43 protein-coding genes and 1 tRNA gene (1 of these 44 cut by a window edge) are annotated in these 44,481 nt (G+C 46.4%); 27 read left to right on the forward strand and 17 right to left on the reverse strand.

Annotated elements, in window-relative coordinates; translation table 11 throughout:
• The 6 genes from rapZ to RJ60_RS12365 all read right to left on the reverse strand — a co-directional run.
• A protein-coding gene (gene rapZ, locus RJ60_RS12340) for an RNase adapter RapZ (protein ID WP_103134887.1) crosses the window boundary here: on the reverse strand, positions 1–140 show its start. The gene continues 742 nt to the left of window position 1, outside the view; only the first 140 of its 882 coding nucleotides appear in the window; it begins with the start codon at positions 138–140; its stop codon lies off the left edge, out of view.
• Positions 141–582: 442 nt separating this feature from the next.
• Positions 583–1,164, reverse strand: a complete 582-nt coding sequence (locus RJ60_RS12345) for a hypothetical protein (protein ID WP_146028925.1) — start codon at positions 1,162–1,164, stop codon at positions 583–585.
• A gap of 488 nt (positions 1,165–1,652) precedes the next feature.
• Entirely contained in the window at positions 1,653–2,162 is a 510-nt protein-coding gene (locus tag RJ60_RS12350) for a zinc ribbon domain-containing protein (RefSeq protein ID WP_099828475.1), read from the reverse strand.
• A gap of 237 nt (positions 2,163–2,399) precedes the next feature.
• A complete protein-coding gene (locus RJ60_RS12355; RefSeq protein ID WP_099828476.1) occupies positions 2,400–2,894 on the reverse strand; it encodes an aminoacyl-tRNA deacylase in 495 nt (164 codons plus the stop codon).
• Positions 2,895–2,922: 28 nt separating this feature from the next.
• Positions 2,923–4,005, reverse strand: coding sequence for a peptide chain release factor 1 (prfA, locus tag RJ60_RS12360; protein ID WP_099828477.1), 1,083 nt, complete (start codon positions 4,003–4,005; stop codon positions 2,923–2,925).
• Positions 4,005–5,054 carry a type IV pilus twitching motility protein PilT gene (locus RJ60_RS12365; protein WP_099828478.1) on the reverse strand — a complete coding sequence of 350 codons (1,050 nt, stop codon included), beginning with the start codon at positions 5,052–5,054 and terminating at the stop codon, positions 4,005–4,007. The genes prfA and RJ60_RS12365 overlap by 1 nt, the downstream gene beginning before the upstream one ends.
• Positions 5,055–5,187: 133 nt before the next feature.
• Between RJ60_RS12365 and RJ60_RS12370 the strand changes: the two genes are divergently transcribed.
• The 3 genes from RJ60_RS12370 to rbr all read left to right on the forward strand — a co-directional run bounded on the left by RJ60_RS12370 (position 5,188) and on the right by rbr (position 8,332).
• Positions 5,188–6,630, forward strand: a complete 1,443-nt coding sequence (locus RJ60_RS12370; RefSeq protein WP_258006315.1) for an alpha-amylase family glycosyl hydrolase — start codon at positions 5,188–5,190, stop codon at positions 6,628–6,630.
• The gene (locus tag RJ60_RS12375) at positions 6,627–7,574 is read left to right on the forward strand and encodes a cation diffusion facilitator family transporter (protein ID WP_103134890.1); all 948 of its coding nucleotides are present in this window, start codon (positions 6,627–6,629) and stop codon (positions 7,572–7,574) included. The genes RJ60_RS12370 and RJ60_RS12375 overlap by 4 nt, the downstream gene beginning before the upstream one ends.
• Before the next feature lie 164 nt (positions 7,575–7,738).
• On the forward strand, positions 7,739–8,332 hold the full coding sequence (gene rbr, locus RJ60_RS12380) for a rubrerythrin (RefSeq protein ID WP_207759726.1): 594 nt from the start codon (positions 7,739–7,741) through the stop codon (positions 8,330–8,332).
• A gap of 53 nt (positions 8,333–8,385) precedes the next feature.
• On the opposite strand, the gene RJ60_RS12385 is transcribed toward rbr, so the two are convergent.
• Positions 8,386–9,651 (reverse strand): patatin-like phospholipase family protein, encoded by a 1,266-nt coding sequence (locus tag RJ60_RS12385; RefSeq protein ID WP_103134916.1) that lies wholly within the window; start codon positions 9,649–9,651, stop codon positions 8,386–8,388.
• 102 nt (positions 9,652–9,753) lie between these two features.
• Here RJ60_RS12385 and RJ60_RS12390 point away from each other — a divergent pair, with 102 nt between their 5' ends.
• The 11 genes from RJ60_RS12390 to RJ60_RS12440 all read left to right on the forward strand — a co-directional run bounded on the left by RJ60_RS12390 (position 9,754) and on the right by RJ60_RS12440 (position 17,866).
• Positions 9,754–11,124, forward strand: a complete 1,371-nt coding sequence (locus tag RJ60_RS12390; RefSeq protein WP_103134891.1) for a serine hydrolase — start codon at positions 9,754–9,756, stop codon at positions 11,122–11,124.
• Positions 11,125–11,233: 109 nt separating this feature from the next.
• Positions 11,234–12,502 (forward strand): UDP-N-acetylglucosamine 1-carboxyvinyltransferase, encoded by a 1,269-nt coding sequence (gene murA, locus RJ60_RS12395; protein WP_103134892.1) that lies wholly within the window; start codon positions 11,234–11,236, stop codon positions 12,500–12,502.
• Between the two features lie 433 nt (positions 12,503–12,935).
• The gene (locus RJ60_RS12400; protein ID WP_258006316.1) at positions 12,936–13,733 is read left to right on the forward strand and encodes a radical SAM protein; all 798 of its coding nucleotides are present in this window, start codon (positions 12,936–12,938) and stop codon (positions 13,731–13,733) included.
• Positions 13,734–14,087, forward strand: a complete 354-nt coding sequence (locus RJ60_RS12405) for a Na+/H+ antiporter subunit E (protein WP_103134894.1) — start codon at positions 13,734–13,736, stop codon at positions 14,085–14,087.
• A complete protein-coding gene (locus tag RJ60_RS12410; protein WP_103134895.1) occupies positions 14,084–14,332 on the forward strand; it encodes a hypothetical protein in 249 nt (82 codons plus the stop codon). The genes RJ60_RS12405 and RJ60_RS12410 overlap by 4 nt, the downstream gene beginning before the upstream one ends.
• On the forward strand, positions 14,329–14,610 hold the full coding sequence (locus RJ60_RS12415) for a monovalent cation/H(+) antiporter subunit G (protein ID WP_103134896.1): 282 nt from the start codon (positions 14,329–14,331) through the stop codon (positions 14,608–14,610). Before RJ60_RS12410 ends, RJ60_RS12415 begins: the two co-directional genes overlap by 4 nt.
• Entirely contained in the window at positions 14,607–15,296 is a 690-nt protein-coding gene (locus tag RJ60_RS12420; protein ID WP_103134897.1) for a hydrogenase subunit MbhD domain-containing protein, read from the forward strand. The genes RJ60_RS12415 and RJ60_RS12420 overlap by 4 nt, the downstream gene beginning before the upstream one ends.
• Positions 15,293–15,964 (forward strand): MnhB domain-containing protein, encoded by a 672-nt coding sequence (locus RJ60_RS12425; protein WP_103134898.1) that lies wholly within the window; start codon positions 15,293–15,295, stop codon positions 15,962–15,964. Before RJ60_RS12420 ends, RJ60_RS12425 begins: the two co-directional genes overlap by 4 nt.
• Complete coding sequence (locus RJ60_RS12430) at positions 15,961–16,320, forward strand: sodium:proton antiporter (protein WP_103134899.1); 360 nt, start codon at positions 15,961–15,963, stop codon at positions 16,318–16,320. The genes RJ60_RS12425 and RJ60_RS12430 overlap by 4 nt, the downstream gene beginning before the upstream one ends.
• The gene (locus tag RJ60_RS12435; RefSeq protein WP_103134900.1) at positions 16,317–17,756 is read left to right on the forward strand and encodes a proton-conducting transporter membrane subunit; all 1,440 of its coding nucleotides are present in this window, start codon (positions 16,317–16,319) and stop codon (positions 17,754–17,756) included. The genes RJ60_RS12430 and RJ60_RS12435 overlap by 4 nt, the downstream gene beginning before the upstream one ends.
• A gap of 34 nt (positions 17,757–17,790) precedes the next feature.
• A tRNA-Trp gene (locus tag RJ60_RS12440) sits at positions 17,791–17,866 on the forward strand.
• 32 nt (positions 17,867–17,898) lie between these two features.
• Here RJ60_RS12440 and RJ60_RS12445 read toward each other — a convergent pair.
• Together RJ60_RS12445 and RJ60_RS12450 are read right to left on the reverse strand one after the other, a co-directional pair.
• Positions 17,899–18,375, reverse strand: coding sequence for a GNAT family N-acetyltransferase (locus tag RJ60_RS12445; protein ID WP_103134901.1), 477 nt, complete (start codon positions 18,373–18,375; stop codon positions 17,899–17,901).
• A gap of 15 nt (positions 18,376–18,390) precedes the next feature.
• Positions 18,391–18,894, reverse strand: coding sequence for an HPP family protein (locus tag RJ60_RS12450; protein WP_165775308.1), 504 nt, complete (start codon positions 18,892–18,894; stop codon positions 18,391–18,393).
• A 126-nt stretch (positions 18,895–19,020) separates the two neighbouring features.
• Here RJ60_RS12450 and RJ60_RS12455 point away from each other — a divergent pair, with 126 nt between their 5' ends.
• The 3 genes from RJ60_RS12455 to RJ60_RS12465 all read left to right on the forward strand — a co-directional run bounded on the left by RJ60_RS12455 (position 19,021) and on the right by RJ60_RS12465 (position 21,293).
• Positions 19,021–19,302, forward strand: a complete 282-nt coding sequence (locus RJ60_RS12455) for an acylphosphatase (RefSeq protein ID WP_099828495.1) — start codon at positions 19,021–19,023, stop codon at positions 19,300–19,302.
• A 19-nt stretch (positions 19,303–19,321) separates the two neighbouring features.
• Positions 19,322–20,224: an alpha/beta hydrolase gene (locus RJ60_RS12460; RefSeq protein ID WP_103134902.1), complete on the forward strand. Its 903-nt coding sequence runs from the start codon at positions 19,322–19,324 to the stop codon at positions 20,222–20,224.
• Between the two features lie 643 nt (positions 20,225–20,867).
• The gene (locus RJ60_RS12465) at positions 20,868–21,293 is read left to right on the forward strand and encodes a hypothetical protein (RefSeq protein ID WP_258006317.1); all 426 of its coding nucleotides are present in this window, start codon (positions 20,868–20,870) and stop codon (positions 21,291–21,293) included.
• A gap of 444 nt (positions 21,294–21,737) precedes the next feature.
• Here RJ60_RS12465 and RJ60_RS12470 read toward each other — a convergent pair whose 3' ends face one another.
• The 5 genes from RJ60_RS12470 to RJ60_RS12490 are packed head-to-tail and all read right to left on the reverse strand — an operon-like array spanning position 21,738 to position 27,006.
• Positions 21,738–22,478: a DeoR/GlpR family DNA-binding transcription regulator gene (locus tag RJ60_RS12470; protein WP_099828497.1), complete on the reverse strand. Its 741-nt coding sequence runs from the start codon at positions 22,476–22,478 to the stop codon at positions 21,738–21,740.
• Between the two features lie 24 nt (positions 22,479–22,502).
• A complete protein-coding gene (locus RJ60_RS12475) occupies positions 22,503–23,495 on the reverse strand; it encodes an ABC transporter permease (RefSeq protein WP_103134903.1) in 993 nt (330 codons plus the stop codon).
• Positions 23,482–24,489 (reverse strand): ABC transporter permease, encoded by a 1,008-nt coding sequence (locus RJ60_RS12480; protein WP_099828499.1) that lies wholly within the window; start codon positions 24,487–24,489, stop codon positions 23,482–23,484. Before RJ60_RS12480 ends, RJ60_RS12475 begins: the two co-directional genes overlap by 14 nt.
• Complete coding sequence (locus RJ60_RS12485) at positions 24,467–25,957, reverse strand: sugar ABC transporter ATP-binding protein (RefSeq protein WP_099828500.1); 1,491 nt, start codon at positions 25,955–25,957, stop codon at positions 24,467–24,469. The genes RJ60_RS12480 and RJ60_RS12485 overlap by 23 nt, the downstream gene beginning before the upstream one ends.
• Positions 25,958–26,001: 44 nt before the next feature.
• Positions 26,002–27,006, reverse strand: a complete 1,005-nt coding sequence (locus RJ60_RS12490) for an autoinducer 2 ABC transporter substrate-binding protein (protein ID WP_099828501.1) — start codon at positions 27,004–27,006, stop codon at positions 26,002–26,004.
• 515 nt (positions 27,007–27,521) lie between these two features.
• Between RJ60_RS12490 and xylB the strand changes: the two genes are divergently transcribed.
• The 10 genes from xylB (at position 27,522) to RJ60_RS12540 (ending at position 39,127) form a co-directional block, all read left to right on the forward strand.
• A complete protein-coding gene (gene xylB / locus RJ60_RS12495) occupies positions 27,522–29,033 on the forward strand; it encodes a xylulokinase (protein ID WP_165775310.1) in 1,512 nt (503 codons plus the stop codon).
• Positions 29,026–29,670 (forward strand): class II aldolase/adducin family protein, encoded by a 645-nt coding sequence (locus tag RJ60_RS12500; protein WP_099828503.1) that lies wholly within the window; start codon positions 29,026–29,028, stop codon positions 29,668–29,670. Before xylB ends, RJ60_RS12500 begins: the two co-directional genes overlap by 8 nt.
• Before the next feature lie 181 nt (positions 29,671–29,851).
• Entirely contained in the window at positions 29,852–30,973 is a 1,122-nt protein-coding gene (locus RJ60_RS12505; RefSeq protein WP_103134904.1) for an exo-beta-N-acetylmuramidase NamZ domain-containing protein, read from the forward strand.
• 11 nt (positions 30,974–30,984) lie between these two features.
• The gene (locus RJ60_RS12510) at positions 30,985–31,713 is read left to right on the forward strand and encodes a GntR family transcriptional regulator (protein WP_099828505.1); all 729 of its coding nucleotides are present in this window, start codon (positions 30,985–30,987) and stop codon (positions 31,711–31,713) included.
• Positions 31,714–32,561: 848 nt separating this feature from the next.
• The gene (locus RJ60_RS12515) at positions 32,562–33,596 is read left to right on the forward strand and encodes an L-Ala-D/L-Glu epimerase (RefSeq protein WP_103134905.1); all 1,035 of its coding nucleotides are present in this window, start codon (positions 32,562–32,564) and stop codon (positions 33,594–33,596) included.
• 40 nt (positions 33,597–33,636) lie between these two features.
• The gene (locus tag RJ60_RS12520) at positions 33,637–35,208 is read left to right on the forward strand and encodes an ABC transporter substrate-binding protein (RefSeq protein WP_103134906.1); all 1,572 of its coding nucleotides are present in this window, start codon (positions 33,637–33,639) and stop codon (positions 35,206–35,208) included.
• 75 nt (positions 35,209–35,283) lie between these two features.
• Entirely contained in the window at positions 35,284–36,294 is a 1,011-nt protein-coding gene (locus tag RJ60_RS12525; RefSeq protein WP_103134907.1) for an ABC transporter permease, read from the forward strand.
• 5 nt (positions 36,295–36,299) lie between these two features.
• On the forward strand, positions 36,300–37,172 hold the full coding sequence (nikC, locus tag RJ60_RS12530) for a nickel transporter permease (protein ID WP_103134908.1): 873 nt from the start codon (positions 36,300–36,302) through the stop codon (positions 37,170–37,172).
• A 4-nt stretch (positions 37,173–37,176) separates the two neighbouring features.
• Positions 37,177–38,169: an ABC transporter ATP-binding protein gene (locus tag RJ60_RS12535; RefSeq protein ID WP_103134909.1), complete on the forward strand. Its 993-nt coding sequence runs from the start codon at positions 37,177–37,179 to the stop codon at positions 38,167–38,169.
• On the forward strand, positions 38,162–39,127 hold the full coding sequence (locus RJ60_RS12540; protein ID WP_103134910.1) for an ABC transporter ATP-binding protein: 966 nt from the start codon (positions 38,162–38,164) through the stop codon (positions 39,125–39,127). The genes RJ60_RS12535 and RJ60_RS12540 overlap by 8 nt, the downstream gene beginning before the upstream one ends.
• A gap of 61 nt (positions 39,128–39,188) precedes the next feature.
• Here the strand turns inward: RJ60_RS12540 and RJ60_RS12545 are convergent, their stop codons facing one another.
• The 3 genes from RJ60_RS12545 to RJ60_RS12555 form a co-directional block, all read right to left on the reverse strand.
• Positions 39,189–40,082 (reverse strand): EamA family transporter, encoded by an 894-nt coding sequence (locus RJ60_RS12545; RefSeq protein ID WP_099828512.1) that lies wholly within the window; start codon positions 40,080–40,082, stop codon positions 39,189–39,191.
• 448 nt (positions 40,083–40,530) lie between these two features.
• Positions 40,531–41,397, reverse strand: coding sequence for an alpha/beta fold hydrolase (locus RJ60_RS12550; RefSeq protein WP_103134911.1), 867 nt, complete (start codon positions 41,395–41,397; stop codon positions 40,531–40,533).
• A 431-nt stretch (positions 41,398–41,828) separates the two neighbouring features.
• Positions 41,829–43,043, reverse strand: coding sequence for a pyridoxal phosphate-dependent aminotransferase (locus RJ60_RS12555; protein WP_103134917.1), 1,215 nt, complete (start codon positions 43,041–43,043; stop codon positions 41,829–41,831).
• Positions 43,044–44,481: the final 1,438 nt, after the last annotated feature.

Raw genomic sequence — 44,481 nt, forward strand, 5'->3', positions numbered from 1 at the left:
CCGATTATTCTTACAAGCTCTCCAATAATCGAAGGAGGAACGTTGTCCATGCAGAAGAAGCCAAAATCCTCAAGAACATCGATTGCCGAAGACTTTCCGGCGCCGGACATTCCGGTTACAACGATAATAGATGAAGACATTCGTAGCATCACCGCCCAAATGGAAAACATAATTAGTAAACGAGAAATAGAAGATTCTATCTTTAATTATACAACAGTTTGTAATAACTCCAATTAGTAGCCCGACGCCAGACCGGATTCATGTCTTTCGACATTGTTTTTTCAACACTTGATTCATCCTAAGCCACATGAGACTACCCAAGATCAATTAATGGGGCTTTCCGGTCAACATATGTTGTTAGGGACCCTCAATTGCTGTAGAAGAGTTCTAAATCCTTCTTCAGCTCTTCCAGAGCCTCGGGATTAACATAGATCATGGCCGCCCTCGTAGACTCTGTGAATGATGTTGGCACGAAGAGAATCCGAGATCTTGAGATAATCAATGCTATAGGCAACCGATTCAAAGGGGCACTCAAGATCAACCTTCCTCCAGCGACAAAGACTCATAGATAGGGCGCTCTGGTCAAAGCAAAAGCATGTGAAAGAGCATCACTGCATCGGGAAATCCCAGGTCAAGTGAGTCAGGCATTTCCGGCTCAGCTTTGCCGCTCTCCCAATTCCTGTTCAGATACACTTCTGCGTTCCCGCTCTTGTAAGGCAGATTTGTTTCATATCCTATCTCTATCTTGATGTAATCATTTGCGCATGTTTTCAGCTGCCCAGAAAGATCGAACATTGTGCCATTATTTAAGGCCCCAATACATGGCCCGATTGCCGTTATTCTTGAGTCATACACGCTAAGGGAGCGGTAGCTCTCTTCTAGCAGCAATGTACAGAAGTCCACCTGGTTCATCCTTAGATTTCGTTGATAGAATACGGCCGAGCTGATCCCTGTAAGCATTTCCAGAGTCTCTGCGATACTCCGTTTTCTATCGTCTGCAAGCTTGTTTACCTCCCAGAGCGCGCTTACATACTCCTCCTTCACCCATCTACTTGCCTCTTCAACAAGAGTCTCCAGCTCACCGTAACCTTGCAGTGATACCGGGCAGAAGCGACATAGGCCGGAATTGAGAGAGCAAATGCCTTGTCCTCCGTTGAACTCCACTGGACTGTTCCGAGATCGAAGACCGGGGAGATGAAAATCAGTCCTGAAGGATAAACTCGAGCGAGGATCTGTTCTTCGTTCCCAGATCCGCTGTACGCTTAAGAACAAGGATCCGCTGATCGCTGTGAGATTAAGTTCCCCCATCAACTTTTAGTGGCAAACGGATTTTGGTCTTCCGAGCGTTCAGCGCTCAGCGAAAAGCGGCTCTTTCCCTGCGAAGCAGGCATTGCTATCACTGATGCTCTTCAGTGCCTTGCGTCTAATGTTTTGTTCTTCTTAATGCCTATAGCTTGCAACTCGGAACTGAGAACTTGCAACTGCTCCATTTCGTCGAGAACAGTGGACCGTTGACGGTCAACTATGAATTCTCGCACTCTCGCAGCGAAGCTCTCGACAATGCTCTTTCTCCGTTTTCTCAATTGCGTACAACGTCATTTTCCAATTGCACAGCGGGTCTTCTGCTGCCATGCATCTCGGAGTCTTTTTACTCAGTCAAGATTGAAATCGTGTCCACAGTTCTTGCAGAAACGATTCTCTTTTTTGTTCAACATATAGCAAAGGCTACATTTCTTGTAACCAGTGAGAGAAGTTCCGCAACTAGAACACTTGGTTGCCTTGTCGTCATTCTCTGTGCCGCACTCCGGACACCTAGAATAACTCTTACTCTTCTTCTTCTCGAGTCTTGCCTCTCTATCGGAAACAAAGGTGTAGTCGTAGGTCATTTCCTCCTGAACTTCGCTCCTACTAACGGGTTCCTGTTCACTAACAGGACCGGAGAAGCTCTTCGTCTTCGCCATGCCTAGAAGCATTCTCCCGAGGGTTGTTGCGATGAAGCCCAACACTATAAAAACGAATACACTTCCAAAAACAAGGCTTAGATACGGAGCCAGAAAGAAACTAGCAAAGCTAAGTATTATCAAGCCTATGCCGACACCGTAGACTATTCCACCGATAACTTTGATTACTGTTCTCACTGGATCACCAGAGCGGATGTACATTTCACCACCGTCCTTTCAATTCAATTGTACAATGTCTTTCAATATGATCAACTTAGATTACTCACAGTTCCTTTTGAGATGGGAAAGAAAAATGTAGAATTGATTGACAGGAGTTTGAAGGGAGAGAAGATTGATGGAGATTTCTACGGTTCTGCTGCTACTGGCCCTTTTCTTCGGAATAATTTCCGTTCTTGTGATAATTTTCAAAATCTAATTGCCAAGCGTAGCCCGGAACTCTTAGTGTTTCTCTTTGGAGAACGAAGCGACATTACCTTTCGTAGCGACAACCAGATCCGTCGGCCTTAACCATATCTGAAGGCCCCGCTTGCCAGCGCTCATAGAAATCCTCTCTTCACTCAAGACTTCTCCATCTATATAGATTTTGAAGCTCTTGTTCATACCCAGAGGAGAGACCCCTCCCCTGACGTAACCTGTAATAGCTAGAAGCCGGTCTGAGGAGACCGTTTCGATATTTCTATCACCAGTTATCTCCGGAAGCTTCTTCATATCGATTTCCCGATGCCCACCGAGACAGCACACGAAGACACCGCTTCGATCACCTTTGAGTACGATTGTCTTCATCGTTTTAGAAGCTGAAAGTCCAAGTTCGGAAGCGACCTTAACAGCGCCCAGATCACTTTCGTCAACTTCGTACTCAAGAACCTCATACTCTATGCCGAGACCGTCCAGAATCCTTGTTGCGTTTGTTCTTAGAGGCTTCTCATTCTTCATGCTCTGTCTCCTTAGAAGAGGCTCTAGACTAACCGATAAGTTTCCTGTGGAGCAGTTCCAAACGCTTGTTTATATCTGCAGCGGAAAGCTCTGTTATCAGTTCGTCGAGGTCGCCGTCCATTATATAAAGAAGTCTGTAGCTGGTGAAGTTAATCCTGTGGTCAGTGACCCTGTTTTGAGGGAAGTTGTATGTTCTTATCTTCTCACTTCGCTCTCCAGTTCCTATTTGCGTTCTTCTGGTCTCGACAATTTCATTTTCCGCCTTAGAGCTATACATCTCGTAGAGTTTTGCACGAAGTATCTCAAGGGCCCTGGCCTTGTTCTGGTGCTGAGATCTCTCCTTCTGTACCGCAACAACGATTCCCGTTGGTTCATGAACTATCCTGACCGCTGAATCTGTCTTGTTAACATGCTGACCGCCTGCTCCTGAAGCTCTGTACGTATCAATTCTTAGGTCGGCAGGATCGATTTTGACTTCCGTCTCGCTGACTTCAGGAAGAACCGCCACTGTGGCGGTCGAAGTATGGATCCTTCCGCCGGATTCTGTAGAGGGAACTCTCTGGACCCTGTGGACTCCGCTTTCATACTTCAGTTTGCTGAATACGCTCCGACCTTTTATCTGAAATACGATTTCTTTTAATCCGCCGATGTCTGTTTCATTGGAATCAATGATCTCTGATTTCCAGTTGTTTCGCTCGGCATATCTGCTGTACATGCGGAATAGATCCGCAGCGAAGAGAGCCGCTTCTTCGCCGCCAGTTCCCGCTCTTATCTCGATAATTATGTTTCTATTGTCTGATAGATCGGGAACCAGTAGTCCCTTTAGATTCAGTTCCTGTTTCCCAATGCTATTCTCAAGGTCTGATATTGTCTGGGCTATCTCTTCCTGTTCGCTCTCACCGGCAGAATTCTTCATCTCATACCATTCGTCAAGCTCGCTTTTCATCGATTCTATGTCATTGTAGAGATTTATGATCTCGGAAAGCTCGGAATGTTTCTTGCCGTACTCCATAAGTTTCTCAGGATCGGAGGCAACTTCTGGTCTGGAGAGCTCCCTTTCAACTTCCTTGAATCTCTCCCTGAATACTTCCATTATCTTTTCTAGATCCATTAGAAGGCCCTCCTGGCCATGGCGTTCGCATCTCTCGCATAGTTCTGAAGCTGATCCTTGTCGATAATGCCCTTCTTGAAAGCATCCATCAACGCATCATCAAAGGTAACCATTCCAAACTTAATGCCGGCTTGCATCATAGATTCTATCTGATGGAACTTCTGTTCCCTGATAAGGTTCCTTATCGCCTGGTTCACAACTAGAATCTCAAGAATTGCAATCCTCCCTTTGCCGTCTCTTCTTCTCAGCAGCCTTTGGTAAATGACAGCCAGCAAGGTATTTGCAAGCTGCATTGCTATTTGGTTCTGCTGATGAGGTGGGAAGACTCCGACTATCCTTTCGGGAGTGGTGGCGGCAGAATTCGTATGAATCGTTGAGAAAACAAGGTGACCGGTCTCCGCAGCGGTCATCGCAAGTTCCATAGTCTCGCTATCTCTCATCTCGCCAACGAGAATTACGTCCGGGTCCTGCCTCATGGCATACTTAAGGCCGTTGTAGAAGGACTTGGTATCGGGTCCAAGCTCCCTCTGGTGAATCAAAGCGGTCTTTTGCTCAAAAACATACTCTACAGGATCCTCTATAGTTATGAGGTGTGCATTCCTTGTTCTGTTTATGTTTTCCAGCATCGCTGCAAGAGTGGTTGATTTACCGCTGCCTGTAGGCCCCGCAACTAGCACGAGTCCCTTGTCCGGCTTGCAGAAGTCTTTGAAAATGGCGGGGTAACCTAGGTCATCTATAGTCTTAACTGTTTTCGGAATGAGCCTCAGAGCTATCACAGGAAGCTTATTTGAGTAGAAGAAATTTCCTCTTACTCTCGATGAGCTGAAGCCAAAAGAGAAATCGATTTCCTTACTGTCCGAGTCCTCAAACTCCATCCCCGTAACTTCCTTAAGCTCAGCAATGATCTTTTTCATCATTATCGCATCGGTAAGAAGCTTGTCCTGAATCAACTCGCCATCGACCCTGTACATCACATAACCCCCGGAAGTCACATGAACGTCGCTCGCATTCATCTGTTCACCCTTGCTCAGAGTCTCCATTATTAGCATCTTCCACACCTCCTAGAACAGACAAGATTTTAACACAATGCGCTGTAGGATAACTATGATAAGATGTAAGATTCTAGGGACAGTGATAGTTCTCATGAATCGATCCGATTTTGGACCGCCATAGTCGGGAGGGATGTGCGTGTTCTACGAGCTGTATATAAGATCATTTTGCGATGGCAACGGAGACGGAATAGGAGATCTAGTAGGAGCCGAACAGAAACTTGATTATCTTGCAGGTCTCGGTATCGAAGGAATATGGCTCCTACCGATACTTCAGTCGCCGGCATACCACGGTTACAGTGTCACTGACTTTTTCAGCATTAATCCCATATATGGAAATCTCAAAGAGCTGAGAAGCTTTCTTGCTTCAGCACATAGGAGAGATCTGAAAGTGATCCTGGACCTTCCGATCAACCACACTTCTCCTAGTCATGAATGGTTTCTCAGGGCTCTCGACGGCGAAAGACCGTACAGGGACTGGTACCTCTTTCTGCAGAACGAAGACTGGCTAAAGGCAAGGAGACACTGGGACGGGGAGAAGGTATGGACTAATTACTCCGGCCAATGGGCATATACACTTTTCGGCCCGGGAAGCCCCGATCTCAATTACGAATCAACTTCTCTATGGCAACAGATGAAAGAGGTTCTCACATTTTGGCTTTCGGTGGGATTTGACGGCTTCAGATTCGACGCCGCAAAACACATCTTCGATTTCTCTATAGAGAAGGGAATATGCGAGTATCAGCACAGCAGAAATATCGCGTTCTGGAAAGAGATGACCTCGCACTGCCGATCAATTTCGCCCGATTCGATCTTTGTGAGCGAAGTTTGGGATGATGCAAGAATTGTGGATCTTTATTCTGCGATCTTCGGAATCGGATTCAACTTCCCGCTGGCCGAAGACTTGAAGTCAGCAATTGCCAAGAAGGATCCTGAGCTTCTGGTAATATCATTGAAGACAGATTTGAACAGGTGCTTCAGGGCCAAACGCAGCTATGAATCTGGACTCTTCCTTACGAATCATGATATGAGTCGTTTGGTATCGTCAATGAACGGCGACCGCGAACTCTCGCTTCTTTCAATGTCTGTATTGCTCTCTCTTCCAGGAGTACCCTTCTTCTACTATGGCGAGGAACTGGGCATGGAAGGTGTCTACAATATGTACTTCAACGAAGAACAGCTGGAACCCTTTCTCTGGTATGAGAACGGCTACGGTCCGGGACAGACGGAATGGAAGGCTCTCGGCAAAAACCATCCTCACAGCGGTGTGTCCTATGAAGCGCAAGAAGCTGTCGATGACAGCTACTATATGAGATTCAGGGCTATACTTGAATTCAGAAAGAGTAATCCCTGGCTAAGATTTGCCACAATCAAGAGCGTGAAGCGCAAGGAGACTTTGATAATGTTAAAGGTGGCTGGAGAGAGCAAGAGCGCAAACATACTCCACAATCTCGGAACGAAGAAGATTGCTGTCGATTTGAACGCTGATGTCCAAGTGATCAACGGCACCGTATCGAGGTACAGGAACAAGAGATATCTTGGCGCCCTAGCTAGTGCGATGGAGGTTACTGAATGAACGAAGATAGAGCTTCAGTCGCCAGAATGGGTTCGATAATAGGCGTAGCTGGAAATGCTTTGCTTGCGGTGATCAAAGTATTTACCGGCTTCTTCACTGGAAGCATGGCTATTCTTGCCGATGGGGTGGATTCAACTACCGACATATTGACATCTATCATAACGTGGATCTCAACATCTGTTTCAAGCAAACCGCCGGATGCTCAACACCCTTACGGTCATGAAAGAGCCGACGCCGTTGCATCCAAAATTGTGTCCATGATTATCTTTTTTGCCGGCGCCCAGCTTGCTATGAGTTCTGTTCAGAAGCTGTTTACCGGAGAGTCTTCCGTCGAGAATCTTGAGCTGGTAATTGTGGTTGCGGCAATCTCATCCGTCACGAAATACTTCCTCTATCGCTACAAGATGAGCATTGGAAAAAAGATTGACTCTTCTGTTTTTGTCGCAGACGCGATGAATATGAAGCTTGACATAGTAATCTCGCTATCCGTTTTGGGAGGTTCGATTTTCGTTGGAGTTACCGGACTGCAGATAATCGACTCGATTATCGGACTGGTTGTATCAGTGCTGGTAATCAAGACCTCTATCGAGATTTTTTGGGAAACCAACTACGAGCTTATGGATGGACTGAAGCCGGGCGACAATGTTTACAACATAATCTTCGAAGCGGTTGAAAGAGTTCCGGGAGTTCACAACCCTCACAAAGTGAGAGTAAGAAAGATGGGTTACAAGTATCTTGTTGATCTAGACATCGAAGTAGACCCCAGGCTGTCTGTTAGGAACGCCCACTTCCTTGCCAAGCAGGTTGAGGCCGCGATAAAGAAGGATCAGGAAAACGTCTATGATGTACATGTTCACATTGAACCTTCGGGAAATGTTGAAGATGAGAACTTCGGAATAGACTCTTCGAGGGAGTTTGGAAAAAACACAGATAAAGACCACTAGAAACTGCGGTGCCTTTCTTGAGACCAAGTCTCCGTGTCGGTTTTCTTTAGAGAGATTCGTAATTGTAATCGACTTTGTACTATAATCATGTGGAGATGCTCTTTCTCAACCGTAATAAGTTCACACAAAAATATTTGAAAACAATATCTCGTATTGGGGGTGAAATCGTGAATCTAAAAGGCACAAAGACTCTTGAGAACCTAATGAAGGCATTTGCAGGCGAATCACAGGCAAGAAACAGATACACTTTCTACGCTTCCGTAGCCAAGAAGGAAGGATTCGAGCAGATTTCCGCTCTTTTCAGGGAAACTGCCGATAACGAGAAGGAACACGCAGAAGTTTTCTTCAAGCACATCATAGAAGGTATGACAGGCGAACTACCGGTTATGGTCCACGTAGATGCTGACTATCCTGTAGATCTTAGAGGAACGAGAGAGAATCTCAAAGCTGCCGCTGCCGGAGAAAACGAAGAGTGGACGGAACTGTATCCAACATTTGCCGATGTCGCGGAAAAGGAAGGCTTTAGAACTGTTGCAGAGAGCTTCAGACAGATAGCCAAGGTGGAAAAACGCCATGAGACCCGCTATTTGAAACTGCTCGAAAACGTCGAAACCGAAAAGGTATTTAAGAGAGAAGAGAAGGTCCTTTGGAAATGCGGAAATTGCGGGTATATACTTGAGGCAAAAGAAGCGCCCGAGCAGTGCCCTGCATGCAAACATTCGAAGGCTTACTTCGAACTCTTCGTTGAGAACTATTAGATCATCTCTAGAAGTCATCTGGGTCCGGTATTGCCGGGCCCTTTTTGGCTCTGCTATTCCAGGCGGGTCAGAGAACTGAATCCATCTACGAATACCCTGAATTCCTGATCTTCGAGATCTTTCATCTTCGAATTGTCTATTAGAAACTCAAGAAAACTCACAACTCTTTCACAGGCGATATCGTTATACTTTATGTTCTCAAAACTTGAGCGCGCAGCAGAAACGATCCGTCCGATCAGAGTCTGTAAAGTGAACAGCTCCAGCTTCCCAAATTCTAGATGTCCTGCAAGCTTCTCTAGGAGGACCACCCATGTTTCCAAAGGACCGGAGGTTCCGAAATGATCTTGCAATACTGGCATGAGTTGCCCGTAATAAAAGTGGTGAGTAGACTCGCTCTGCCAGGGTTCAATTCCAAAGATAGCTTTTGCCTCTTTCTTTTTCTTTTCAGGCATTGAGAAGAGCGCTTTTGCAATCGTGTCCTGCTTTGCAAAAACATAGTACTCCTCTCCGGCAAGATAACCCAGTTCGCTGAGACAGTCAAGATATCCCTCTTTCATGAAGTTTCGAGAGACTTCGGGATCGAAGTCAAGAACATCTCCATAGAATTCTCTCGGTTTGATTACAAGATGTTTCACTTCATCAAGTCTCTTTAGTGAAACAAGAGTCAGAAGATCTCTAATTCTCTTCGGACCGAGATCGACAATAATAATCTCCTTGAACCCTCTGCTCAAAGCCATATTAACGGGAATATTTCTGTAAATTCCACCATCTATGAACTTTTCCAAGCCAATTTGCTCTCTTCTGAAGACTGGATGATTAGCGCTTGCCAGAATGTAGTCTCTTAGCTCTCCTTCAGGAATATCTTCGATAAAGAGCTCCCTCGGCTCCATATTGCTGAGAGAATAAGTGACTATACCAACATCGATCGGGGCTTTTCGAACTTCCTCTTCCTTAAGGAGACGGCCAAAGTTTTTTCTAAGTGGAGCAGGATCGAACCCGCCGGTCTTGAGTGCACCAATCGCTTTTTCGATCAAGTTGCCGTCAGTTCCATCTACTACCACTTTATCGAAATCGATTTTCAGCCACAATTCGCGTGCGTCTTCGAACTTGTCCATAGCAACTGCCATTGAGTTTAAGGCGCCTACCGACGTCCCATAGACTCCCCCGATCTCAATTCCACAATCCTTCAGAGCCTTCCAGACTCCTATCTGATAAGCGCCTCGGGCTCCGCCTCCCGAGAGCACGAGTCCAATTTTACCGTCGAAATTGACCCTTTCCTTAGCCGGAATAAGAAGTTCGGACAGATTCAACTTACCCACTTTGGTCACCTCTATCCAATTGTATATTAGGCTCCCTCCGAAATCCACAGAAAATTTCCCTCATGGTGCATGTTCAGCTACAATGCTTAAAGGAGGTGTTATATGAACCTGGAAAGTTTTAGAAAGCGCTTCGCGGAAATAACGTCTGAATTGGAGAAGCTAGTTGCAGAAGGTGAGATTCCCGGAATCTCCTGCGGAGTACGTTTTAAGGACACAGTTGAAACTGCCTCTCTTGGGGTCACGAATATCAACCATCCCTTGAAGGTAAATGATGAGACTTTCTTCCAGATCGGCTCGATAACCAAGACTTTCGTAGCTCTTGCTGTTATGAGATTGGTCGATGCCGGCAGGATCGATCTGGAAAGACCAATTAAGGAACTCCTCGAAGATTTCGCTCTTTCAGATAAAGGAGCTGAAGAAAAGATCACGATGAAACATCTTCTGACCCATACTTCTGGCATGAAGGGGGATTACTTCAAGGATTTTGGTTATGGTAAGGATGCCCTGGAGAAACTGGTTAGGAACATGTCTTCTCTTCCTCAGATCAACCCTCCAGGAAGAATCCTTTCTTACTGCAATTCAGGTTTCTATGTGGCGGGAAGAGTAATTGAGGCGGTTACCGGGAAGACCTTCGAAGAAGCAATCATCGAACTGGTTTCCAAGCCTCTCGGTCTGGAGAACATTCATTTCTTCCCCGAAGATATAATAACAGAACGTTTTGCGGTCGGGCACCTGATCACAGAAGATCGTATATCTGTTGCTCTTCCTTGGGCCGTTGGAAGGGCAATACATCCAGCTGGAGGCATCGTCACTAACATTAAGGAACTACTAAACTATTCAGCCCTTTATTTTAGTGGCAGAGCTTCGGATAGAAATGGAATCATAAGTGATGATTCCTTCACAAAACTCATAACTGGAAAGATTGACGCTTCCCCTGCATCTAAGGTCGCACTTGGCTGGTTCGTGGAAGAGATTGATGGAGTGGCGACAATACAGCATGGTGGTGGCACCAACGGTCAAATATCCTTACTGATGGTCTTCCCGGAGATCGACTTTTCAGCAGCCATTCTAACCAACAGCAACGAAGGCAGTAAAGCGACCTCTCTCTTTTCGAGAATGATCGTGGAAGATCTTCTGGAACTGAATCCGGTAATTATTGAACCCGCAACCAATTATCTGGAAAGGGCGGAGAAGATTGCCGGGCTCTATAGAGGAGAGATGTCAGATCTGGAGATCTTCATTGAGCAGGGGAAGAGCTTCATTAAGGAAATCCCGCGAGTAGGTTTTCCAGATGAAGACTCTGAACCGGCTCCTCCATCCACTCCACAGGAGATTTCAATATCGGACGAAGGTTTCGTAATAAATCTTAGCGAACCTTATTTGGCAAGTGCGGGGGAGTTCATCGTAAATGAATTTGGCAGAATAGAAGGTCTAAGGATCGGACTTCGTATCTATAATGAGATTGGATCCTGAGCTAATAGAATTATTATGGTATGACTCGATCTTTCCTCTGCCCTTACCTCTGATAAAATAAGAGTGCGGTCGTATCTTCTTAACTCGATGAAAAGATTGGAGGGTTATTATGAGCCAGCTCGTTGTTATGGGAAATACACGTCTCAAAGGCGAGATAAGGGCAAGTGGCTCCAAAAATTCAGTGCTACCGATTCTTGCGGCTACAGTAATGATTGAAGAGCCAGTCGTCATAAAGAATGTGCCAGAATTGCGAGATGTCCAGACGATGATATCAATACTTCAGCAAATTGGAAAGACAGTCGCTTTCGAAAATGAAACCGTCACAATAATGCCTGGAGAGATTCTAGTAGGAAACGTTCCATATGAACTCGTAAGAAAAATGAGAGCCTCATTCAACATTATTGGTCCTCTTGCTATGATTTGTGGATGGGCCAAGGTTGGAAAACCTGGTGGCTGCAATATCGGCCAGCGTCCTGTTGATTTTCATCTCAAGGGGTTGGAGGCTTTTGGATTCAAGATAACCGAAGAGCACGGCGACGTTATGGCCGTGATCCCGCAGAATTTCGAGAAAGAGATAATCTATGCTCTTCCATTTCCCAGTGTGGGAGCTACCGAGCAGCTAATGACTACTGCAGCGCTTATGGAGGGGAGCGTGGTAACGATTGAAAACGCCGCGCGTGAACCCGAAATTTCTGATCTTCAGAACTTTCTTAACAAGTGTGGTGCACAAGTCAGTGGTGCCTCAACTCCAACCATCAAAGTGACAGGAGTTGGAAAGCTTACTGGAGCAGAGTATTCAGTTATTCCAGATAGAGTAGAAATCGGAACGTATTTACTCGGAGCGATCGCCACCAAAGGTGACATTAAAATCCATGGGGCAATTGCAGACCATTTGATTGCCCTTTTGAGAATTCTCGAAGAGATGGGTGCAGGCATTGAAAAGAGCCATGAATATTTGCGAGCTTTCTGGAAAGGCCCTTTGAACCCTGTTAGAGTATCATCTGAACCATACCCTGGATTTCCAACAGATCTTCAACCAATAATAACGGCCGTTTTAGCGACGGTTGAGGGCACTTCGGTGCTTGAGGAAAACGTCTTCGAAAATCGTTTTGGGTATGTAGATGAGCTAAACCGTATGGGAGCTCAGATAAAAGTCTCGAGCAGCCATGCGAATATTCGTGGTGTGAAAAAGCTAAGTGGAGCAGAAGTCGTTGCGCCAGATATCAGGGCCGGTGCTGCTCTGGTAATGGCCGGGCTAGCTGCGGACGGAGAGACAATCATCAACAATGCCACACACCTCTTCAGAGGGTATGAAAGATTCCAGGAGAAACTGAGGACACTGGGAGCGAAAATTACCTTCTATCCCGACGAAGAATGAGGGAGAAACGAGGTTAGGGGTAGGTCGGATCATGAGAACTGTGGGCCGTTGAGCGGTTTTCCGCTGGCGAAGAAAAAGGAACTGGATGCTGAAACAAGTTCAGCTTGACGAGATGTAAGACTCTCAGTACGATGTTGGATTGGTTGTACGTAAGGGATTGTTGGTTAGGCGAACTTGCCCGAAGTGTTCCTTTTCCCTCGCATAGCCCAAACTTAATCTTAGTCTCCCTAGACTCGAATTTGTGTGATAGTATCAGCTCACGGTCTTCCGACAACCTTTAGAGTGAAGAGAAGGAATGGATTGAATGGATTCAAATTTAGAAAAACTCGACAGAGTACATAAAGCAATAGAGAAAACGAGAGAAAGACTGCACTCTTGTGACCTGTGCCCTAAGAAATGTCATGTGAACAGGTATGAGACTTCTGGTTTCTGCATGCAGAGAATTGAACCAAGAGTCTCAGCAACAGTACTACACTTTGGGGAAGAACCACCTTTGGTGAAGGAAGGCGGTGCAGGTGCAGTCTTTTTCAGTGGCTGCACAATGAGCTGCCTCTACTGTCAAAACTTCGCTTTCAGTCAAAAGAACGCAGGCAAGGTCTTTTCATTTGAAGAGCTATCACGACACTTCATGAAGATTCAGGAGGAAGGGGCCGCTTGCATCGATCTCGTCACTCCGACTCCTAATTTGTATGGCTTCCTCAAAGCCTACGAACTTGCGCTTGAGGAGGGCTTTTCCCTTCCAGTAGTGTTCAACACTAGCGGTTATGAAGAAGTAAGTACTTTGCAGCTTCTCGATGGAATCGTCGACATCTATCTCACAGATATAAGATATACCGACGATGCGCTTGGAGAGAAATACTCCCTTGTCCCCGATTACTGGACTGTCACAAAGAAGGCGGTGAAGGAGATGTTTAGACAGACTGGCTCCTTCAGAGAAGAAAGAATGCGAGGAGTTATTGTCAGGCACCTTGTTCTACCTGAAGGAATAGCGGGTACAGAAGAGATGGCGGAGTTTGTGGCCTTTGAATTGTCTTCGTCCGTTCCCATATCGCTTATGTCACAGTATCGACCAGTTTACAGGGCGAGAGAGCACTACGAACTATCAAGAAAAATCTCGGAAGAGGAATACGATTATGCACTTGATGTGATAGATAGATTTGGTCTTACTGGATGGATGCAGCATTCCAAATCTAAGGAGAATTTCAGGGCCAAACCTTTGAGGTGGGACTAGATGATTTTCGTAATCTCGTTTTTTCTGTGGATCACCTTTTTTGGAAGGTTCACTCTAGCCTCGGTGGTATCGGGTTTGCTAGTATCTGTCCTTGTACAGTATGTATCTGCAAGGCTTATCCGTCCCGGTCCTGTTCTTGGTACCGTATTTCGAATTATGCTCGCTTTACCTGTTGCAGTCTTTCAATCATTCAGAATTATCTTCTCGAAACCCGTATTCACGGTAAGAAGCGAGAAAGCACCGGAGAACAGAATCGTTGAATTTGGGAAGATCATCTCTATTACAATGACCCCTGAGGAAGTTGTCATTTCGAAGGACAGGGAAGGGCTGTTGATCCACGAGGTGAAAAAGTGACCTTCTATATCACAATGGCGGCAATAATTTCTTCTATTGCGATGCTGGTCTGGTTTGCTGCAGGAAGCGACCCCTGGAGACTTCTTATAGCATACTCATCTATTTCCACAAGGTTATTGATCGGGATAATCTTCATCGAAATGGTTACAGGCGTAGATTTCATATCCGGTGTTGCCTTGCTGTTTCTCATTCTCAACACGAGCGGCACAATTATCGCTGCATATTATCTGGGGGTACGACGATGATGAGAATAATCGGATACTTATTCCTTATACCCGGCCTCTTTTTCGTTGTCGCAGGCACGTTTAGGGCAATCCGCGCTCACACAATTATCGGAACACTTCATTTCTTGACGGTTGCCGACACGGTTGGTCTGATATTCATCGTAACCTCTGCCTTCTTCTTTGACCTGCTTACGATAATCGAAATGCTCGCTTTCATAGTCGCTTTGATGGTCACCGGCCCTCTCGTTACTCATGTCATTGCAAGAGCGTTCATAAATGCGGGGGGAAGGGATAGATGAATTTCGTCATAATCGCAATCAGCTCTCTTTATCTTGTCAGCGCGATAATCGTCCTTTCATCAAGGACTAACTTCCAGAGTGTTATCTGGTTTGGCATTATGGGTTCGGTCTCGGCCGTAATCATGATGATCATAGGGGCACCGGATGTTGCGATGACACAGTTCTCTGTCGGAGTTGCACTGGTTCTAATCGTATACATAATGGCACTTAAGAAACAGCGCCGTGTCCGTCTCGGATTTCTCGATGTGCCTTCGATGATAGAGGAGTCGCCTTCCGGTCTGAGAGGGCTGGAGTGGGATATCATTCGGCTTGTTGACGAAAAGGAAGGTTATCACGTTGAACCAGTTAAGTTCTCTTCAAAGGAAGATGCATTGAATGCCGTTGAGAATCATGAAGTCGATTTGGTTTGTGGAGCATTTACAGAGGACGACGTTTCAGGTAGAACAAAAGGCATCCCTTATCTGGAGACTTCAATATTTGTCTGCAACGGAGAAGAAATTGATTTTGTGAGACTGAAACACTTGAGCAGAAACGCTATTTCCCCGACGCCAGAGTTCCTGAAAAAGAGCCGATATGTCTTTGTCATTTCCATGAATTCGCCGGATCTGGAAAGAGATATTCTTGAAGGATTGAACGAGATTAGATCTTCAGGGAATATCGAAGAGATAGTGGGGCGGTACCTGTGAAGATAGCAGGAATCATAGCAGTTACAATAATCTTTGTCATTGTTATGCTTTCATTTGATCCCTCTGGAAGTATCCCCAGGCCGATAGAGCAAATTGTGGAACGAGTTAACGTGCCCAACGCAGTTACAAGCGTTTATCTTGAGGCGAGACTCTATGACACGATATTTGAGATAATCGTCTTCACTGTAACGGCTCTGGGAGTTGCCGCCCTTCTTGCATCGCTTCCAGTGAACAACGATGAAGGCCAGCAGGTATTTGGTACAGTAACTGTCTATAGCGGGGGCCTGGCCGCGCTGTCGATAACCCTTTTCCTATATGTGGTAATAAACGGTCACATCACCCCGGGTGGAGGTTTTGTTGGCGGAGTTGTACTTGCAACAGGCGTAATCACTTATGGTCTCACTTCCAGTTTCAAGAAGGCAAGTCTTCATTATGATATTCTGAAGATCGGTATGCTTGAGAAAATCAGTCTCATGCTAATTTTCGCATTCTCAACTTTGATCATCCTTTTGCCAGAAACCCACTCACAATTACTTTCTGAGGCTGGCTTTGGTTCGACTTTCAGTGGTGGCTTTATCCCTATACTGAACATTCTCATCGGAATCAAAGTGTACGCCGGCGCATGGAAGATGTCCAGCGAGTTTATTAGCAGACGGGGTACACTATGACTGGCCTGGTCGTGATCTACTTCTCAATCATAGGAATGCTGGTGGGTACTATCGGTATGATCCTCTCGAAGAACATAATTAAGAAGATTCTTTCACTAGGTATAGTTGAGACCTCTATAAACCTTATGTACACAGGAATTTCCGCGAGAGGGGGGATAATACCGCCAATAATCAGCGGAGATTTCTCAAGAACCAACTACGCCGACCCGATTCCTCAGGCAGTGATCATAACAGGAATTGTGATTTCGTTTGCTCTACTCTGCCTTTCTCTGGTATTTGCGGTAATAATATATAACAGATATCACACGATGAATGTCGAGACAATCGAACTTGGTTTTGATAGGGAGGAAGAATGATCGCCTTAGTTCTGATACCGGTTCTCGGAGGCATAGTATGCCTTCTGCTGAAAGAAAGAAAGGGAGTTGGCCCTGTTGTTGCCCTCGCAACGACATTTGCAGGCGGAAGCGCACTTCCATTTGTCTTATTCAATGAATCGGCTACCGCTCTTGGCAAGTGGGGCGCTTTAGGAATAAACCTAATGATAGATGATCTTTCTATCCCCTTCCTACTTTCGACATTCTTTGTGACGCTGGCCGTTGTTCTGAATTCATACAGGAAGGGTTACGAAAACTTCTTCTACTCGTTGATTCTGATCCTTTACGGAACTCTAAACTCGATCTTCCTTTCAAGGGATTTGTTCAACATATTTGTGACGGTGGAGCTCGCCTCAATTATCTCTTTCATATTAATTTCGTATGAAAAGAAGCCTCGGCAGGCTTGGGCAAGTCTGAAATATCTCCTCCTTTCTTCTCTCGGCCTGAACTTCTATCTGCTGGGAATAGGTATCGTGTACATGGAAACTGGTTCCTTCGCGATGGAGAACCTTCATCAGGCTTCAACGGTATCTACAGTGCTGATTTTCGGTGGGCTGGCCATTAAATCGGGCCTTTTCCTCTTTTCCATGTGGCTGCCAGACGCCCATTCAAATGCTCCGATTCACGTTTCTCCAATCCTTTCCGCACTCATTGTAAAAATCGACGTGTATCTTTCTGTTAGGTTCATCGGATACGAGCCCTTCGCATGGCTTAAGGATTTTTACATAGTGCTGGGCCTTCTTAGCGCTCTGGTAGGCGCGTACATGGCTCTGAACTCGATGAATGCGAAGAGATTGCTCGCTTACAGCACTATGTCGCAGGTAGGATTCATGATGGTAAACTGCGACAAGACCTCTTCCTGGCATGGCTTCAGCCATGCGATTTTCAAGACTCTCTTGTTTCTGGTGGTAGGAAATATCTCATATAGGTTGGGCACAAAGAAATACACTGAGTGGAACGGGAAGATCTCCAGAATGGAACACGCATTCCTGCTTATTGGTTCGCTCGCGATGATAGGTTTCCCTCTTACTTCGGGCTGCGTTACCAAGGAAGCGATAATTCACGGCGCCTGTTGCCCCTGGCTGAAAGGAGCTCTATATGTTGCTTCAACCGCGACCGCAGTAAGTTTCGCACGCCTTCTGTTCCTCATGCCATCCTCAGAAAAAATTAGGATGCAAACAAGCCATTTGATCTCCTATATCTTGCTTACCGGAGTTATTCTTAGCCACGGAATTCTTGGATTTGAGCTCTACGAACTCGAGGCTCTGATACCGGCAACGGTTGGGGTTCTCATTTACATGGTATCTAGAAGGTATTTGAGACCCATATCAAACAGGATCGAGAAGCTGGATTTTTCTCTCATCGTTTATCTGATCGCGGTTATGGTTTCGATGGGAGCGGCTTTCCTGCGGACTTGAAAAGCAGTGCCGGTTCGGCTATAATCGTCTTTGTAGGCGAGTAGCTCAATTGGCAGAGCGACGGTCTCCAAAATCGTAGGTCGGGGGTTCGAGGCCCTCCTCGCCTGCCAGAAAAGAGAGGAATCATCCTCTCTTTTTCTTTTTAGTTATCACCGATCGCCTTGGCCATATTCATACTGGTTACTTCATATCCCATCTTCTCGTACAGCGATACTGCCACGGAGTTATGAGCAAAGACGTGAAGCGAAAGCTGTTCTACTCCAAGCCCCCTGGCATATTCTTCAAGCGCTTCGAGGCTCAGCTTTCCGTAACCTTTTCCTCTGAATTCTTTGTCGATCACGAAATCATAGATGAATCCCTTATTTTCCGTAGCGGAGAAAACATGCAGCCAGAGATAACCTATCTTCTTGCCTGTCTCCCTATCTATAAGGCTCAGGAGTTCATGATTCTCTGTGTTAAGCCCGTCGGTAAGCAATGAATCGATTTCTCTTCTCGATTTCTCGAGCGCGTCCTTCTCTTCCCATCTTCCCGATTTGACATTCTCTATCGCATAGTTTCTTACCAATCCTTCGCTATAGACCTCGAACTCATCGGGCTTCATCTTTTCCAGTCTTATCATTCAGTTACCTCCTTCCTAGACAAGATCCAGCAAGTGTTTCTTCAAGAGTTCTTTTACCGAAAAGACGATGATTATCCCAAGAATGGTTATAGTTGCAGTTCTAACACTGAAACCGTCAAGAGTCAACCCCAATGCAAGTCCGGCAGCCGGTGGATGCTCTGAATCGGTTATCACCATGGCAAACATAGTTAGACCTATCGCCAAAGATCCCATGAAGGCGAATGAGATGTTATCAGACCACTGAATATTAGTATGTTTAGTCAGCAGATCCAAAACATGAACTCCAAAAGCTACCAGCAGACCGATTGCGTTGCCTCCCAGAACGTACCTTGCGCTGGATGCCCTGAGATTTGGCATCGCAAAGACAATGAATGTCGATGCCCCAAACGAAGCAACAACAACTGCTTCAGAGAGCGCATCAATAAAGAGCAGAATCACGAAGACCGAAATGATCGTGAGCAAAGTCTGGAAAACGTACTTAAGAGGATATTGTCGGAACTTGGAATCTAGTGTTATCATCTTACCTCCTGATTCGCCAAGAAATAACTGCATCTCTCAAAAGAAAGATTTAGGTACCATCAACTGATAGAATCTTCCTATGAAGAGATAGGAATATTCTAAACCATAGGGAGGTCAAGTCGTAGTGTGAGAACGGTTGAAGTTACTCTCGAAGGGAGAGTTCAGAGAGTTGGAATGAGAAACTTCGTGAGGCGGCTTGCAGAAAAACACAGAATCACCGGGTATGTAGAAAACCTGGAAGATGGGTCCGTAAGAATTGTCGCTAGAGGCAATGAGACTGAACTTGCATTGTTCTTGAGAAAAGTGAAAAAGGGATCTCTTCCCGTAAGGCTTTCCGGAGGAAAGATCACCAGAATAATCGAACAGCCCTCTCAAGAGCTGGAATTCAGGGGCTTCGAAAAGAGGTAGTTCCATATGGAGGGAAAAAATGATAATTGCCATAATAATTCTAGTTGCTGTAGCATTTCTGGTCATTGTGGGATTTGTTCTCTCAAATAGGGTCATAAAACCCAGACAGATCCCTTACGAAGAGACCTACCGCATCGAAGTCGAGAATGGCAGAATGGATCCAGATTGGTTCGAAGAGGTCGAAAAGGAAGAGATTTGGGTTGATTCTCCTTATGGATACAAACTCCACGGGTTTCTGATTCCGAACGACAATTCCGAAAGAACCGTAATTATCTGTCACGGCATCACTTATTCACTTTTCGGTTCCATAAAGTATGCAAAGGTTTTTCACAAGCTGGGCTACAACATCATCGTATATGACCACAGGAATCACGGAAAAAGCGGAGGTACGAATACGACTCTAGGCTTCTACGAGAAGCATGATCTTGCCGCTGTAAAGAAATGGGTTCTGGAAAGACTTGGGGCGAATACTCGAATCGGCCTACACGGAGAATCGATGGGTGCCGCAATAGCTCTTCAATACCTTTCTCTTGATAACGAGATCGATTTCTGCGTCGCCGACTGCGGTTTTTCTGACCTCGAAGAATTGCTGTCGGTAAGGTTGCGTGAGGACTTTCACCTTCCCTCGATTCCATTCATTTGGCTGGCTCGATTCTTTGCAAAACTCCTGACTGGCGCGAATCTAAAAGAAGTAAGCCCAATAAAATCCGTAAGAGAGTCGTCAGTTCCAGTGATGTTCGCGCACGGAGCTGAAGACCATTACGTTCCAACCTATATGAGCGAAAAGATGTACAGAGAAAACAATTCGAAAAACCATCTTCTAGTAGTTCCCGGAGCTGCTCATGCAGCGTCTCTCCCAACCGATCCGATCACATATGAAAAAGAAGTTGAAAGCTTCCTTCGCAAGCATAAGCTCCTATGAAAGATTACACTCTCCTTATCATTTATCATATTAAATAAAATATCCAACAAATCGCACTTCAGACTTGAGAATCTAATCTCCTTACCGTACTTTTTCGTATTTATGTGCCTATGTTTGTCATATTAGCAGTCAAAGGGCCTTATAACTTTGAAATTAGCTGCACTTTATGGATAATCACTTCTCATACTTCTTAATCATTGAATACCTTAACTTGGCACTCTTAGAATTATTATGTTGGACTTTGTAATACTTTGATATATGTTCTAATTATTGCAAAATACTGTTGTGTATTACTATGTGTTTTTATAATAATTGCCATTGAGATGATAATAGTGCACCAAAAAAAATTATTCTACACTATACGTACTAATTAGACGTTCTGTGCAATGTCACAGAACTAAATCAAAAAGGGGGCGAAAGAAATTGCGTAAGAGACTTACCTTGTTTCTTCTCGTAACTGCACTAGTTTTTGGTGGCAGTATTTTCCTACTGAGAAGGGACCAATATCTGATATCATCTACTTCAACGTTAAGATGTCTCAAGAACTAGGTCTGAGGGCAGTCGCCGAAGGACTAACGGATATTTTCATGGAAGGAGTTCCCGGCCCAACCCTGATGGGAATGGATCAGGCAACTCGAGAAAAATGGATATCTACTCCGTTCCGTCGCTGACTTATACTCTTTTCGTCAATCCATACCCGAACGAAGCTCCTTATGTGGGAGAGGTTAATGGAAAAGACTTCTTCAACGTAATGGCTATCAACGAGTTCAGGTATGCTCTCAATGATCTGATCAACAAGCAGTATATCGTTGACGAGATCCTAGGAGGAGCCGGCGGACCGATGCTCTCTATCGCAACTCCAGGTCAGCCCGGTACCTACAGATACGGTCTGGTAGCGAACAAACTCGGCCTTAGCTTTGAAGGTAACGAGACGAGAGCTATCGAGGCCATGAAAAAAGCTCTTGAAGAAGCCTCCAAGATTCCTGAGAATCAGGGGAGGCTCGTTGAAAGAGCCGGCAAATGGTGCTTCGACAACGAACCCGTCACCGTAAGGTTCGTTACGCTATGAACCCTGCACTCTCGCAGTGAAGCTCTCGACAATGCTCTTTCTCGATTGATCCTTTCGGTGGACGGGTTCATGATCTGGGACGATGGACCAAGGATGTCTCCTCAAAGCTGATCGCTGCTAAAAACAACGTTGAACCCAGCAAAAGCTTCCCAGACGAAGTGGGCATTGCGTCCCTGAACAATCTTCGCCGGCATTCCGATTCGGAGGACGATGGACCGTTGACGGTCAACGTTGTGCTCAGCAGCGTTCAGCGAAAAGCGTCTCTTTCCCCGCGAAGCGAGCACTGCGACCTAGCGTGATCTTCGCTAGCCTTGCGTCTGATGTTTTATTCCAGCATCACTTTCTGGGGCAGCCAACCTTGCGCCCCGCCGAAGGCGGCAATACATCTTGTGTCAGCGATAACCGGCTCTTGCCATTCGTCTTATCGACTTCCAGGAAGATTTCTCAACTATGAAGTGAAGGTATAAAATCTTTCTCTTCAGTGATGACTCTGTTTATTTCGCCAACTTCAGCCATCTTGAAGGGAGCAATAACATCGAATTTGCTCCTGTCTATTAGAAGTATTCTCTCACTCGAGTTGAGAAGCATTTTTCTCTTTATACTAGCAGAAAACGGACTGAGTTCGAAGGTACCTATCTTGCTTCTGAACGAGGCTGCCGAAAAGAAGAACTTGTTTGCATATATGGAGCTCACGAGACTTTCGGCTCTAGGTCCGATGAGCGAATCAAATCCATACTGTAGGCTTCCGCCGCTCGATTCAACTGAAAACCCCTGTATTTTCGATAGGGCAAGCAGGATGTTGATTCCATTCGTGATTATGTGCAGTTTATTGAAAGCCCTGGATAGCTTCAAAGCAAAAACGTAGCATGTGGTGCTTTCATCTATGAAGAGGACATCGTTTTCTTCAACATACTCTATAGCTTTTGAGGCTATTATCTCCTTTGACTCTCTCTCTACTCTGAGTCTTCTCAAGAAGAAGCTGTTGGGATCTGTTTCTTGATTCACCGCTCTTACGACTCCGTATCCGTTGATAAGGAGGCCGGATTTCTGCAGATCTCTCAAGTCTCTTCTCAGCGTGACGAGAGAAACATCCATTAGGGATGCAAGTTCTTGAGTATTGATCGATTCTCTTTCAGAAAGAACGCTGAGAATGTTTTGTCTTCTGTCTTCTTTCTTCAAAGCCATTTGCTCAACTCCAGCATATCTGTTTTATCTGACTCTCCTCCTGGCTAATCTTAGAGCCTCTACACCAAGGAGGAGTGCACCCCAAAGCGCCAGCGTGAGAAACTGACTTATCCCAAGAAGGTTCAGGCCGCTTGAGATCACTTGCAACAAGACCAACCCAAGGAAAACACCGGACACCTTTCCAAATCCACCATTTGGATTGATTCCACCCAGAACTGAAACTAACACGGTAACTAGAAGATATGAAGAACCATAACCGGCTTTTGCGGAATTGAATCTGGCTATCATTATCAGTGATGCGATACCTGCAAGAAGACCAGATATCATGTATACGAGAATAATCACTTTGTTCGTGTTTATCCCAGAGAAACTGGTCGCCTTGATGTTCGAACCAATCATGTAAGTGGATAGACCCAGACGAGTCTTGTTAAGCAAAATCGCCACTGCTATCGCGACCGCTATCAGAATGAACATAGGAACGGGGACTCCCAGAAATGTACCGTTGCCGATTACCAGAAGACTCCTGGGGAGGCCCGAAATCACGTACCCCCTTGTTATTACGAGGCTTATTCCTTCTAGAAGCGTCATCGTACCAAGTGTCGCAAGAATCGGAGAGATCCCTATATATGCTATTATCACTCCGTTCGCAAGACCCACTATCAGCGAAATGGACATTCCTGCGAGAATCGCCAGAAACACTATCCAGCCCAATTCACTCCCTCCCATGTTGGGAGTCACATTCCTTGTCAGAATCATTGCCATGATTATTCCCGAGAGATTCGCCGAGCTTATTATGGAGAGGTTTATCCCACCCGTAAGCATAGTTATCATCATCGCGAAGGCAAGCACTCCCAGTTCGGGAAGCTGGAAGGCCATAGACTGAAGATTGCTTGGTCTGAGGAACTTGCCGGGGAGAGCGAGTGAAAACAGCAAGACGAGAATCGCAAGTATTACTCCCAGGGAGAAAATCTCTGAGTTCTTCGACAGTATTCCTCTCTTAGTATCACTCTTCGACATTGATTATCGCCCCTTTTCTTTCGCGCAGTTTCCTCTGGTATGCTGTTATTCCTACGCTAATGACAATTATGGCCCCAACGAAGACCTTGTGCCAATAAGAAGAGATTCCCAACAGCGTCAACCCGTTCTGAACAATTACTATTAGACCAAATCCCAGAATCGTTCCGAGGATGCTCCCAGTACCTCCGGCCAAACTCGCACCTCCGAGCACCACCGCAGCCAGGACTTCGAGCTCTCTTCCCATAAGAGCATTGGGAGCTACAGTGAGCATCATATTCGCCTGGACCGTAGAAGCTATGCCTGCTAGAAAGCCCATGTAACAATAGACGAAAAGCTGCGTCTTGAGAACGCTTATGCCCACACGTCTTGCGGCTTCTTGATTTCCGCCCACGGCGTATATGTTTCTTCCCAGAGCCGTGTGCTTAAGTATCAGCCACGTAAGAATGAAGGAAATAACAAGAACTAGAATCGGTATAGTAATTCCCGGGTTGTCTCCGAATCTGACGAGATTCCTCTCCATGAACCACATTGGGAAGCCGTAAATCCAGGTACCGCCGCTTATAAATATCAGAAGGCCGTAGAACAGGTTCATGGTTGCGATCGTCACTATTATTGGCGGAGTTTTGAGGAAATAAATCAGTAAAGCGTTGATAAAACCCAGAGCAATTCCTACAACCCCTCCTATAGCAAAGGCCAGGAACATATTTCCGCCCCAATGTATAACGATAGTAGCCATTACATACTGCGCAACAGTAGCGATGGCAGTGAAAGAAATGTCAATCCCTCCAGAGATTAGGACAACGAGCACACCCGCAGCCATAATTGCAAGGAAAGAATTGCTTTCCACCATGCCGTAAATATTGGTGAAGGTCAGGAAGCTTGGCTTCATAATAGTGAAAAACAGAGACACTACGACTATCACAAGCAAGAGGTAGAATTCGCTCTTGCCGAATGCCTTTCTCAATACTGAATTACTGTCCGTTGATCTTCTCATACAGCTCTTTCTCCGTAAGCTCGCTGGAATTATACTTACCGACTATTCTGCCCGCACTCATTATGTACGTCGTATTTGAATGGTATATGGCTTCTTCAGCTTCATCGGTGATCATGATAATAGAAATGCCTTCTGCCGCCAGTTCTCTTACTATCTTATATATGCTGTCTTTTGCGGCAACATCGATTCCCACCGTCGGCGAATCAAGGATCAACACCTTCGGGTTTATTGCAAGCCACTTGGCGATTACAACTCTCTGCTGGTTGCCGCCGGAAAGAGTATTCACGGGAGAATCAACAGACGGAATCTTTATCGAAAGTTCATCGACCCAACGCCTCACTTCTGTTCTCTCCTTGACCTTGCTCAAGAGCCTGATTTTCGACAGTATTCTCTTCAGAAACGTAAGCACAATGTTCTTGCTTACTGACTGTTCCATAACGAGACCATGTTGCAATCGATCCTCGGGCACATATGCAATCCCAGCTCTCATAGCGGCCAGGGCACTTCGAGGGTTGATTCTCTTCCCTTCTAACAAGATCTCTCCGTCGTCGGGAGGATTCATTCCGAATAGAGAGAGAACGAACTCGGTTCTGCCTGAACCCATCAACCCTGTAATACAGACTATCTCTCCCTTGTGAACCTTTAGATCAATGTCTTTGTAGTTGTCGGTTCTGGAAAGCTTTCTCACTTCAAGAACGACTTCATCGCCAGAATATGGAGGAAGCTTCGAGTATTCGAACTCTTTTCCCGTCATGAGATATGAGAGTTTCTGTCTTGTAAGCTCCGAAGCGTCAAACACTCCGACTTTCTTTCCGTCGCGAAGAACCGTAACTCGTTGGGCCACAGCCATTATTTCATCAAGTTTGTGGCTGACGAAAAGCGTGGCTATCTCTCTGTTCTGAAGCTCGTTGATCACTTTAATGAGAGACTGAACTTCATTCTTGCTGAGAGAAGCTGTCGGCTCATCCATAATCACCAGCCGTGCATTCGCGTTTATTGCCCTGCAGATAGCAACTATTTGTCTTTCTGCAATGGATAGCTGGCTGACTTCCCTTCGAGTATCAAGAGAAACTCCGATCTTCTTCATGGTTCTGACGGCCTCTTTTTCGGTCTCTTTCCAGTTCATTAGACGGCTTCCGGTCTCCACTCTGGAAGAGATGGCGATGTTCTCGGCCACAGTCAAATTCGGGAAGAGCGACAAATCCTGATATATTACCTGAATACCTTCCCTTACGCTATTTGAAGACTTCTGGTGACTTATTCTCCTGCCGTCAACATATATCTCGCCGCCGGGATCGGGCGAGTGAATACCCGAGATGATCTTTATCAGGGTACTTTTGCCCGAACCGTTCTCACCAACCAGGCAGTGGACCTCTCCCTTCTCCATTTCGAAATCGACTGAATCGAGGGCAAGTACACCTCCGAATCTCTTCGAGATATTCTTCATCTCCAACAACTTCTCAGCCATAATTACATCACCGGAAAGAGAGGGGGGCGGACCCCCTCTCGAAATCAGAACCCGTAAGAAAGGGCGTTTTCAGCAGTTATATCGATTTGCGCGTCAAATTTGACTATGTTTCCTTCGAGAGTTGCCTTTCCAAGACCGGGTATCTCAAAGCCATCGACGACCACCGGCACAATACCTTCCGGAACTCCGGCCTCTGCAAGAGCATTCTTTGCGTCCAGCAGTGTTTTCGCAAGATAAACCTGTGCAAATCCGGCATCCTTCGGATCCCACAGGTAACCCCACTGCATCAAACCCTGCTTCAGGTAAGGGTCAGCGTGACTCGGAATTACCGTACCTACAATCTGAACCTTTCCCTTCATGTTCCTTGCGTTGAGAGCCTGAGAGGCACCGATCGGGCCTAGAGAGCCGAACCCGACTATGCCCTTCAAGTTCGGGTAAGCATTGAGAAGCTCGAGTGTCTTCTGATAGGAAAGCTCCACACTTTCGCCACACGGAATCCTCTCGGTCACCAACTTCATGTTCGGATACTTCTCTGCAACATATGCAAGGCCTACATCTGCCCAGAAGTTGTGAAGCGGAACTGTAAGCCCGCCGACAAATACCGCAAACTCTCCTTCTCCGCCCATCAGCTGCGCGAGCTTTTCGAAGTTCGCCTCTCCGAACTTGACGTTGTCTATCGTTTCAACGTCCCAGTCGCCACCCTTCTGCTCTGGCGACTCGTGAGTGATGATAATGATGCCGTTCGCTCTTGCCTTCTCGAAGACAGGTTCAAGAGCCTTAGCATCATTAGGTACTACACAGATTGCATCGACGCCCTTGGCAATAAGGTCTTCAACAATCTTCACCTGCTGAGCAGGATCTGCATCTGAAGGACCTATCTGGTAAGCGTTCACCCCGAGTTCTGAAGCGGCATCTTTGACACCGACTTCCATTCTGTTGAACCAGGGAATTCCACCGATCTTAACAACAACGGCGATTTCATAGTTGGCTGCTAAGACAGCAACTGTAAACAAGACACAGAGCAGGAGCATCAGAAATTTCTTGTTCATTCGCATCCCTCCTTCTATGTGACCGGTAGGCCGGCCCATCAAAAAACCATAGAAAACTACTTAAAACACTAACCTGATAACTTGTGATCAAACTCATTTTATCAATTCATTCTTTCAAATCCATACCCGAAGGAATCTGATTATTGAGACTTACGGCTGATGAATGACATTTAAGCTTTGATAGTCTCGATTCTTGTATGATATCGGCCGTGGTTCCTCTTTGAGAAGAATAATGAGTTTTATGATGATTAGAGAGTCCGAACTCCTGTAACTCAAGTCCCTTCTAAAGCCCTTTGTGGAATAGCGATTGACGCACGTTTTTGACCCAGAGCAGTTGTAATCGCAAGAGTCTCCCGTTACTTGTCTCTAATCCGATTTCACATTGCTTGAATCTTTTTGGTAAGCTTAATAAGTGTAGGCGATATGAAGTAATCACTTTGTTGATCCACTTTACTCACACTGTTAATCAGCAAAAGTGTTGTCCACAAGTGCAGATGGAATATCAGGAGGCAGTAATGAAGGAAGGGATTCTGTCCATCGATCTAGGAACAATGGGAGTCAAAGTCACTCTTGTCTCCATGAGTGGTGAGATTCAGCGATCTGCTTATGCCGAGTATCCTATAATTTCTGAACTACCGGGACAGGCCGAGCAGGACCCTGCGCTCTGGTGGAAGGGGATTATCGATTGTATAAAGGAGCTCAAGTCTCATGACGCCTGCCTTCCCAAACTTGTAAATGCGATTTCGATCTGCGGTCAGATGCACACTCACGTCTATCTCGACTCTGAAGATAATCCTATAGGCCCTTCGATTACCTGGCTCGATCAGAGAAGCAGCGAAATAATAGAGCAATGGAACAAAGATGGAAGGGCAGATAGGCTCTTCGAACTCACATGGAACTTTCCAACGACTACATATGCAGCACCGCAGATTTGCTGGGTGAAAAAACACAGACCACAAGTCTTCGCGAAAACGAAGTCGATAATGATCGCCAAGGATTACATAAAGTACCTGCTGACCGGCAACAAAATCACTGATCCATCCGACGCGTCCGGGACAGCAGTTTTCGACATAAGAACCAACAAATGGAGCCCCGAAGCCCTTGACCTGATAGGCTTGGACGGCCATCTTCTTTCCGATGTAATGCCTTCGGCAAGAATAATGGGCCACATAACCGAAAGGGCAGGGAAGGAAACTGGTCTGCTGGAAGGAACTCCAGTTGTCAACGGAGGCTCAGACCACTCTGTGGCCGAATTAGGCTCCGGCCTTCTCGGCGAAGGCGAGGTATCCTGCATAGTTGGCACTGCCGGAGTTGTGGCGGCATGTACATCTACACCCGTTATCGACCCAAAAAAGAGAGTTATGTGCTGGAGCTATCCCCTGGAAGGCTACTGGGACATTCTTGGAATAACTCAAACCGCCGCTTCCAGCTTAACGTGGTTCAGAAACACATTCGACAAAGAAAGAAGCAACGAAGTCTTCGACGAATACTCTTCGATGGCCGAAAAGGTTTCTCTCGGATCCGAGGGGCTGGTCTTCCTCCCCTATCTTATGGGAGAGAGAACGCCTCTCTGGGACTCAAAGGCTCGCGGTGTTTTCTTCGGACTTACAATCAAGCATTCCAAAGCCCACATGGTTCGGGCAATCATGGAAGGGGTCTCCTTTTCAATAAAGGATTGCATGAAGGTCGTTGAAGAGCTGGGTGTGAGTTTCGACAGCGTGAATGTCATGGGCGGAGGAAGCAAGAGCCCTGTTTGGAGAAGGATCCAGTCCGATGTCTACGGAAAGAAAGTCATGACGCTCGAGACCCAGGACACAGGCTCTATAGGAAACCTAATACTCGCCCTTCTTGCAACAAAGGAGATACGCGACCCCCTAGAGGCGGCCCATCTCATAAGGCGTGTCGAGAGGGTCGATCCCGATCCCGCTAGAGCAGAAAAATACGACAACTTATTTGGTATATACAAGAGAATCTACGATAGAACACGTTCAATGATGGCAGAATTGGAGGCGTATGCGGATGAATAAAGATGAATTTGCAGGACTGGTGCTGGATGCCTGTAAGAAAATGGAAGATCGGGGTATGACTGTTGGAACATGGGGAAACATAAGCGTTAAAGTGAATGATGAAACCTTCCTAATAACTCCGAGCGGGATGAGCTATGGCTGCTTGAAGATCGATGATATTGTGATGGCAGATATGGAAGGCAATACTATTGACAGCAAGCGAAAGCCAAGTATAGAGCATGCGCTGCACAGGATGATCTACAAACACCGGTCAGATGTTGGGGCGGTGATTCACACTCATCCTCAGTACTCAACGGCATTCGCCATAGCAAGAAAAGATGTGCCCGCAGTTTCGGAGGAACTCGTACAGATAATCGGAGAAGGCGTCAAGTGTGCAAAGTATGCGCTTCCCGGGACTGAGGAATTGGCCATTAACGTTGTGGAGGCTCTCGGAAACAGTAATGCAGTGCTTCTCGCGAACCACGGAGCAGTCTGCGTTGGTAGCAACCTGAGCGATGCTTTCAAGGTGGCCGAGGTACTTGAGAAGTCGGCAAAAACGATTATCATGGCAACAATCATAGGAACTCCTCAGGTAATTTCTCACGAGGAGTGTCTTAAGATGCAGGACTTCGTAAAGAATCACTACGGACAGAAATGAATCCTAAAAACCCTTACCACCGATCGACCAACCGCTAAGAGCCGACCGATGTCGGCTCTTTTCTTTTCCGTTGTCAATTCCAACCGATACTTGTCAAAGACTCTCCACGAGTGGGAAAATGATATGACAATATGGCATGATTGTGATTGATAAGTATACATTACCTGGAGGGGGTTATAGTATGGTTTCGCTGGGAATAGATGTCTTGCGGAAAGGAGGTTTCAAAGATCTAAGAAACAAGGCGATCGGTCTCGTCACGAACTACTCATTCGTTGACTCAGATCTGAAGTGGGGAATTGACCTCATGTTCGAAAGCAAACTCAATGTGAAAAAGATCTTCACCCCTGAACACGGACTTGGAGGAGTAGCCGACGGGGCGCATGTAAACGACGATCTCCATCCAAAATACGGCATTCCTGTGGTAAGTCTATACGGGGATAAGCGCAAACCTTTGCAGGAAGATCTCGAAGGGCTTGATGTAGTCGTATACGACATTCAGGATGTTGGCCTGAGATTCTACACATTCATCTATACTCTCGCCTATACAATGGAATCAGCGGCGGAAGCCGGAATTCAGTACGTAATTCTTGACAGGCCGAACCCGCTGGGCAGAGGGGTCTTCGGAAGCAGAATAGATGACGAGTTGCAGACCTTTGTTGGCGGCTATAGACTGCCCCTCCAGTACGGACTTACGGCAGGAGAGCTTGCCCAATATTTCAAGAAGCTCATGAAACTCGATCTCGACCTGCAAGTCGTGAAGCTTGAAGGTTGGAACGGCGAAACTTACGATGCCACGTCTCTTTTGTGGAATGTGCCTTCACCAAATGTGCCGACCTACGAATCTCTTCTAGGTTACGCGGGAACCTGCTTCTTTGAAACCACAAACGTCTCTGAAGGCCGCGGCACATTCAAGCCCTTTATCTTGATAGGCGCTCCATGGATCAATGGATCGGATTTCGCAGCATTTCTGAAGAGAGAGTTTCCCGATCTCAGATTACGAAGCCGTGAATTCATGCCCTTCTACCGGAAGTACGCAAATGCCAGCTGCAGCGGGGTAGAGTTCTTTCCGAGAAATGACGACAACTTCTTTGTGATAACTTTGAAGATGATGGATTATTTGCTAAAATATGAACAATTTGAGATAATGGACCGCTCAGATGATCTTATCGGCATTGCGAATAGCGCACAGAAGATTAGAACCGGAAAGCTTGACTACAGCCAATGGAAACAGTCAGGGATGGAGTTCATAGAGTTCGCTGAGGATTGTCTCCTCTATCCCGGTGAACTGAATTATCGTGATTGAAGGGGGCCATCATGGGTGAAACGCCGATTCCACTATACTACAAGTTGTACGTTGACTTGAAGGAATCCCTCAATTCCGGAAAGTATCAGAAGGGCGATAAGCTTCCCACGGAAAAGGAGCTTTGCCAACAGTACAGCATAAGCAGACTTACTGTCAGGAGAGCAATGGATGAGCTAAGAAGAGAGGGGTTCATCGAAAGGCTTAAGGGGAAGGGGACCTTCGTCACAGGATCTAAGCGCGAAGAGCAGCTTGCCATACTCACAGGATTCACGGATGAGGCTAGAAAGCGCGGCAGTGAGACCCGGTCTGTAGTTTTGGAGAACAGACTAGTCAGAGTCCCAGCAGATGCAGTAGAGCTCTTCGATATCCCAGCAGACGCAATGGTCGTGCTCCTGAAAAGAGTTAGATTTCTCGAAGGAGAACCCTACGCAATTGAAGAAGCATATCTAAATGTGGGAGCGGATATCCGTTTGCTCAATATTACACAGAGAGACATGGAAAAGGAGTCTCTATACGGAATCCTAAGAAAGGAGTACGGAATCAATATCTCTTATGCAGAAGAAGAAATGGAACTCACAAGGCTAAAGAAAGAAGAAGCCCGTTTTCTTCGTCAGGAACTGGATGACTGCGCAATAATGAGAAAGAGATTCACGTACACAAAGAGTGATATCTGCATCGAGTATGTTATCTCATTGTACAGAGCAGACAAAAGCAAGTTTAAAATAGTGAGAAGGATATAGATGACCGAGGTTACGGGTAACACCGGTTGGGGGTTGGAGTGGAATAAGACGCAAGGCTCCGAAAAGCACGATATCCTGGCCTGAAGCAGGATGTCGCGAAGGGATGTAGTGAGCAGCCCTGCCCCGAAGATCCGCTGCGCGCTTAAGAACTTGAACCCGCTGATCGCTGACGAAGACAACGTTGAACCAATAAAAGCTTCCCCACGAAGCGCGCATTGCGACCTGAACCGTTCTTGCCCAGTCCTGCGTCTGATGTTTTATTCCAGCATCACTTCTACTCTTGTTGATTTCGGAGGACGGTGGACCGTTGACGGTCAACGTTGTGCTCAGCAGCGTTCAGCGCTCAGCGAAGTGGTTCTTTCCCCGCGAAGCGAAGCTTGGGTCTACTGATGCTCTTCAGTGCATACGTCCCACCGAAGGTGGCATCACTTCCGCTGATGCTTTTCGGCGCATCACTTCCCCGGACGTTTTTCCGGGCATCACTTCCTGAGCAGCATCACTTCCTCGCGCCAGCGAGCCTCACCTCCTGCCGAAGGCGGCAATGCGTCTTGTCTATGCGATTGTTTTGCCACGAGAACGCTCTTTCTTGTTCTTCTGAACTAACCGCGCTAGGTTAGCCGTCAAATATCATGACATAGATGGAAGCGTATGGTGCAGCATTAATGAGTAAATCACAAAAGCCTTGATTTGATGTTTTGCAGACGTTACCCGAAGTATGATATAACTAATTATTAGAAAGCCGAGTCTATCAATCCATTTTGATGAAGTAGTGATTTAAGGTATTATTGTATAGATGTTTTCTATACTTTTTGGTAGTGGATAGTACTTTCATATTTGGGGAGGAAAGGATGAAGATCAAGGACCTGCGTTTCACCGAAAAGAAATGGGACTTCGTAAAACCTTTTCACATTGCAAACAATGTCTCCAGCTCCAAAGTAAATATTGAAGTTGAATTAGTTCTGTCGGACGGAACGATCGGTCTGGGCGAATCTTCTTCGTCTTTCAGAGTTAATGGAGAGAGCGGAGCCGCCATTTTTCAGCTCCAGAAAGAGATTCTCGAGATGATAAAGGATCTCGATGTTCGTGACTATAGAAGGGTTTTTGCAAAACTTGATGCCTTCTCGAGAACGGCGCCCAGTTTGAAAGCTGCCATTCAGTTTGCCACTCTTCACGCCTTTTCCAGATTGATCTCTACACCTGTCTATCAGATTCTTGGCGGAATGAAGGATTACGTCGAGACCGACAAGACGGTCAGCATAGGCAGTCTGGAAGAGACGGTCCATGACGCTAAGGAGATCTTCGAAGCGGGGCATAAAGTTATCAAGATGAAGGTCGGCGAAGATGTTAAGAGCGACATTGCCAGGGTACTGGCAGTCAACGATGTGATCAAGGGTGTCAGGTATGTGATAGATGCAAACACAGGCTATACACCCAAAGAAGCTTTGAGATTCATAGATGCAATGTACAGAAACGATGTGCCCGTGGGGATATTCGAGCAGCCGGTGCCTGCCGAAGATTTCGAAGGGCTGAAAATAATCAGGCAGGGCTCCATGTATCCTGTTGGCGCAGATGAAAGCGCAAAGACGAAGTATGACGTTATGAGACTCATAAAGGAAGGCGCAGTTGATTACGTGAATATCAAACTCATGAAGTCGGGACTCTCAGACGCTCTTGCGATTGTAGAGATGTGTAACAGCGCGGGTATAGGTCTTATGATCGGCTGCATGAGCGAGTCTGGTGTAGGAGTCTCTCAAAGCGTCCATTTCGCTGCTGGAACCGGCGCATTCACGTATCACGATTTGGATTCTCATTTATTGCTTAAGAATGTCGATCCTGTCGGATTCAGACAGGAGAAAGATAGACAGTATCCTATTTTGTTCTAATTTTGTCATCACCCTGTACGTGGGAAAAGGAGGTGCAAGAATGAAGCGAAGCTTCATACTGATTTCACTAATGGTACTTCTTGTTGCAGCCATGGGATTTGCTGCAACTCCAAAAGACACTCTTGTAATAGGCGCGAACACCGGTATTTTTATTACCATGGATCCTGCCGTTGCCTATGAGGTCTTTCCGAACAAAATCGTCGCTGCCATCTATGCTCAATTAGTTAAGCTAGAGGCAATTAACGGCGTCATCGTTCCAGTCCCAGACATTGCCGAGAGCTGGGAGATTTCCGATGATGGACTTACCTACACCTTTAATATCAGGAAGGGAGTCAAATTCTCCAACGGTGATGCCCTAACAGCCGAGGATGTTCTCTTCTCTCTGAAGAGACCAGTTGTTCTCGAGTCTGTTTCTGCGTGGTTCTTGGTCGATATCTTCGGCATAAACAAGGACAACGTGGACGAGAAGATAAAGCAGATCGACGATTACACTGTGTCCATAACCTTGAACGCTCCTTATGCAGAAAACATCACACTCGGGATTCTATCCAACATGTTCACAGGTATCGTCAACAAAGACGTAGTCCTTGAACACGAAGTAGATGGAGACCTTGGTGGCGCATGGCTTACAGATCACTCCGCTGGTGCAGGCCCATACGTTCTCGTTCAGTGGGAGAGAAACAACGTTATCCTTCTTGAAGCCAATCCGAATTACTACGGCGAACAGCCCCCTCTGAAGAGAATCATGATTAGAGACATCCCCGAAGCATCTAACCAGAGACTTCTTCTTGAAAGAGGAGACATCGATGTTGCCTGGGATCTTACGCCACAGCTGCTTGAAGAGGCCAAGAGAAATCCCGACATAGTTGAAGTCAAGGTTCCGGGACATTCAAACGAGTATCTCGCGATGAATGCTACCTGGGGACCCCTTGCGAACCCTAAGGTAAGAGAAGCCGTAAGGTTCTCGATCAATTACGAAGAGATCGTCGAAGACATTATGCTCAATAACGCTCTCCTAGTACAGGGGTTCATAAACAAGGGCTACTTCGGCTATGTGGAAGAAAACCCATTCTACCAGGATATCGAAAAAGCTAAGGCTCTTCTCGCCGAAGCAGGATACCCTGATGGATTCGAAGTTGAGCTGCTGACAAGCAACACAGACACAAGAAAGGCAGAGGCCGAGAAGATCCAGGCCGACCTGGCGCTTTCAGGAATAAAGGCCAATATAGTAATAATGCAGTCTTCTCAGATGTACGCCAAGTATCGTGCACAGGGTCATCAGATGATCATTGCCGGCTGGGGCAATGACTATCCCGATCCGGACAACCTTGCAATGGCTCATGCAAACTACAGGGCAAAACAGCTAGCGTGGAGAAATGCATGGTTCGACGATTATGCAGCGACACTTTGTGAATGGGGTCAGATAGAACCCAATCCAGACAAGCGTGAACAAATTTACAAGGATCTTACAGAATACTGGTTCCATAATGGGCCTTTTGCGATGCTATACCAGACTGTAGAGTTCTGGGGAATTCGCAAAGAAGTCAAGAACTTTGAAGAAGCGGCTTTCGGCTACGGAATGCTGTTCGATTTCACAAAGGTTTCTAAGTAATGTGTCCCCCGCCCCGTTCTCTTGAACGGGGCGTATTCTTTCTGAAAAATCAGATATTGATGCGGGGGTAATTCTATGAACTTCGGACAATTCTTACTCAGAAGACTATTCTTGATGGTCATAGTGCTTTTCGGTGTCGCCTGTATTGTCTTCTTTATAGCAAATGTAATACCCGCCGACCCGGTTGGGGCTATTCTCGGGGGAAACGCACCGCCTGAGGCCGTTGATAGATTGAAGGCGAAGCTTGGATATGACCAACCACTTGCAATTAGATTTGTCAACTTCATTACCGGCGCGGTTAGAGGTGATTTCGGCGTTTCTTTGAAGACCTCGAATCCCGTCATGAAAGATATAATGAACTACTTCCCTGCCACGATGGAGCTTGCCTTAGTTGCGATAATCATCTCTATCTTTTTAGGTATTACTCTTGGAATATTGTCGGCCGTTCACCGTAACAAAGCTATAGACCAGTTTTCGAGAGTCTTTTCGATACTGGGTGTCTCTATGCCGGTATTCTGGATAGGACTTCTTCTTCTGCTTGTCTTCTACTTCAAGCTGGGATGGCTTCCCGGAAGCGGAAGGCTGGGCTTTTTTACCAACCCACCTCCGAGAGTTACGGGAATGTACCTGATAGACTCGATTATCGCCGGTCAGTGGGACACTTTCAAGGAAGCCTTGATGCACATTCTTCTTCCTGCTTTTGTTCTGGGCTATAACGCTACGGCATCCATCGCAAGGATTACGAGAGCCAGTATGCTCGACGTACTGCGACAGGACTACATAAGAACTGCAAAATCAAAGGGTTTGAAGAAAAACATAGTCATTTATCGCCACGCGCTGAGGAATTCTTTGATACCAACCGTTACGATAATCGGGCTCGTCTTTGGAGGCTTGTTAGAGGGAGCCGTTCTTACAGAAACGGTCTTTTCTTGGCCCGGTCTCGGAAGATACATTACCACCGGAATGCTCTTCCTTGACTATCCCGCAGTAATGGGCGGTACTTTGTATATTGCACTTATTTACTCGATTGCGAATCTCATTGTAGATATTCTCTATGCTCTTCTCGATCCAAGGATGAGGATGTGATCTAGATGGAAAAGACAGTAAAAGTATCTAAACCATTCATGGATGATTTAAAGCATACAGTCTTTCTCTGGAGAAAGAGCCGCCTCACGATGATCGGATCGGTGATAATCCTGATATTCCTGCTCATGGCCGCCTTCGCGCCTCTGATCGCGCCATTCGATCCGGTCCAGCAAAATCTACAGAACAAGCTCCAGGCTCCCAGCTGGCAGCATCTCTTCGGAACAGATCAGTTCGGTAGGGACATCTTCAGCAGGGTAATTATCGGATCGAGAATCGCTCTGTGGATCATATTCCTGGTTTCGGTGATCAGCGGATCGATCGGTATCATAGTGGGTGTCACGGCAGGCTACTTTGGAGGGATTGTTGACGAAGTTCTCATGAGGATAACCGACATGTTCCTAGCCTTTCCAAGTCTGGTGCTCGCCATGGCCTTTGCGGCTATGTTGGGGCCAAATCTGACAAACACGATAATTGCCATATCTGTAGTCACTTGGACAACTTATGCGAGGCTATCTAGGGCAGAAGCAACAAAAGTCAAATCACAGCCATACATTGAAGCTATACGTGCGGCAGGTGGTGGCAATCTCAGGATAATGTTCCTTCACGTTCTACCGATGTGCATCTCTCCCGTTCTAGTTCAGCTGACCCTAAGGATGGGAACGATAATCCTCACCGCAGCAAGTCTCGGCTTTCTCGGATTAGGAGTTCAGCCCCCGACGCCTGAATGGGGAGCCATGGTTTCCGACGGCAGGAATTACCTGATAGACCAGTGGTGGATATCCACCTTCCCTGGAATATTCATCGCGTTTGTCGTCCTGGGATTCAACCTCCTCGGTGACGGAATAAGAGACATGCTCGATCCAAGGTTGAGGAGGTAATCTTATGGAGCTGAAAGGAAAACTACTGGACGTATCCAACCTGAAGGTATCTTTCTACACATACAGGGGAGTCGTCCAGGCACTCAATGGTGTCGACCTCTGGATGGATTCCGGTGAGAGACTGGGAGTCGTCGGGGAGACCGGTTGCGGGAAGTCAGTTACATCTCTGGCAGTAATGCGATTGATAGAACAGCCCGGTGAGATTCAGGAAGGAAAAGTGATTTTCAATGGCACGAATCTCGTCGAACTCACCGAAGAGAAGATGAATCGGGTAAGAGGCGCCGAAATGTCTATGATATTCCAGGAACCACGTTCATCGCTGAACCCGGTAATGAAGGTAGGCTATCAGATCGGTGAGTCAATAGCGAAATCCAAGAAACTCAAGATCAAGCACACCTACCCCGAGGTCAAAGAGATACTACGCCTTGTCGGGCTTGATCCCGAAAGAGTTATGAACAGCTATCCACACGAGCTCAGCGGTGGAATGTCTCAGAGAGTAATGATTGGCATGGGACTTGCAAGTCATCCAAAACTGTTAATAGCCGATGAACCAACATCAGCTCTGGATGTTACCATTCAGGCTCAGATTCTCGAACTGCTCGATGAGCTGGCCAGGAAGATGGGGAACGCCGTCATGTTGATTACACACGATATGGGAGTCGTAGCGGAATTCTGTGACAAAGTACTTGTAATGTACGCCGGAAACTCCGTGGAGTACGCTTCAACCGGGAGATTATTCGAGAAGCCAATGCACCCTTATACCGGCGGATTGCTACAGGCCGTGCCCAGAGTAGGAAGAACAGATGAACTCAAGGCAATAAAGGGAACTGTTCCCGATCTGGTGAACCCTCCTTCCGGTTGCCGATTCCACCCGAGATGTCCGCACTCGATGGATATCTGCAAAGTGGAAAGACCACCATTTGTGGAGATCGAGCCCGATCATTACGTTGCCTGCTATCTCTTCGAAGGAAAGAGCGAGGTGAGAGAAGATGCCTGAGACCTTAATCAAAATAAGAGGACTTAAGACTTACTTTCCGGTGAAAAAGTCCATCTTCTCGAAGAAGCTCTTTGTTAGAGCAGTAGACGACGTGAATATGGACATTCCAACGGGCTCAACCTTTGCCGTGGTCGGAGAGTCTGGCTCGGGAAAGACGACTCTTGCAAGAACCGTTCTCAGACTAATAGAACCGACTTCAGGTGAAATAGAATTCGAAGGAAAGGACATACTTGGACTCAAAGGCAGGGACCTGCTCGAAGTTAGAAGAAATATGCAGATCGTTTTCCAGGATCCATACAATTCTCTTCATCCCAGAAAGCTTATAAAGAACATAATTGGGGAAGGGATGAAGATTCATTTCAAGATCACCGACGTCGAAATAAGAGACAGGATTGCGGCCGTTCTTAAAGAAGTAGGGTTGATAGACGATCACATGTACAGATACGCACATGAATTCTCTGGTGGGCAAAGACAGAGGATTGCATTTGCGAGAGCCATGGTTCTCAAACCGAAGTTCATCGTCCTTGACGAACCTACATCGGCACTGGATGTCTCAGTTCAGGCAATGGTTCTGAAGATGATGAAGGAAATAAAGGTTCAAGAAAACCTGACGTATATGTTCATAACACACAATCTATCCCTTGTGGATTACATCGCCGATAGAGTGGCCGTTATGTATGTCGGAGAAGTAGTTGAGATGGGAGACAAGAATACGATCTTCAAACATCCCTCTCACCCATACACTGATCTGTTAATGGCTTCCAACCCTGTCCCGGATCCGAAGTTCGTAAGGGAAAAGCGTTTGTTGAAAGGGGAGATACCCAGTTCGATCAATCCCCCTTCCGGCTGTAGGTTCCACAACAGATGCCCCTTCGCAGACGAACGCTGCGCTAAAGAGGCCCCCGCTCTCAAGGAGATAGGACCCGATCATCATGTGAGGTGTCACTATCCTCTCTAGTTCTTGAGACTGATTTAAGGCATGTCTCTCAAGACATGCCTTTTTTGTGCAGGGAACCGTGCTACCCGACAACTTTTATCTTTGACTTCTGAACTATGAGTACCCCGAGAAGAATCGCACCCATTGCCAGAATCATGAGGAAGTTGATCTTTTCATCAAGGAAGATGGCTCCTAGTGAGACGGCAACCAGTGGATTTATATAAGCATAAGTACCCGCCTTCGTGGCCGGCCACTTCTGAAGAAGATATATATAACTGCTGTAGGCAATCAGGGACCCGAAAACAACGAGATAAGCAATTGCCAGAAGCGAGTTCATCGAGAACCTAACTCTTGAAAATTCACCAGTTATGCCCGAGACAAACATAAGCCCCACACCACCTGCAAACATCTGAATCCCGATATTTGATACTATCGAACTGTTCCCCTTGAAAGTTTTTGACAGTACCGTTCCAGTAGACCAGAGGAAGCTGGCAGAGAGAAGCATAAGTATTCCTGGGATGTCGATAGAAATACCGTGTTCGGCCGGAACCAGAAGAAAGTAGACACCGAAAAAACCCAGCAGAAGTCCCGAAAGCGCCTTCAAAGTCAACCGTGTCGTTCTTATGAAAAAGTGCTCCAATACCCCGGCAAAGATCGGGATGGTAGCCATTATGAGAGAAGCAACGCCTGAATCAACCCACTGTTCTGCATAGACGACGAGTCCATTTCCACCAAGAAGCATGAAAAGACCAACCAGCCAAAGTCTAGAAAGCTCCGACTTGCTCGAAGGAAAGGAGTATCCTCGGACGACAGAGAAGACCAGCATAATAGAGCCCGCAATGAGAAATCTCACTCCGGCAAAGAACATAGGCGGCATGCCTTCAACGCCGATCTTTATCGCCAGATAAGTAGATCCCCAGAAAAAACTCACTAGAACGTACGCAAGTATGGCCATTCCATCTCCACTTCTCTTCAAAGCTCAACCTCATGCGTCCGAACAAAGCACGGAGTAATGATCGAATTATCCGACAACAAAAGATGAAAAACAATACGGCTTAGAAACTTTTGTGAAAAGAAGGGGCTATTCACGCAGCTCTGTTCACGGAAATACCTGGATCCAGCTGGACGATCCGAGGTCCTGGATATCAAGATAAGGCTGAAGGTGCTTCTCATAGACAGAATACTGAGAGTTCTCACTGAAAAGAGACAATTAAGTGGCACATATTATCTGTTAAGCTTTGGCCTCAGGGGTTGAAGGACAAAGCAACACACATAAACCTTCAACAAGAGAAGCTCTCTGATAAGCCTGGCAGTTGTAACCGTCTTCTGAGAAGTTGAAGTGCATTCATCCATGCAGCCTTCTGATGGAAGAGAGCAAGCCGGCCACTGTTTAATCGAACTATGGGAATCAGCGAACGGTCGTACTACTTCAGAAAAGCAATCAACAGACCAGCGATCTTTTCCGGAAACTGATAGATAGCTCCGTGCCTTCCGTTATTAAGTCTCACGAGCCATGAGTTTTCTATCGCTTCTGCGAGGATCAGAGAGTTCTTTGCGGGAACAATAATATCGTCCGTTCCCGTTATTATGATCGTTTCTGACTCGATCGACTTCAGTCTCTCGAAGGTTCCGCTCCAGCTGCCAGCGGCAGTGTACTGATCAGAAATTCCTCTTTGATCTCCACTCTCTTCCTGACTGGAGGAGCCCGTAAATCTCGCAGCGACCTCCAGATGAGCCAGGGTCCAGTCGGTGAGGAAGAGAACCTTCAAAAGCACCTCAGGATCGCCCATGTTCTGGAGCATAGAAATCTTCTCATCCGAAGGAGGTATCGACTCGGATCCTCCGCAGCTTGTCGAGAGAAGGATGAGTTTACCTGTCAACTCGGGATATTTTAGAGCGAACTCCTGCGCGATATACCCTCCCATAGACCAACCCATCACACTGACCTTTTCAAAACCGATGGTTCTGACAAGATCGGCTGCATCTTTTGCAAACAGCTCTATTGAAGGAGTTGCATTAGAAGTTGTCGATCTTCCGATCCCTCTGTTATCGAATACTATCACGGTGAACTCTTTTGAGAGTGCAGAAACAACATACGGGTCCCAGCTCTCGAGGGGCGAACCATATCCTGCGATCATCAACAGAGGAGAACCTTTTCCAAAGACCTTGTATGCCATTCTTTTATCGCCGACCTGCACTTTCTTAACCGGAGCGGAATACAATTCAGGAACGTCTTGAGCGAAAAGCGATGCCGATAGAAGAGCAATTACGGCAAGAACTGAGTTTTTCATCTCAATCCCCCTATAAAAAAAACAACAGATTATACTCCAGGAACTATAACTGCAATCTCTTTCCTTCGACAGAATCGTGCGCTTCCCACGCTTCACACAAAGAATGAATCCCGGAACTCGATTGTTTGCAGTGTATCTGTCTATAGCTATCAGGGAAGCAACCTTTCAATACCCTACCCAGTCTCGTCGCCTACACTTTCAAGTGTCATCGAAGGGTCAACTATCTTGGTCATCGAGATCGCATCCGGGTCCCTTACAGCGGCCTATATCTAATCTAGCTCATAGATGTGCTGAACTTGGCCGTATTGGGATAGATTTCAAATCCAGATCAGTCTATTCTCTGGTTGTTTCTTGTCTTTATCCAGATTTGACGTCAAACGATAACCATTACTGAGCAACCGGGAGAAGCTTGGCTAAACAAATACCGCTCATTATTCTCTCCGGTATCTTTCAATGAGCTGTACCGTTCGTTTAATTGCCTCCACTGCAAAGTGATGATCTTGAGAGAAATTGATCCGAAAACTATTGGTAAACTGAGGGCCAAATTCCGTTCCGATTGTCACCGTAACATCGGCTTGAAATCTTAGGATTTTCACAAACTCTCTCATGGTGACTCTCAACTCGGGAATTCTCACAAAAAGATAACTACCGGCTTCTGTTTTTCTGACTTTGACACCTTCCACGCCGTGAAGCAGTGCCACCAGATCATCTCGAATCCTTTGATGTGCACTTATTCGATCTTCCATCCATCCCTCTGGTTCGTTGAACCACGATGTAAGTACCGCTTGAGAATATCCTCCGGCCCGCAGAGAGACTATTGCCTGTAGTTTTTCCATTCGTGCAATGATGTTTTTGGAGCCAAAAGCAACTCCCAAACGATAGCCGCTTAAAGACTCTGTTTTGGATGGACCGATGATTGTGATTAGACTGACGGGTTTCGTGTCTTGGGCACACAGATGTGTATACACTCTGCCATCGAATATCTGTCTTGCATACAGTTGATCTGCGATAACTGATACATCATATTTCTTTGCAAGGAAAGCGATAGATCGAATCTCATCATACGAATAAATGACACCGGTCGGGTTATTAGGATTGGAGAACAAGAAGACCCTAACACCAGTTTTGAAAGCATCTTCAAGCTCGGCTAAATTCAAACCGGCTCGTCTACCAGATTCCAGAAAATCCAATGCAACTGGAATGACTTCTCCATCGAAGAATTGCACCAGTTTTCTGTTGGCGAAATAGTCGGGCTCAACTATTGCAACCTTATCTCCACGGCCAATTGACGATCCCATTGCCAGAAAAAGCGCCCCCTGGGTTCCCGGTGTAATAATGAGTTGCGTATCTGGAGAAATTGTAGTGTTGGTGAAAGCAGAAAGCTTTTCAGACAACCATTCTCGTATGTTGCCTCTTCCTTTGTACTCAGTATACGCTTGCTCACCGCCCAAGTGAACGCCTTCTACAAATGCATCTAGTGACCCCGGAATCGGTTCAAACGCATTGACATCCCCATGGGAAAAATCAACCGGTCTTCCGGTAATCTTCTCTCCTATCAGTCGAAGCCCCTCGCCATCTTGAAGAGTCTCCTGTCCAGGAGCGTTATCTACACCAAGCATTGAAAACTTTTCTATTAACTGATCCATCATCACATCGTCCTTCCATAAGATATCGTTCCACACTCGGTGCACTCACAGACGCCCGATGCTTCAACGATCTGCCCATTTATAGAAATCACTCAAGATCCTCTTCAATAAAGAACCAACAGTACAAGTAAGTTCAGATTTCTTTTGCTATGACGCTTCTCTTCTGGCGGAAATCTGCGGTTACATTTATCGAAGCTCTCCTCAATAAGAATGCATACTAATACTGAAGAAAACCAAGAATGCCCTCATTTTATCATTTAGTAATTGAAATCGAAACTGCGGAAAGCCGTTGTCGGGGATCGCGGGTTTGGGTTGGAAAGAGCGGAATAAGACGCAAGGCTGGGAAGAACAACCCAGGTCGCAATGCTGCCTCCGGCAGGAAGTGAGGCTCGCAGCGCGAGGAAGTGATGCTGCTCAGGAAGTGATGCCCGGAAAAACGTCCGGGGAAGTTATGCGCCGAAAAGCATCAGCGGAAGTGATGCCACCTTCGGTGGGACGTAATGCACTGAAGAGCATCAGTGGACCCAAGCCCCGCTTCGCGGGGAAAGAGCCGCTTTTCGCTGAACGCTGCTGAGCACAATGTTGACCGTCAACGGTCCACCGTCCTCCGAAATCAACAAGAGTAGAAGTGATGCTGGAATAAAACATCAGACGCAGGGCTGGGCAAGAACGGTTCAGGTCGCAATGCGTGCTTCGTGGGGAAGCTTTTATTGGTTCAACGATTCTTCAGCAGCGATCAGCGGGTTCTTGTTTTTAAGCGTACAGCGGAACTTCAGGAGCCAGTCTGCTAACACAGGTCAGTTCCGACTTCTCGGGCGAAGGAGACGTTGAACGCTTGAGAGAACATGCTGGGCGCTGTGAAGAGCAGTTGCAGGGAAAACGAGAGACGAGGTTGGGAATCGGAAGAGCAAGGCGAGATCGGTTGGCCGTTGAATGGTTCTCTGGTCGCTGAGGGAAAAAACCTGTTTTTCCAGAGCGAGGGTCTGTTCTTCTTAATTCAACCATTTATCCAAAGAATAGAGAGAAGGGGAAAGCAAAGAGGCCAAGTAACGATCTGAGATCTCCAAAAGCCTTGAAGGGTTCTTTAATCCCCTCTCGAGCTCATTATTTCCATAAGTCAGAGAGTTGGTGAGAAATCATATGATGCTCTTCCTCCCTTAACAAGATATGCTGTGTCAGGCTCTTGATTATCTTGATCTTATGTCCTCTCTCGCGATGGATCGAGATCTTGGCCAGAATCATGCCAAGATGACGTGAAGTAGGAAAAGACTGGGGATTCAAGATCTGCTCTTCCGACCTCTTGCCTCTGACCTCAGGCTCTTCCCAAGGACGGGTCCATGATCTGGGACGAAGGACTAAGGACGGCTCTTCACAGCGTTCAGCGGGTCTTTGTTCTTAAGCTTACAGCGGATCTTCGTCCAATGTACAAAGGAGATTT

The organism is Mesotoga sp. B105.6.4, assembly GCF_002896535.1.
GTDB lineage: Bacteria > Thermotogota > Thermotogae > Petrotogales > Kosmotogaceae > Mesotoga.

What these genes read in the sequence shown, in the direction of transcription:
- RJ60_RS12555 (WP_103134917.1), bottom strand. Translation starts at nt 43,043, where the DNA reads ATGGATCAGTTAATAGAAAAGTTTTCAATGCTTGGTGTAGATAACGCT.
- RJ60_RS12465 (WP_258006317.1), top strand. Translation starts at nt 20,868, where the DNA reads ATGGATATCTACTCCGTTCCGTCGCTGACTTATACTCTTTTCGTCAAT.
- RJ60_RS12510 (WP_099828505.1), top strand. Translation starts at nt 30,985, where the DNA reads ATGGGTGAAACGCCGATTCCACTATACTACAAGTTGTACGTTGACTTG.
- RJ60_RS12505 (WP_103134904.1), top strand. Translation starts at nt 29,852, where the DNA reads ATGGTTTCGCTGGGAATAGATGTCTTGCGGAAAGGAGGTTTCAAAGAT.
- RJ60_RS12470 (WP_099828497.1), bottom strand. Translation starts at nt 22,478, where the DNA reads ATGGCTTTGAAGAAAGAAGACAGAAGACAAAACATTCTCAGCGTTCTT.
- RJ60_RS12400 (WP_258006316.1), top strand. Translation starts at nt 12,936, where the DNA reads ATGCAGAGAATTGAACCAAGAGTCTCAGCAACAGTACTACACTTTGGG.
- RJ60_RS12430 (WP_103134899.1), top strand. Translation starts at nt 15,961, where the DNA reads ATGACTGGCCTGGTCGTGATCTACTTCTCAATCATAGGAATGCTGGTG.
- RJ60_RS12490 (WP_099828501.1), bottom strand. Translation starts at nt 27,006, where the DNA reads ATGAACAAGAAATTTCTGATGCTCCTGCTCTGTGTCTTGTTTACAGTT.
- RJ60_RS12535 (WP_103134909.1), top strand. Translation starts at nt 37,177, where the DNA reads ATGGAGCTGAAAGGAAAACTACTGGACGTATCCAACCTGAAGGTATCT.
- RJ60_RS12460 (WP_103134902.1), top strand. Translation starts at nt 19,322, where the DNA reads ATGATAATTGCCATAATAATTCTAGTTGCTGTAGCATTTCTGGTCATT.
- RJ60_RS12450 (WP_165775308.1), bottom strand. Translation starts at nt 18,894, where the DNA reads ATGATAACACTAGATTCCAAGTTCCGACAATATCCTCTTAAGTACGTT.
- RJ60_RS12415 (WP_103134896.1), top strand. Translation starts at nt 14,329, where the DNA reads ATGATGAGAATAATCGGATACTTATTCCTTATACCCGGCCTCTTTTTC.
- RJ60_RS12550 (WP_103134911.1), bottom strand. Translation starts at nt 41,397, where the DNA reads ATGAAAAACTCAGTTCTTGCCGTAATTGCTCTTCTATCGGCATCGCTT.
- RJ60_RS12445 (WP_103134901.1), bottom strand. Translation starts at nt 18,375, where the DNA reads ATGATAAGACTGGAAAAGATGAAGCCCGATGAGTTCGAGGTCTATAGC.
- RJ60_RS12540 (WP_103134910.1), top strand. Translation starts at nt 38,162, where the DNA reads ATGCCTGAGACCTTAATCAAAATAAGAGGACTTAAGACTTACTTTCCG.
- RJ60_RS12375 (WP_103134890.1), top strand. Translation starts at nt 6,627, where the DNA reads ATGAACGAAGATAGAGCTTCAGTCGCCAGAATGGGTTCGATAATAGGC.
- nikC (WP_103134908.1), top strand. Translation starts at nt 36,300, where the DNA reads ATGGAAAAGACAGTAAAAGTATCTAAACCATTCATGGATGATTTAAAG.
- prfA (WP_099828477.1), bottom strand. Translation starts at nt 4,005, where the DNA reads ATGGATCTAGAAAAGATAATGGAAGTATTCAGGGAGAGATTCAAGGAA.
- RJ60_RS12390 (WP_103134891.1), top strand. Translation starts at nt 9,754, where the DNA reads ATGAACCTGGAAAGTTTTAGAAAGCGCTTCGCGGAAATAACGTCTGAA.
- RJ60_RS12525 (WP_103134907.1), top strand. Translation starts at nt 35,284, where the DNA reads ATGAACTTCGGACAATTCTTACTCAGAAGACTATTCTTGATGGTCATA.
- RJ60_RS12500 (WP_099828503.1), top strand. Translation starts at nt 29,026, where the DNA reads ATGAATAAAGATGAATTTGCAGGACTGGTGCTGGATGCCTGTAAGAAA.
- RJ60_RS12475 (WP_103134903.1), bottom strand. Translation starts at nt 23,495, where the DNA reads ATGTCGAAGAGTGATACTAAGAGAGGAATACTGTCGAAGAACTCAGAG.
- RJ60_RS12480 (WP_099828499.1), bottom strand. Translation starts at nt 24,489, where the DNA reads ATGAGAAGATCAACGGACAGTAATTCAGTATTGAGAAAGGCATTCGGC.
- murA (WP_103134892.1), top strand. Translation starts at nt 11,234, where the DNA reads ATGAGCCAGCTCGTTGTTATGGGAAATACACGTCTCAAAGGCGAGATA.
- RJ60_RS12355 (WP_099828476.1), bottom strand. Translation starts at nt 2,894, where the DNA reads ATGAAGAATGAGAAGCCTCTAAGAACAAACGCAACAAGGATTCTGGAC.
- RJ60_RS12405 (WP_103134894.1), top strand. Translation starts at nt 13,734, where the DNA reads ATGATTTTCGTAATCTCGTTTTTTCTGTGGATCACCTTTTTTGGAAGG.
- RJ60_RS12485 (WP_099828500.1), bottom strand. Translation starts at nt 25,957, where the DNA reads ATGGCTGAGAAGTTGTTGGAGATGAAGAATATCTCGAAGAGATTCGGA.
- RJ60_RS12435 (WP_103134900.1), top strand. Translation starts at nt 16,317, where the DNA reads ATGATCGCCTTAGTTCTGATACCGGTTCTCGGAGGCATAGTATGCCTT.
- RJ60_RS12370 (WP_258006315.1), top strand. Translation starts at nt 5,188, where the DNA reads ATGTGCGTGTTCTACGAGCTGTATATAAGATCATTTTGCGATGGCAAC.
- RJ60_RS12365 (WP_099828478.1), bottom strand. Translation starts at nt 5,054, where the DNA reads ATGCTAATAATGGAGACTCTGAGCAAGGGTGAACAGATGAATGCGAGC.
- RJ60_RS12350 (WP_099828475.1), bottom strand. Translation starts at nt 2,162, where the DNA reads ATGTACATCCGCTCTGGTGATCCAGTGAGAACAGTAATCAAAGTTATC.
- RJ60_RS12515 (WP_103134905.1), top strand. Translation starts at nt 32,562, where the DNA reads ATGAAGATCAAGGACCTGCGTTTCACCGAAAAGAAATGGGACTTCGTA.
- RJ60_RS12520 (WP_103134906.1), top strand. Translation starts at nt 33,637, where the DNA reads ATGAAGCGAAGCTTCATACTGATTTCACTAATGGTACTTCTTGTTGCA.
- RJ60_RS12420 (WP_103134897.1), top strand. Translation starts at nt 14,607, where the DNA reads ATGAATTTCGTCATAATCGCAATCAGCTCTCTTTATCTTGTCAGCGCG.
- xylB (WP_165775310.1), top strand. Translation starts at nt 27,522, where the DNA reads ATGAAGGAAGGGATTCTGTCCATCGATCTAGGAACAATGGGAGTCAAA.